General features: G+C 70.7%; 48 protein-coding genes and 1 tRNA gene (1 of these 49 cut by a window edge). 20 read left to right on the top strand and 29 right to left on the bottom strand.

Annotated features, from left to right (window positions below):
- On the bottom strand, positions 1 to 312 hold the 5' portion of the coding sequence (locus tag CW359_RS26600) for a hypothetical protein (RefSeq protein WP_105972668.1). It extends 96 nt beyond the left edge of the window; 312 of the gene's 408 nt are visible here — the first part of the coding sequence; the start codon lies at positions 310 to 312; the stop codon falls past the left edge of the window.
- Positions 309 to 482, bottom strand: coding sequence for a hypothetical protein (locus CW359_RS45940; protein ID WP_198655398.1), 174 nt, complete (start codon positions 480 to 482; stop codon positions 309 to 311). The genes CW359_RS26600 and CW359_RS45940 overlap by 4 nt, the downstream gene beginning before the upstream one ends.
- Positions 483 to 856: 374 nt before the next feature.
- Here CW359_RS45940 and CW359_RS26595 point away from each other — a divergent pair, with 374 nt between their 5' ends.
- Entirely contained in the window at positions 857 to 1,723 is an 867-nt protein-coding gene (locus tag CW359_RS26595; RefSeq protein WP_105972667.1) for an esterase/lipase family protein, read from the top strand.
- Between the two features lie 63 nt (positions 1,724 to 1,786).
- Here CW359_RS26595 and CW359_RS26590 read toward each other — a convergent pair whose 3' ends face one another.
- Both CW359_RS26590 and CW359_RS47165 read right to left on the bottom strand, forming a co-directional pair.
- Complete coding sequence (locus tag CW359_RS26590) at positions 1,787 to 2,761, bottom strand: lytic polysaccharide monooxygenase auxiliary activity family 9 protein (protein WP_105972666.1); 975 nt, start codon at positions 2,759 to 2,761, stop codon at positions 1,787 to 1,789.
- Positions 2,762 to 2,919: 158 nt separating this feature from the next.
- A complete protein-coding gene (locus CW359_RS47165; RefSeq protein WP_105972665.1) occupies positions 2,920 to 3,054 on the bottom strand; it encodes a hypothetical protein in 135 nt (44 codons plus the stop codon).
- Positions 3,055 to 3,191: 137 nt separating this feature from the next.
- Between CW359_RS47165 and CW359_RS26580 the strand changes: the two genes are divergently transcribed.
- Complete coding sequence (locus CW359_RS26580; protein ID WP_105972664.1) at positions 3,192 to 3,779, top strand: class I SAM-dependent methyltransferase; 588 nt, start codon at positions 3,192 to 3,194, stop codon at positions 3,777 to 3,779.
- A 30-nt stretch (positions 3,780 to 3,809) separates the two neighbouring features.
- On the opposite strand, the gene CW359_RS26575 is transcribed toward CW359_RS26580, so the two are convergent.
- Positions 3,810 to 4,322 carry a ribonuclease FAU-1 family protein gene (locus CW359_RS26575; protein WP_105972663.1) on the bottom strand — a complete coding sequence of 171 codons (513 nt, stop codon included), beginning with the start codon at positions 4,320 to 4,322 and terminating at the stop codon, positions 3,810 to 3,812.
- Entirely contained in the window at positions 4,303 to 5,232 is a 930-nt protein-coding gene (locus CW359_RS26570) for a GNAT family N-acetyltransferase (RefSeq protein WP_105972662.1), read from the bottom strand. The genes CW359_RS26575 and CW359_RS26570 overlap by 20 nt, the downstream gene beginning before the upstream one ends.
- 71 nt (positions 5,233 to 5,303) lie before the next feature.
- Between CW359_RS26570 and CW359_RS26565 the strand changes: the two genes are divergently transcribed.
- A complete protein-coding gene (locus CW359_RS26565) occupies positions 5,304 to 5,672 on the top strand; it encodes a GntR family transcriptional regulator (protein ID WP_198655397.1) in 369 nt (122 codons plus the stop codon).
- 166 nt (positions 5,673 to 5,838) lie between these two features.
- Here the strand turns inward: CW359_RS26565 and CW359_RS26560 are convergent, their stop codons facing one another.
- The gene (locus tag CW359_RS26560) at positions 5,839 to 6,933 is read right to left on the bottom strand and encodes a DUF5925 domain-containing protein (RefSeq protein ID WP_105972660.1); all 1,095 of its coding nucleotides are present in this window, start codon (positions 6,931 to 6,933) and stop codon (positions 5,839 to 5,841) included.
- Positions 6,934 to 7,031: 98 nt separating this feature from the next.
- On the opposite strand from CW359_RS26560, the gene CW359_RS26555 reads away from it, so the two are divergent.
- Positions 7,032 to 8,459, top strand: a complete 1,428-nt coding sequence (locus CW359_RS26555; protein ID WP_105972659.1) for a GH39 family glycosyl hydrolase — start codon at positions 7,032 to 7,034, stop codon at positions 8,457 to 8,459.
- A 32-nt stretch (positions 8,460 to 8,491) separates the two neighbouring features.
- Here CW359_RS26555 and CW359_RS26550 read toward each other — a convergent pair whose 3' ends face one another.
- The 7 genes from CW359_RS26550 to CW359_RS26520 form a co-directional block, all read right to left on the bottom strand.
- The gene (locus tag CW359_RS26550) at positions 8,492 to 12,307 is read right to left on the bottom strand and encodes a lipopolysaccharide biosynthesis protein (protein WP_105972658.1); all 3,816 of its coding nucleotides are present in this window, start codon (positions 12,305 to 12,307) and stop codon (positions 8,492 to 8,494) included.
- Positions 12,300 to 13,097, bottom strand: coding sequence for a polysaccharide deacetylase family protein (locus CW359_RS26545; RefSeq protein WP_105972657.1), 798 nt, complete (start codon positions 13,095 to 13,097; stop codon positions 12,300 to 12,302). Before CW359_RS26545 ends, CW359_RS26550 begins: the two co-directional genes overlap by 8 nt.
- Positions 13,094 to 14,092, bottom strand: coding sequence for a glycosyltransferase family 2 protein (locus tag CW359_RS26540; RefSeq protein ID WP_105972656.1), 999 nt, complete (start codon positions 14,090 to 14,092; stop codon positions 13,094 to 13,096). The genes CW359_RS26545 and CW359_RS26540 overlap by 4 nt, the downstream gene beginning before the upstream one ends.
- The gene (locus CW359_RS26535) at positions 14,089 to 14,886 is read right to left on the bottom strand and encodes a glycosyltransferase family 2 protein (protein WP_105972655.1); all 798 of its coding nucleotides are present in this window, start codon (positions 14,884 to 14,886) and stop codon (positions 14,089 to 14,091) included. Before CW359_RS26535 ends, CW359_RS26540 begins: the two co-directional genes overlap by 4 nt.
- Before the next feature lie 416 nt (positions 14,887 to 15,302).
- Positions 15,303 to 16,406, bottom strand: coding sequence for a GNAT family N-acetyltransferase (locus tag CW359_RS26530; protein ID WP_105972654.1), 1,104 nt, complete (start codon positions 16,404 to 16,406; stop codon positions 15,303 to 15,305).
- Positions 16,407 to 16,443: 37 nt separating this feature from the next.
- The gene (locus CW359_RS26525; RefSeq protein WP_232838603.1) at positions 16,444 to 16,818 is read right to left on the bottom strand and encodes a hypothetical protein; all 375 of its coding nucleotides are present in this window, start codon (positions 16,816 to 16,818) and stop codon (positions 16,444 to 16,446) included.
- A 282-nt stretch (positions 16,819 to 17,100) separates the two neighbouring features.
- Positions 17,101 to 18,312 carry a S8 family peptidase gene (locus CW359_RS26520; protein ID WP_105972652.1) on the bottom strand — a complete coding sequence of 404 codons (1,212 nt, stop codon included), beginning with the start codon at positions 18,310 to 18,312 and terminating at the stop codon, positions 17,101 to 17,103.
- A 311-nt stretch (positions 18,313 to 18,623) separates the two neighbouring features.
- Between CW359_RS26520 and CW359_RS26515 the strand changes: the two genes are divergently transcribed.
- Entirely contained in the window at positions 18,624 to 19,430 is an 807-nt protein-coding gene (locus CW359_RS26515; RefSeq protein ID WP_105972651.1) for an SGNH/GDSL hydrolase family protein, read from the top strand.
- 19 nt (positions 19,431 to 19,449) lie between these two features.
- Here CW359_RS26515 and CW359_RS26510 read toward each other — a convergent pair whose 3' ends face one another.
- The 4 genes from CW359_RS26510 to CW359_RS26495 all read right to left on the bottom strand — a co-directional run bounded on the left by CW359_RS26510 (position 19,450) and on the right by CW359_RS26495 (position 26,525).
- Positions 19,450 to 21,096 carry a serine/threonine-protein kinase gene (locus CW359_RS26510; RefSeq protein WP_198655396.1) on the bottom strand — a complete coding sequence of 549 codons (1,647 nt, stop codon included), beginning with the start codon at positions 21,094 to 21,096 and terminating at the stop codon, positions 19,450 to 19,452.
- 106 nt (positions 21,097 to 21,202) lie between these two features.
- On the bottom strand, positions 21,203 to 22,975 hold the full coding sequence (locus CW359_RS26505) for an urease accessory protein UreH domain-containing protein (RefSeq protein WP_105972650.1): 1,773 nt from the start codon (positions 22,973 to 22,975) through the stop codon (positions 21,203 to 21,205).
- On the bottom strand, positions 22,975 to 24,858 hold the full coding sequence (locus CW359_RS26500; protein WP_105972649.1) for a tetratricopeptide repeat protein: 1,884 nt from the start codon (positions 24,856 to 24,858) through the stop codon (positions 22,975 to 22,977). The genes CW359_RS26505 and CW359_RS26500 overlap by 1 nt, the downstream gene beginning before the upstream one ends.
- A gap of 128 nt (positions 24,859 to 24,986) precedes the next feature.
- On the bottom strand, positions 24,987 to 26,525 hold the full coding sequence (locus tag CW359_RS26495; RefSeq protein ID WP_105972648.1) for a DUF4331 domain-containing protein: 1,539 nt from the start codon (positions 26,523 to 26,525) through the stop codon (positions 24,987 to 24,989).
- 295 nt (positions 26,526 to 26,820) lie between these two features.
- Between CW359_RS26495 and CW359_RS26490 the strand changes: the two genes are divergently transcribed.
- The 3 genes from CW359_RS26490 (at position 26,821) to CW359_RS26480 (ending at position 28,596) form a co-directional block, all read left to right on the top strand.
- Positions 26,821 to 27,363, top strand: a complete 543-nt coding sequence (locus CW359_RS26490) for a sigma-70 family RNA polymerase sigma factor (RefSeq protein ID WP_105972647.1) — start codon at positions 26,821 to 26,823, stop codon at positions 27,361 to 27,363.
- On the top strand, positions 27,360 to 28,211 hold the full coding sequence (locus CW359_RS26485; protein ID WP_105972646.1) for an anti-sigma factor: 852 nt from the start codon (positions 27,360 to 27,362) through the stop codon (positions 28,209 to 28,211). Before CW359_RS26490 ends, CW359_RS26485 begins: the two co-directional genes overlap by 4 nt.
- 115 nt (positions 28,212 to 28,326) lie before the next feature.
- Positions 28,327 to 28,596 carry a hypothetical protein gene (locus tag CW359_RS26480; protein WP_105972645.1) on the top strand — a complete coding sequence of 90 codons (270 nt, stop codon included), beginning with the start codon at positions 28,327 to 28,329 and terminating at the stop codon, positions 28,594 to 28,596.
- 174 nt (positions 28,597 to 28,770) lie between these two features.
- On the opposite strand, the gene CW359_RS26475 is transcribed toward CW359_RS26480, so the two are convergent.
- On the bottom strand, positions 28,771 to 29,997 hold the full coding sequence (locus CW359_RS26475; protein WP_198655395.1) for a CaiB/BaiF CoA transferase family protein: 1,227 nt from the start codon (positions 29,995 to 29,997) through the stop codon (positions 28,771 to 28,773).
- A 302-nt stretch (positions 29,998 to 30,299) separates the two neighbouring features.
- Between CW359_RS26475 and CW359_RS26470 the strand changes: the two genes are divergently transcribed.
- The 6 genes from CW359_RS26470 (at position 30,300) to CW359_RS26445 (ending at position 36,976) form a co-directional block, all read left to right on the top strand.
- Positions 30,300 to 30,977, top strand: a complete 678-nt coding sequence (locus CW359_RS26470) for a hypothetical protein (RefSeq protein WP_105972644.1) — start codon at positions 30,300 to 30,302, stop codon at positions 30,975 to 30,977.
- A gap of 226 nt (positions 30,978 to 31,203) precedes the next feature.
- Positions 31,204 to 32,424, top strand: a complete 1,221-nt coding sequence (locus tag CW359_RS26465; RefSeq protein WP_105972643.1) for a branched-chain amino acid ABC transporter substrate-binding protein — start codon at positions 31,204 to 31,206, stop codon at positions 32,422 to 32,424.
- A 160-nt stretch (positions 32,425 to 32,584) separates the two neighbouring features.
- On the top strand, positions 32,585 to 33,514 hold the full coding sequence (locus tag CW359_RS26460; RefSeq protein WP_105972642.1) for a branched-chain amino acid ABC transporter permease: 930 nt from the start codon (positions 32,585 to 32,587) through the stop codon (positions 33,512 to 33,514).
- Positions 33,515 to 33,519: 5 nt separating this feature from the next.
- Complete coding sequence (locus CW359_RS26455) at positions 33,520 to 35,376, top strand: branched-chain amino acid ABC transporter permease (protein ID WP_105972746.1); 1,857 nt, start codon at positions 33,520 to 33,522, stop codon at positions 35,374 to 35,376.
- A 5-nt stretch (positions 35,377 to 35,381) separates the two neighbouring features.
- A complete protein-coding gene (locus CW359_RS26450) occupies positions 35,382 to 36,263 on the top strand; it encodes an ABC transporter ATP-binding protein (RefSeq protein ID WP_105972641.1) in 882 nt (293 codons plus the stop codon).
- Positions 36,260 to 36,976, top strand: coding sequence for an ABC transporter ATP-binding protein (locus tag CW359_RS26445; RefSeq protein ID WP_105972640.1), 717 nt, complete (start codon positions 36,260 to 36,262; stop codon positions 36,974 to 36,976). Before CW359_RS26450 ends, CW359_RS26445 begins: the two co-directional genes overlap by 4 nt.
- 87 nt (positions 36,977 to 37,063) lie before the next feature.
- Here CW359_RS26445 and CW359_RS26440 read toward each other — a convergent pair whose 3' ends face one another.
- Positions 37,064 to 37,720 carry an ANTAR domain-containing response regulator gene (locus CW359_RS26440; RefSeq protein WP_105972639.1) on the bottom strand — a complete coding sequence of 219 codons (657 nt, stop codon included), beginning with the start codon at positions 37,718 to 37,720 and terminating at the stop codon, positions 37,064 to 37,066.
- Positions 37,721 to 37,819: 99 nt separating this feature from the next.
- Here CW359_RS26440 and CW359_RS26435 point away from each other — a divergent pair.
- Together CW359_RS26435 and CW359_RS26430 are read left to right on the top strand one after the other, a co-directional pair.
- Positions 37,820 to 37,902 (top strand) — tRNA-Leu (locus tag CW359_RS26435).
- Between the two features lie 80 nt (positions 37,903 to 37,982).
- Complete coding sequence (locus CW359_RS26430) at positions 37,983 to 38,759, top strand: RNA polymerase sigma factor sigma-70 region 4 domain-containing protein (RefSeq protein WP_105972638.1); 777 nt, start codon at positions 37,983 to 37,985, stop codon at positions 38,757 to 38,759.
- A gap of 30 nt (positions 38,760 to 38,789) precedes the next feature.
- Here CW359_RS26430 and pyk read toward each other — a convergent pair whose 3' ends face one another.
- Positions 38,790 to 40,226 (bottom strand): pyruvate kinase, encoded by a 1,437-nt coding sequence (pyk, locus tag CW359_RS26425; RefSeq protein ID WP_105972637.1) that lies wholly within the window; start codon positions 40,224 to 40,226, stop codon positions 38,790 to 38,792.
- A 133-nt stretch (positions 40,227 to 40,359) separates the two neighbouring features.
- On the bottom strand, positions 40,360 to 41,076 hold the full coding sequence (locus tag CW359_RS26420) for an SIMPL domain-containing protein (RefSeq protein ID WP_105972636.1): 717 nt from the start codon (positions 41,074 to 41,076) through the stop codon (positions 40,360 to 40,362).
- Positions 41,077 to 41,226: 150 nt separating this feature from the next.
- On the opposite strand from CW359_RS26420, the gene CW359_RS26415 reads away from it, so the two are divergent.
- Positions 41,227 to 43,050 carry a bifunctional metallophosphatase/5'-nucleotidase gene (locus CW359_RS26415; RefSeq protein WP_105972635.1) on the top strand — a complete coding sequence of 608 codons (1,824 nt, stop codon included), beginning with the start codon at positions 41,227 to 41,229 and terminating at the stop codon, positions 43,048 to 43,050.
- Between the two features lie 54 nt (positions 43,051 to 43,104).
- Here CW359_RS26415 and CW359_RS26410 read toward each other — a convergent pair whose 3' ends face one another.
- The 6 genes from CW359_RS26410 to CW359_RS26385 form a co-directional block, all read right to left on the bottom strand.
- On the bottom strand, positions 43,105 to 44,607 hold the full coding sequence (locus tag CW359_RS26410) for a lysine N(6)-hydroxylase/L-ornithine N(5)-oxygenase family protein (RefSeq protein ID WP_105972634.1): 1,503 nt from the start codon (positions 44,605 to 44,607) through the stop codon (positions 43,105 to 43,107).
- Positions 44,604 to 45,995 carry a pyridoxal phosphate-dependent decarboxylase family protein gene (locus CW359_RS26405; protein WP_105972633.1) on the bottom strand — a complete coding sequence of 464 codons (1,392 nt, stop codon included), beginning with the start codon at positions 45,993 to 45,995 and terminating at the stop codon, positions 44,604 to 44,606. Before CW359_RS26405 ends, CW359_RS26410 begins: the two co-directional genes overlap by 4 nt.
- A 1,053-nt stretch (positions 45,996 to 47,048) precedes the next feature.
- Entirely contained in the window at positions 47,049 to 49,577 is a 2,529-nt protein-coding gene (gene pepN / locus CW359_RS26400) for an aminopeptidase N (protein ID WP_105972632.1), read from the bottom strand.
- A gap of 116 nt (positions 49,578 to 49,693) precedes the next feature.
- Complete coding sequence (locus CW359_RS26395) at positions 49,694 to 50,173, bottom strand: response regulator (RefSeq protein ID WP_105972631.1); 480 nt, start codon at positions 50,171 to 50,173, stop codon at positions 49,694 to 49,696.
- Between the two features lie 139 nt (positions 50,174 to 50,312).
- Positions 50,313 to 50,657, bottom strand: a complete 345-nt coding sequence (locus tag CW359_RS26390; RefSeq protein ID WP_105972630.1) for a chorismate mutase — start codon at positions 50,655 to 50,657, stop codon at positions 50,313 to 50,315.
- Between the two features lie 105 nt (positions 50,658 to 50,762).
- Complete coding sequence (locus CW359_RS26385) at positions 50,763 to 51,653, bottom strand: helix-turn-helix domain-containing protein (RefSeq protein WP_105972629.1); 891 nt, start codon at positions 51,651 to 51,653, stop codon at positions 50,763 to 50,765.
- Between the two features lie 127 nt (positions 51,654 to 51,780).
- Here CW359_RS26385 and CW359_RS26380 point away from each other — a divergent pair, with 127 nt between their 5' ends.
- On the top strand, positions 51,781 to 53,586 hold the full coding sequence (locus CW359_RS26380; protein ID WP_105972628.1) for a glycoside hydrolase family 35 protein: 1,806 nt from the start codon (positions 51,781 to 51,783) through the stop codon (positions 53,584 to 53,586).
- 169 nt (positions 53,587 to 53,755) lie between these two features.
- On the opposite strand, the gene CW359_RS26375 is transcribed toward CW359_RS26380, so the two are convergent.
- Positions 53,756 to 54,550 (bottom strand): S1 family peptidase, encoded by a 795-nt coding sequence (locus CW359_RS26375; RefSeq protein WP_105972627.1) that lies wholly within the window; start codon positions 54,548 to 54,550, stop codon positions 53,756 to 53,758.
- Positions 54,551 to 54,741: 191 nt separating this feature from the next.
- Between CW359_RS26375 and CW359_RS26370 the strand changes: the two genes are divergently transcribed.
- Together CW359_RS26370 and CW359_RS26365 are read left to right on the top strand one after the other, a co-directional pair.
- Positions 54,742 to 55,674 (top strand): hypothetical protein, encoded by a 933-nt coding sequence (locus CW359_RS26370; protein WP_105972626.1) that lies wholly within the window; start codon positions 54,742 to 54,744, stop codon positions 55,672 to 55,674.
- Positions 55,675 to 55,749: 75 nt separating this feature from the next.
- Positions 55,750 to 56,487, top strand: a complete 738-nt coding sequence (locus CW359_RS26365; protein ID WP_105972625.1) for an ankyrin repeat domain-containing protein — start codon at positions 55,750 to 55,752, stop codon at positions 56,485 to 56,487.
- Positions 56,488 to 56,533 lie beyond the last annotated feature (46 nt).

Here is a 56,533-nt window from a genome sequence, read left to right as displayed (position 1 = left end):
GACGTCGACGACGGTCGCCGCGCCGTACACCGCTCCCCGGAGCTGGAGCATCAGCGCGCGGGCCACGAGGGAGACGGTGTGCGCGGCGGGCTTGTCCGGCCCGTACACCTCAAGGTCGACCAGCGGGTTGTCGAGCCGGGGGTCCTCGGCCCATGCTCCGCCGACCCGGGAGACGAGCACGGCACGCTGCGTACCGTCGAAGCCGGCGGGCGGCTGGACGTCCACGACGACACCGGCCAACTCGCCGCGGTCCTTGAGGAGATCGACGACCAGCCGTTCCACATCGGGGAAGTTGATGTACGGCTCGCTCATCGCCCGGACTCCGGCTCCGCTTCCGGTTCGGGCTCTCGCTCCGCCTCCGGCGTGTCCTCCACCGGCCGGGCCAGGACTCCGACGATCTCGCGCGCGGTCTGGTCGTCCGTCTCCACGATGTCGCCGGGCTCATGCCCGTTCCACCAATAGGTCAGCAGGATTCTCGGCACAGCGGTTCCCCCGGTAGTTCGGCTGCACGGAACTGTATGGAGCCGCACGGTCACGGGCCCCCGCCCGAGCGGCGCCGTCACGGCTGATGGAATATCAACTTCCGCCGTTTCCAGTGGAGTTGGTGTCTCCAGAGCCCCAAATCTAATGCGACCCACAAGTGTGATGTGAGTCAACCTGTGTTTCGAACAGGTAACGATGGGGCTGATGAGGCGTCCATTATCACGGCGTGGCCCGGAGTTGGAAGTTTTTACCGACGCGTAACTTCCACGTTGTACTACTCGCCCGTAACTTGACGAGTGAACAGCATCCTCGTGATCCGGATCACAGGGCGTAGAGCCGTCGTAACTCCCTTGAGCCGCAAGGAGATCACTCGATGCTGCCCTGGAACCGCGTCCTCAGACCCGTCGCCGCCCTGCTGCTGGCCGCCGCCGCGACCCTCGTGCCCGCCGCCACCGCGCGAGCCGAAGCCGCCGTCACGTCGAGCAGCGGCTGGAACGACTACTCCTGCAAGCCCTCCGCCGCCCATCCCCGCCCCGTCGTCCTCGTGCACGGCACCTTCGCCAACGGCATCGACAACTGGCTCACCCTCGCGCCGTATCTGAAGAACCGCGGCTACTGCGTCTTCTCGCTCGACTACGGCCAACTGCCCGGCGTCCCCCTCTTCTACGGCCTCGGCCCCATCGACGAGTCGGCCGAGCAGCTCGACGCCTTCGTGGACAAGGTGCTCGCCGCGACCGGCGCCACCGAGACCGACCTTGTCGGCCACTCCCAGGGCGGCCTCATGCCCCGCTACTACCTCAAGTACCTCGGCGGCGCCGCCGAGGTGCACACCTTCGTCGGGATCGCGCCCAGCAACCACGGCACCACCCTGAACGGCCTCACCAACCTGCTGGCGTACTTCCCCGGCGCCGCCGACCTGCTCTCCACGGCCACCCCGGCCCTCGCCGACCAGGTCGCCGGGTCCGCCTTCCTCACCAGGCTCAACGCGGGCGGCGACACCGTCCCCGGTGTCCACTACACGGTCATCGCCACCAAGTACGACGAGGTCGTCACCCCGTACCGCAGCCAGTTCCTGAGCGGGTCCGACGTGCACAACGTCCTGATCCAGGACCTGTGCCCGCTGGACCTCTCCGAGCACGCCGCCCTCGGACTGCTAGACCGGATCGCGTTCCACGAGGTCACGAACGCCCTCGATCCGGCGCACGCCACCGCCACCACCTGCCTGTCGGCGGTCGGCTGAGCCGGCCGGGCATCCTCCGCCGGGACCTGGTCGGCCTGAGCCGCCGCCCAGGCCCCGGCGAGATCAGTGCCGGCGCCGGCGGACCGACAGCGACAGGGCGGCGGCGCCCATGGCCAGCGCGCCCGCGCCGGCCATCGCGAGGTACGGGGTGCCGGCGGAGCCGCCGGTCTCGGCGAGGTTCACGGCGGCGCCGGCCGGTGTCGGCCGGGTGACCGGCTCGGTCGTTCCCGTACTCGGCTCCGCCGAGTGGCCCGCGTGGTCGACCGTCGACTCGTCGGCACCGGCCTCGATCTGCTCCTCGGAGGGCGTGGAGGGTGCGGAGGGCGTGGAGGGTTCAGCGGACGCGGAGGGCGTGGGGGCGGAGCTGCCGGGTGCCGTTCCCGCGCCCGAGCCCGCGCCGAACGTCACGTCCGAGCACGAGTAGAACGCCTCCGGGCTGTCCGAGCGCTGCCAGATCGCGTACAGGAGGTGTCTGCCGGAACGTTGCGGCAGGGTGCCGGAGAACGTGTAGAAGCCGCCCGTCGCCACCGGGTCAACGGCGGTGGCGACCGGGTGTTCGAAGTCCAGGTCGGACCAGGACAGGGGCCCCGACGGGTCGTAGCCCGGCTTGGTGAGGTACACCACGAAGGTGCCCTTGTGCGGGGCGGTCACGCGGTACCTGAAGGTGTACGAGCCGCCCCGCACACCGGTCGCGGGCCAGTCGGCGCGGGGCAGGTCGAGGCCCTTGAACTCGGCGTTGCCCGCGCTGCACAGCTTCCCGTCCGGGATCAGCGCCTGGTGCCGCCCGCCCGCCTCGCCGATCCGGATGCCGTTCCAGTCGTACAGCGCCTGCGTACCGCCCGCCGCGACCGCCGCCCGGCACGCGGCCGACCGCGGGCTCTCCGGGCCCTCCGCGTAGCACTGGGCGACTCTGCTGACCGGGTCGCCCATCGAGCCGTGCGCGGACGCGGGCGTCGCGGGCAGGGCCAGCGGGGCGAGACCGAGGCCGGCCACGGCGGTGATCACGGCGGCCGTGCGGCGGCAGCGGCTTGCGGACATGCGGGATCTCCTCGGAACGGTCCTCGGTGGGGGCGATCAGCAAACTAGCCCGAGGGAACCGCGAAATCGCCTGCTGGAGGCGGGTGGAGGGGATCCTTATGGTCGGCTTAAGGAAGGGTTCGGACTGCGCTCAGGTAGCGGGCGCGGAGAGGGTGACCTCAGCCGTCCGGCCACCAGGTGCGCGCGATGTCCTTTCGGACCTCGGGACGCTCGGTGACGCGTTCGTCGACCTCTTCCCGCACCCGGCGGGCGTCCGACTTCTTCAGGGGCTTCTGCACGGTTACGCGGCGCATGGCTGCCTCCTTCGGTCCACCGGGTGCCGCGGTTTCACGGAGATGGACCGTTCCCGGGAGGGTGACTCATCGGCGCCGGTCTGTCAGTGGCGGCCGTCACGATTCGATTGTCAGTGGCGGGTGTCACTCTTGGCCGCATGACGAACACCGACTGGGACGCGGAGGCCGCCACCTTCGACGACGAACCCGACCACGGCCTGCGCGATCCGGCCGTCCGCGAGGCCTGGGCGGCCCGGCTGCGCTCCTGGCTGCCCGACCGCCCCGCCGACGTCCTCGACCTCGGCTGCGGCACCGGCAGCCTGTCGCTCCTCGCCTCCGAACAGGGACACCGCGTCACCGGCGTGGACGCCTCCCGGGCGATGGTCGACCTGGCCAGGGGCAAGCTCGCCGGCCGCGCCGCCGTGTTCCTCGTCGGCGACGCGGCGGCACCTCCGGTGGGGGAGGAGCGCTTCGACGTTGTGCTCGTACGACACGTCCTGTGGACCCTGCCCGACCCCGCGCGCGTGCTGCGGCACTGGCAGGGGCTGCTCAGGGCGGGCGGACGGCTGGTGCTGGTCGAGGGCGTGTGGGGCACGGTCACCCCGGCCGGCATACCCGCCGACACCCTTACGGGACTGCTCGCGCCCCTGGCCGCCGACGTACGCGTGGAGCGGCTGTCCGGGGACGCGGCGCTGTGGGGGCGTGCGGTGGAGGACGAGCGGTACGCGGTGCTGGCCCGGCTGTAGGAGGGCAGGAGTTTTTTCTGGGTGGGACCTTCAGCCGAGCAGCTTCTCGAAGCCGCCCTCGCGGGCCAGTGACTCCAGCTCGTCGAGGGCCTTCACGGCGGCGGACGCGGCCTGCGGGTCCGACTCCGCCAGACCACTCTCCGCGAACTCGTCCTCGTCCAGCCGTCGTACGTCCGTGCCGTCCGCGGAGCGCCACAGGTCCAGGTCGAGATCCTCGACGACCAGGTCGCTGCCGGTGAGCCTGGCCGGGCGGGCGATGTCGCAGTACCAGCCCTTCAGCACGCCCGACGCGGTCCGGACCTCCTTCACCGAGTACCAGCGGTCCCGCCAGTAGTACTCCGTGAACACGTCACCGGGCTCGAAGCGGACGAAGCCGAAGTCGCGGACTCCGTCCGTGGCCCAGGCGGCGCGTACGGCGAGTCGGGTGCCGTCGTCATGGAGCAGCTCGGCCGGGTAAGTGATCTTTATGCGGCCCGCCTTGACGAGTACGACGTTCAGTGTGGAAGGCGTCGTGGGTGTGGGCTCAGACGAGGTCGCGGACATAGCGCACCTCCGTCGCGCAGATCTCGTAGCCGAACCACTTGTTGATGGCGATCATCGGTCCGTTTCCGGCGTCGTTGCCCGTCAGGGCCTCCGTGTAGCCGGCGGCGCGGGCGCGGTGCAGGGAGTCGTTCTTGGCCAGCTTCGCCAGGCCCCGGCCGCGGAAGTCGCGGGCTGTGCCGGTCATCGCGGTGCCGTAGCGGGTGGCGCCGTCGGTGCGGGCCGCGCTGAAGGCGGCGGGGCGTCCTTCGACCACCGCGACCGAGGTCAGCTCCGGGCTGAACAGGGGGTGCTGCCAGTACTCGCGGAGCCAGGCCTCGTAGTCCGTGAACTCGTAGGAGACATCGCTCGGTTCGTCGGACATCGTCTCCGCGTCCAGCTCGAACAGGGGGCGCGGGTCGGCCGCGTAGTCGGCGCCCGTGCGGAGTTCGACGCCCGGCGGGGGGTCCTGGCGCGGGGGCAGGGTGCCGTTCACCAGGTCCAGACGGAGGAAGTGCGCGTTGCGGCTGGAGCGGTAGCCGCGGTGCTCGGCGAAGGCGCGGTTGCCGGGGGCGTCCAGCACCCACGCGAAGGACTTCGTCACCCCGGCTGCCGCGAGGTGCCGTTCGGCGGTGCGGACGAGGAGCGAACCGGCGCCGCGTCCTGTGCGCTCCGGGTGGACGTACACGTTGACGAAGCCCTGGCCGGGCTCCGGGCTGTCGTGCACGACCGCGGTCTGGGCGGTGCCGAGCACCTCGCCGTCCTCCTCGGCCACGAGGGCCTGGAAGTGGGCGTCGGGGTGGGCGTGCGTGATGCCGTACGCGATGGCCTCCGGCGTGAACAGGACGAAGGGGAGGGCGATACGGCGGACGTGGGCGAAAGCCTCGACGCCGGCGGTGTCGTCGGGGCGTAGGGCTCGGACGGTCACTGTCATGAGCTGGGACGTTACGCGGGGGAGCTGCGCGGGTGCCTCCCATTTTCCGGTGGGTGCGGGAGAATCGCGGGGTGACTTTGAAGATCCGCATCGATGACAGTGCGCCGCCTTACGAGCAGGTGCGGGCGCAGATCTCCGAGCAGGCTCGGGCGGGGGTGTTGCCGGTGGGGTACCGGTTGCCGACCGTGCGGGGGCTTGCGGAGGAGTTGGGGTTGGCGGCGAACACGGTGGCGAAGGCGTATCGGGCGTTGGAGTCGGACGGGGTGATCGAGACGCGGGGGCGTAACGGAACGGTGGTCGCTGCCGCGGGCTCGGCGGCTGATCGTGAGGCTGCGGGTGCTGCGCGGGCTTATGCGGAGCGGGTGCGGAGGCTTGGGCTGGGGGCGGATGCGGCGTTGGCTGCTGTGGAGGATGCCCTGCGGGCGGCTTATCAGGGGTAGTCCGGTCGTTGTTCGGGTGCGGCGCGGTGGGGGCTTGTCGCGCAGTTCCTCGCGCCCCTAAAGGCCTGCGGTTGCCTGGGGGCCCAAAGGTGCGCTCTTCCTCGCGCCCCTAAAAGGGGGCCCAAAGGTGCACGGTTCCCCGCGCCTCTGCAAGCCGTCTGTCCTCTTACAAGTACAGGCCCGCGTCCGCTCCCTCTCTCTGGTCCGGGACCGTTGTCGGGGTGGTGCCCCTGCGTAGGGCGTACAGCTCGGCCAGGGTTGCGCCCTCTCTGCCCAACCCTTCCTCCGTGCCCAGCCAGGTTGTCGCCTCCCGGCGGGTCAGGGGGCCCACCTCGATGCGGGCCAGGCAGCGGCCGGGGCGGACGACCGCCGGGTGGAGGCGTTCCAGGTCCTCGTTGGTCGTGACGCCCACCAGGACGTTGCGGCCCTGGCCCAGCAGGCCGTCCGTCAGGTTCAGGAGGCGGGAGAGGGCCTGGCCCGCCGTGTGCTTCGCCTCGCCTCTGATCAATTCGTCGCAGTCCTCCAGCAACAGGAGGCGCCAGCGGCCCTTGCCCGTGCCGTCGTCCTCGCCGATCGCGATGTCCATCAGGTAGCCGACGTCGGAGAAGAGGCGCTCGGGGTCCAGGACGCAGTCCACCTGGCACCAGTCCCGCCAGGAACGGGCCAGCGTGCGCAGCGCGGACGTCTTGCCGGTGCCGGGCGGGCCGTGGAGCAGCAGGAGGCGGCCCGCGATGTCCTCCGGGGTCGTCTTCATCAGGCCGTCCATCGCGTCGGCCACCGGTGCCGTGTAGTTGGCGCGGACCTCCTCCCACGTACCCGCCGAGATCTGGCGGGTCGTGCGGTGCGGGCCCCGGCGCGGGGAGACGTACCAGAAGCCCATCGTCACGTTCTCCGGCTGCGGTTCGGGCTCGTCCGCCGCGCCGTCCGTCGCCTGGTCGAGGACCTTCGCGGCCAGCTCGGGCGTGGTCGCCGTCACCGTGATGTCGGCGCCGCGGTTCCAGCGGGACACCAGGAGCGTCCAGCCGTCGCCCTCCGCCAGGGTGGCGCTGCGGTCGTCGTCGCGGGCGGCGCGCAGCACCTTGGCGCCCGGCGGGAGAAGGGTCGCCCCGGACCGTACGCGGTCGATGTTCGCCGCGTGCGAGTACGGCTGCTCGCCCGTCGCGAAGCGGCCGAGGAACAGCGCGTCGACGACGTCGGACGGGGAGTCGCTGTCGTCGACGTTGAGCCGGATCGGCAGCGCGTCGTGTGGGTTCGCAGACATACCGCCATGATCCGGCACCCGGGCGCCGTGCGCACCCGGTTTCCGTACCCTGCGGAGGCCTGCCCTCCGGCCGTACCTCGCGGTTACTGTTGCCCTTGATGGGACGTCATGGGTGGAATTCGGGGGCTCGGCGGTGGCAGCTCACCGCCCTGCTCGGTGTGGGGGCCGCCGCACTGGCCCTGATCCTGACCCTGCTCAACACCGTGCCGTCGAACGGCGGCAGCACCGCGGGCACCTCCCGCGACGGCGACAAGGTGCACGGCACGCCGGGCGCCGCCACCCCGGGGTCGTCCGACCCGGCCGTCGGCTGGGGGTTCACGCACACCCAGTTCAGCGCCGACGAGGGTGCGGACGCGGCCGTCGACCGGGTCGAGGGGCTGCTCTCCAAGGACCCCGGAATGCCGCAGAACCAGCACATCATGGGCTGGGGCGCAGGTAACCCCGAGCCGGTCAAGGGGCGTTACGACTTCACGGAGCTGGACCGCCGCATCGACTTCATGCGGGCGTCCGGCGCCACCCCGGTGGTCACCCTGTGCTGTGCGCCGGACTGGATGAAGGGCGGCAGGTCCGGCTCCGACAACACCGACTGGAGCCAGGCCTCGCTGGAGACGGCCCCGACTCCCGCGCACTACAAGGACTACGCCGCCCTCGCCGCGACCGTCGCCAAGCGCTATCCCGATGTCCGCCACTTCGTCGTGTGGAACGAGTTCAAGGGCTTCTGGAACAACTCCGAGGCGCGCTGGGACTACGAGGGCTACACCGAGCTGTACAACCTCGTCTACAAGGCGCTGAAGAAGGTCGACAAGGACATCATGGTCGGCGGGCCGTACCTCGTCATGGACAGCCTCGACCCCCGGCAGAAGCCCGACGCCTCGACGACCTTCAAGGGGCCCTGGGGTGCCATGGACCAGCGGGTCCTCGACGCCTTCGACTACTGGAACGAGCACAAGGCGGGCGCCGACTTCGTGGTTGTCGACGGCTCCAGCTACACCAAGGACGACGAACTCCTCCCCGACGAGTTCGCGGCCACCGACAAGTTCACGGCCGTGGGCGAGTGGGTGCGTGCGCGGGCGCCCGGACTGCCGCTGTGGTGGGCCGAGTACTACGTCGAGCCCGCCGACGGTGACGACAACCGCGACGGGTGGTCCGAGACGCGCCGCGAGGCCGTCCAGGCCGCCGGGTTGATCGCGATGGCCAAGGGGGGCGCCTCCTCCGGCTTCTACTGGAACCCGGAGGAGGAGAAGGGGGCCGGTTGTGCCGGCTGCCTGTGGACCCCCACCTCAAGTGGCAGTGGGGGAGCGGCACTTCCGATGTTCGACCTCGTCTCGCGGTTCGGGGCCGCATTTCCGCCGGGGACGAAGTACGAGACGGTTCCGGTGGCCGCCGATGACGTGCCCAATGTGCGGGTGCTCGCCGACGACAAGGCTGTTCTCGTCGTCAACGTCCTGGACCGGCCGATCGACGCTCAGGTGGACGGGAAGCGGTTCACGATGGGGGCGTACGAGGTGAAGTGGCTCAGCCGCTGAGCCACTTCACCGGCTGAGCCACTCGGCCACCCTCACTTCATCGTCAGGAATCTCTGCACCAGCGACGCCAGCAGCACCGCCAGCAGCGGCAGCGAGAACCAGAAGCTGCTCTGCAGCCACCGGAGTTGCCGCACGCTCGGTCGTACCGCCACCCGTACGGCCTCCCTCGCCGTCAGCAGCAGGATCAGGGCGACGGCCGCCAGGCCGCCCACCACCGACCACGGCGTCCAGGTCACCTGGGGGCCGATCGGGCCGGGGTCGGGCCGCGGCACCTTGCCCTCCGGCTGCTGCCGCAGCGCGTACATCGTCACGTCGGAGTTGACGAACACCTTCTTCAACTCGTCCCGCCCGTCCAGGTTCTGGAGCAGCCGGCCCTCCCACGCCGCCGAGTAGCCCACGTCCAGCTGGAGATAGATCACCTGGCTGCGGTTGACCATCAGATACGAGTTGGGGCCCGCGTCCTTGAGCGCCTTCACCAGCCCCGACACCAGGACCGGGTCGGCCGGAGCCAGCGTCGGTACGTACTGCACCTTCTCCATGTCCTTGGCGCCCCACGGCAGGGCCGGGGTGACGTTGTCGACCAGGTCGTTGCTCAGCCACAGCAGGCGGACCGTCGGATCGTCGTGCGCGTAGACGTAGTTCATCGCGGCGACCTCGCCCGGGCGGGTCCGTTCGAAGGACTCGTTGCCCCAACGGGCCACCAGGAAGCCGCCCATGAGGACCAGGCCCGCCATCAGCGCGGCCAGCGGAGCGAGGCTGATCTTGTCCCGGTCCCGTTCCTTCGCGGTCACCCCGGTGCGCGGGAACAGGGCGAGCCCGGCCAGCAGCGCCGCGCCCGGCAGGGCGAACATGAAGACGCGCAGGGCCATTTCGCCGCCGTACGACTGCATGCCGAAGCCCAGGAACGGGACGAAGGTCAGGACCAGCAGGGAGCGTTCGCGGTACTTGTGGTCGCGGCGGCGCCACCAGCCGTAGCAGGCGAGGGCCATGACCCCGCCGGCCAGCAGGACGCGGGTGTAGAGGACCAGCTTGTGGCTCGAACTGCCGCCCTCGATACGGCCGGAGACGCTCGACGAGACATTGCCGCCGACTCCGCCCATCCCGCCGAACAGTTCGTCGAAGTGCCCCGACCAGTACGGCTCGGCCATGAAGCCGACCCAGACGGCGACGATGACCCCGAACAGGATGGGCAGGCCCCGGAGTTCGGACTTGCCGATCAGGACCAGCATGGCCAGTACGCCCAGCATCACGAACGGGGTCAGCTGGTGGGCCGGGACCGTCGCCGCGAACAGGGCGATCAACACGGCCAGCAGGACAGCCTGTTGGCGGCGGTCCGTCGGTTCGACCTCCGCCTCGCCCGGCCGCATCCTCGCCCACAGCACCCTCGGCGCCCTGAACCACACCAGCAGGATCGCCACGAAGACGAGGTAGAGGAGGTAGGTGAAGCCCTGCGGGGAGAAGTAGTCCTGGCCGACCCAGCCGCTCAGGACGAAGATCCACACCCCGGTCCACTTGGCCCGCCAGCTCGCCCGCAGCGAGCGGGTCAGCAGGAACAGCGGTGCCAGATAGAGGAGTTGCATGGTCAGCGGCCACCAGCGGATGACCTCCGTGAGGTCGTTCACCCCGCAGGCCTTCGCCACGAACGCGGCGCCCGCGAAGAATCCCGGCCAGCTCCAGCGCGCGTCCAGGTCAGGTACGGCGGTCCCGGTGCGGTCGATGTAGTCGAGGAACCCGAGGTGCTGCCAGGCCGTCGCGAAGCGCGGCTCGGCCTCGATCACGGCGGGCAGCGCGTGCAGCGACACGACCGTCGCCAGCAGCGTCAGCGCCAGCAGTGTGCGGTGCTCGCGGTTGCCCCACAGCAGCGACGCGAACACCAGGACCAGCAGACCGGCCCCGATCAGCGTCGGCAGGGGGAGGACGGAGATCAGGCCGAGCCCGCCCATCCGGTCCAGGTCGGCCTCGCCGAGGCGGGACGCGGGCACCCAGTAGAGAAGCAGCGCGGCGATCAGCAGGCAGCCGAGGACCAGTCCGCCGCGCGTGGGTAGCAGGCGCTCGCGCAGGGAGAGCGGGTGTGGTGGCACGGGCGGGTCCTGTGGGGGCTCCTGGGTGCGCAACTCCCGTACGAGGGACGCCTGGGCGGCTCGTACGAGTTCCGCGTCCGCGCCCGCCGGGGTGGCCCGCTGCGGCAACGCCCCCTCCACCGGCTCCCGTTCCTCCACCGGCAGCCCCACCGCCTCCGGTTCCACCTGCTTCAGCGCCCAGGTCGGCCGGTGGTCCGCGCGCGGGACCGGTGTCCCCGTGGGCGGGGTTCCCGGGCCCGGGCGGACGTCGGGACGGCGTTCCTGGTGGTCGAAGTCGAGGTGGACGCCCAGGGCGAGGGTGTCCGAGTCCAGCGAGCGGGCCCAGCCCTGGCCGCGTCCCCGGGAGCCGGCGGTCAGGTCGGCGAGGTCACCGTCCGGTGCCGAACCTTCAGGGACCGCGTCGGCCGGAGCCGCCCGGACCGTCCGGTACAGCTTCGGCGCGGCGATGGCGACGATCACCGCGAGGGACGAGATCTCCGCGACGCCCGCTCCCGTCAGGCCCATCCGGGGGAGCAGCAGCAGCGTCAGACCGAGCACCAGGGCGCACAACAGGCCCTGCATCCAGGCCAGTCCGGCCGTACGGCTCTGCGCGCGCAGCACGGCGAAGTACGTCTCCATGACGACCCGCAGCACCGCGCCGACCGCGAACCAGCGCAGCAGCGGGGTCGCCGCGTCCGCGTAGCCCGAGCCGAAGACGCCAAGGATCCAGGGCGCCCCGAAGAACAGCACCCCGGCGACCGGCAGCATGATCCGGGCCATGCGCCTGAGCGCGGCCCGGGTGTTGGCGGCCAGCCGCGCCGGGTCGTGCGAGCCCTCGACGGTCAGTGAGGCGCCCATGTTGATGGCGAGCAGGTTGACCGTGCCGCCGATGGTCGTGGTGATGTAGAAGTACGCGTTGTCGGCGGAGCTGACCTGCGAGGCGACGATCACCGGCACCAGATAGACCACCGCGAGGGAGAACAGCGAGCCCGTGTAGTCACCGGCCAGGAACCTGCCGACCTCCCTCGGCGTCGGCGGGTTCGCCCCGGCGTGCTCCTCGGTCGCCTCGATGTGCCGGGGCACCAGCCGCCGGAACACCAGCCAGCCCAGCGGCAGCACCGACACGGCGATGGCCGCCACCCACGACACGAACACCCCGCTCATCGGGATCGCCGCCGCGAAGGCCACGAGCAGCCCCAACTTGACCGCGGAGAAAACCGTGTTGCCGACCGGCACCCACAGCGCGCTGCGCAGCCCGGTCAGCACCCCGTCCTGGAGCGTGAGCAGGTTCCACAGCACGACGGCACCGACGAACCCGAGGGCGGTCACCGGCCCGTGCAGGAACCGGTAGGAAGGCCCCCACACGTTCAGCGTCAGCAGGAAGGCCCCGGCGGCCAGCGCCACGATCACCGAACTGCCCGCGTACGTACGGAAGATGAACCGTCCGGTGGCGCGGCCCGCGACCGGGATGAAGCGGGCCAGGGCGCCCGTCAGCGTCACCGCCGTGAGACCCGCGAGGAGCTTCATGGCGGCGATCGCGGCGGAACTCTGGCCCACCGCCGACTCGGAGTAGTAGCGGGCGGCGGCCAGCCAGAAGCCGAGCCCGAGCACGGCGGAGATGCCCGTGTTGAGCATCAGCGCGTAGGCGTTGCGGAACAGCTGGCTGCCGCCGCCCTTGCCCCTGCCCAGTCCGGGCAGCCGCAGCCGCCGCCCCGGGCGCTGTTCCGCCGCCCGGGTCCCGGGTGTCCCGGTGGTCTCGGTCGCGGGTGTGGTCGTCGTGTCAGACACGGGAACTGATGGCCTTCCGGCGGACCTGGCGTGCTCTGCGGACGATGGCGTACCCCTTGGTGAGGGCACGGTCCCGGGCGAAGTCGCGGGCGATCGACCGGCCTTCGGCCAGCCGCGCGAACTCCTCGATACCGGTGGAGCGGCGCACGGTGACCCGCCGCAGGGCGTACGGCCCCTGCTCCCGGCGGGCCAGACCGTTGCCGACGGCCAGCGCCTGGGTGAACCCGGCCGCCCGTACCGCCGCCCGCACCCGGCGGCTGGAGTAGCCGTACGGATAGGCGAACGACACGGGTACGGCGGCCAGTTCACCCGCGACGACCTCACGGCAGCGGGTCAGCTCGAAGCGCAGCGCGTCGTCGTCGAGCCGGTCCAGCTCCGGGTGCGTATGGCTGTGGCCGCCGATCTCGACGCCCCCGTCCGCGAGTTCGCGCACCTGGTCCCAGTCGAGCATGGTGTCGAGGCCGCCGCCGGTGTCGTACGGGCCCCTGAGCCAGCCCGTCGACACGAACAGGGTGGACGGGAAACCGTACTTGGCGAGCACCGGCAGCGCGTGCCGGTGGACGCCCTCGTAGCCGTCGTCGAAGGTGATCAGCAGCGGGCGGTACGGGAGCGGGCGGCCGGAGCGCCAACTCGCCGCCAGGTCGGCCGTGTTGACGGGCGTGAAGCCCCGGTCGGCCAGCAGCGCCAGCTGTTCGGCGAACGCCTCCGGAGCCACCGACAGGGTCCTGGTCGCGTCGTTCGGTTCGGTGGCGACCGAGTGGTACATGAGGATCGGTACGGGCGTGCTCATGCCGTTCCCCCTTCGGCGCTCCGTCCGATCTCCACCACCGTGAACGTGGGCCCGCCCCTGCGGGCCCGGACACTCCCGAGGACGTAGCCGCCCGCCGCCGTCAGCACCCCGGCGACGATCGCGCCCGCCCGGCCCGCGCCGCCCGGGCGGGCCAGCACGGCGTCGCGCAGACCGCGCGCGACCCCGGCGGGCAGCACCCGGGTGGTGTACCTGCGCTCGGACTCAAGTCCCTTGTCCGCGCCGACACTTCGGGCCACCAGCGCCTTCGACAGGCCCTCGGCGTAGGTGCGGGTGCGGAAGTAGCGGAAGTGCTCGCGGATCTCCGGCACCCGGTGGTGGATCACCGCGCGGTCGTCGATCAGCAGGACCGCGTCCGGTCTGGCCCTGGTGAGCCGGATGCACAGCTCCGTCTCCTCGCAGCCCAGCGGGCGCTTGTCGCCGTCGCGTCCGATGCCGGTGGCGAAACCACCGGCCGCGTCGAAGGCCGTACGCCGGAACGAGGCGTTCCCGCCGAGGACGTTGCGGACCTTGACGCGCCCTTCCGGCAGGCCCTTGTACGTGCAGCCCACCACCCAGTCGAACTCCTCGGGGAACCAGGCCGGCCGGCGGCCCGACGCCCAGATCGGCATCGTACGGCCGCCTACGGCCAGCACCCGGGGGTCCGCGTAGCCGTCGGCGAAGTGGCGCAGCCAGTCGCGTTCGGCCACGGCGTCGTCGTCGAGGAAGGCGATGATCTCGCCGTGCGAGGCGGCGATCCCGGTGTTGCGGCCCGCCGACAGGCCGCGCGGGCCCGCGTTGGGCAGCACCCGTACGTCGGCGGTCTCCTTGTACTCCTTGGTCAGCCGGTCCAGGAGCGCCCGGTTGTGGTCCACCACCAGGAGGGTCTCCAGGGCCGGCCGCGACTGCGCCCGCACCGAGGCGACCGCCGCGAGGATGTCCTCCCAGCGGTCCTCGGTGTAGACACAGACGACCACCGAGACGTCGAGCTGGTTCAAGACACCTCTCCCCGGCTCGCGCTGAGCACGCGGGAGTGCGAACGGCCGCGCAGGTCACGCCGGTTGGAGCGCTCCTTCAGGATCACCCGCAGCACCCGCAGCCCGTCGCGCACGGCCCGCAGATTGCTCGCGCCGTGGATGCGCAGGTACTCGTGGCTCGGGATCTCCTGCACCTTGAGACCGGCCTTGACGACCCGGATGTTGATCAGGGTCTCGATCTCGAAGCCGGTGCAGTCGAGGTCGATCTTGTCGAGGCAGTGCCGCCAGAAGGCGTTGTAGCCGTAGCAGAGGTCGGTGTAGCGGGCGCCGAACTTCTTGTTGACGACCGTGCACAGCGCCCAGTTGCCCAGCTTGCGGATGGGCGTCATGTCGTCGGTGCCACCGCCGTTGGCGAAGCGCGAGCCCTTGGCGAAGTCGGCGCCCGAGACGAGCGCGGAGACGTACGACACGATCTCGTTGCCGTCCGCCGAGCCGTCCGCGTCGACCATCACGATGATGTCGCCGCTGCAGGCCTCGAAGCCGGTGATCAGGGCGTCCCCCTTGCCCTTGCCCTGCTGCTCGACGACCTTGACGCCGGGCCACAGCCCGCGCGCCACCTCGACGGTGTCGTCGGTGGAGTTGCCGTCGACCAGGACCACCTCGTGGATCCAGTCGGGCAGGGTCTTGAAGACGTACGGCAGGTTCTCCGCCTCGTTCATGGCGGGGATCACCACACTCACGGGTGGCGTGATCGCCAGGTGTGAGGAGATCGGCCGATACGCGTCGGCCGTTATCGGTCGCAGAACGGAACTCATGAGTCTGGTCCCTCTCGGTCCGGTGGACCGCCCGCCCCTGGGCGGCCCGGTTATGTGTCCGGTTCGAAAGGGGGGTTCTCACTCACGGCACGACGAACTGTCTCTCCGTATCGGTCTGTTGCTGTCTCCGTGCATGCCCGGTGAGCTGGCAAAGCTGGCCGGCCACCCGATCGGGTCTCCGGTCTCGCGGCACGGCTCGGCGAGATTCTCGTTCACCGAGCACGGCACCCCCCTACCGCGTCCCGCTCCGACGGTCGTCGTGGACCCTGAGCCCTCCCCTGAGTCACAGGACGACGTACCGATGCGGGTGAGATGTCTGACGGTATTGACGATTACACCCTTATGGCAAGACCTGGAACGAGCCCTCACCTTTTTATTGGTTTGCCCGTTACGCAACCACTTTGATCGTTCGACAGCTACTTTGATCGATTTCGCGAACGGAGCTGACCCATCCGCTTCAGCGCCCTGTCGGCCGGCTCGAACAGCTCCGGCCGGGACAGCACCACGTTGCGCAGCGCCCGGACCGGAGCGCGCCGCGCCCGGTGTCCGACCGCCACCGGGTGACGTCGCGTCACCCACCCCTCGGACACCATGAGTTCACGGGTCTTCAGGGAGTCCTTGTACTCCTTCTGCCCCCGGCCCAGATCCAGATAGGCGATCCCGTCGGCGGCAGCCGCCTCGGCCATCCGCAGATGCAGGACGAGACCCGGCGAGTACTTCGAGAACGCCGGGTCGTACGCCGGGAACCAGCAGGCCAGTACGCGTTCCGTACGCAGTCCGAAGTGGGCGGCGACCGGCTTCCCGCCGGCGTACAGCACCGAGAGGATGCCCGCGAACGGGTCGGAGCGGGTGTGGAAGAGCTGCTGGACCAGGCCGGTGATCCAGGGGTGCGCGAACCGGTCGCTGCGGCCCGTCCTGCGGTACTGGGCGGACTTCCACGCCATCAGCACGCGCAGCGCCTCGGGGTCCCGCTCGTCGTGCACGTAGCGCACCTCGCCGGCGTCCCGGCCGAGCCTGCGCTCCTTGGCGAGCGTCGTCCGGGTGAACTTGGGCGAGCGCGCCCGGAGTTGGGCGAGATAGGCCTCGTAGCCCTGGTCGACGTCCATCACCGGGGACGGGAAGGTGCCGGAGGCCTCGGCCTCGAACGGCCCCTGGCCCTCCACCAGGTGGTCGAACTCCCACACCGACAGGCCGCAGGCCCGCAGCAACTCCCGCGCGTCCCAGGTGAATCCGGGGCGGTGCACCAGCCCCTGGCAGTCGGAGACGCCGAGCCCGATCGCCCGGCCGACCCCGGCGGCGGATCTCTGGAACGGGAAGAAGGCGGCCGGCTCCCCGCCCTCCCGGAGCACCGCGATGCGTACGCCGCGTCTGCAGCGGCCGACCGCGAGGGCGAACTCCGGGGACAGGAAGGGGTTCGCCAGTTCGGGCGAGCCGTGCAGATGGGCCTTGGCCTGCAGCGCCGTCCAGGCGGCCCGGTCCGCGGCGGTCAGTTCGCCGGGGCGGTACACGGTCAGGGTCACGTCGGAAGTCAGGTTTCGAGCCACGTCACCAGCCACGTCAGGAGGTCCGTCTTCTCGCCGTACGGCCGCGCCGCCGCCGTACCAGAACCAGCAGGAGGATGAGCGAGCTGATCACGGTCACGGCCACGACCCCGCCGCGGACCGACCACTGATGGGTCGCCAGCATGCCCTGGGCGATCAGGAGATCGAGGGCGACCGCCGCCGCCACGGAGGTCACCACGCGGCCGAACGGCTCCAGTTCGCGCAGCGCCGCGCCCACGGCGACCGCCGGTGCGGCGAGGAGGAAGAACAGCGTGAACGGTCCGCGCAGCGGTGAGGCGGTCCCGGTCAGCGCGAGGCCCGCGCCGACGGCCGCGACGGCCGCAGCCACGCCCGCGAGCAGCGGGAACAGGTCCTTGCCCGGCCCTCGCACAGGCGGTTCACCGTCCCCCGGTCCACTGTCGGATGGAGGTGGCTTGATACGTATGGTCTGCATTGGCGACTTTGCCCCCCGACGCGCCGGATGCCGGGCTTCAATGTCGCGCAGGGCGTCGGGCGAGTCAAGATGCGGAACCCGTACGACGCGTTGCCCGCAGGCGTGCGCGATGTTCCCCGGAGGGGAACGAAGGGGGTGACGGACAAGTTCCCCGGAGGCGCCGGCTGCCTCCGGGGAACTGTCGTTCAGATCGGGCGATTCACCTGTGCGGGACGGGTGTTACGGGACGAGCCGCAGGAGGCGGTTCGGGGAACCGGTGCCCGGGCTGGTGACCACACCGGTGGTGGCACCGCCGGTGAGGGCCGTGGCGACCTGGGCCGGGGTGGCCGAGGTGTGGCTCGCGAGGTAGACGGCAGCCGCACCCGCGACGTGCGGGGTGGCCATCGACGTACCGGAGATCGTGTTCGTCGCGGTGTCGCTGGTGTACCAGCCCGCCGTGATCGAGGAACCCGGGGCGAAGATGTCCAGGACCGAGCCGTAGTTCGAGTAGCTCGCGCGGGCGTCCGTGCTGGTGGTGGCGCCGACCGTGATGGCCGCCGCGACCCGCGCGGGGGAGTACGACGAGGCGTTGGCGTTGTTGTTGCCCGCCGCGATCGCGTAGGTGACTCCGCTGGCTATGGAGTTGGCCACGGCCGTGTCGAGCGCGGTGGACGCGCCGCCGCCGAGCGACATGTTGGCGACGGAGGGGCCGCTGTGGTTCGCGGTCACCCAGTCGATGCCCGCGACGACACCGGCCGTGGTGCCGGAACCGGCGTTGTTGAGCACCCGGACCGCCACGATCTTCGCCGCCTTGGCGACACCGTAGGTCGAGCCCGCGATGGTCGTGGCGACGTGCGTGCCGTGGCCGTTGCCGTCCTGCGCGACGTTGTCACCGTCCACCGCGTCGTAGCCGTTGGTGGCCCGACCGCTGATCTGGGAGTGCGTGATGCGGACGCCGGTGTCGATGACGTACGCCGTGACGCCCGCGCCCGCCGTGTCCGGGTAGGTGTACGTGCCGGACAGCGGCAGGGCGGCCTGGTCGATGCGGTCCAGGCCCCAGGGGGCGCTGGTCTGCGTTGCGTCGACGTGCACCGTCTGGTTCTGCTCGACGGAGGCGACCGCGGGGTCGGCGGCGAGTCTGCGGGCCTCGACCGCGGACAGGGTCGCCGTGTAGCCGTTCAGCGCGGTGCTGAACGTCTTCTTCACCGTGCCGCCGTACTCGCTGATCAGACTCTTGCCGGCGCTCGACGCGGCCTTGAGGCCCGCCGTCTTCTTGAGCGTGACGATGTAGCTGTCCTTGACGGCTGTGGGGGAGCCGGCGGCCAGCACCTTGCCCTCGGCGGGTGCCGGGGCGGCCTGGGCGGGAAGGGCGGTGAATCCGCCGACGAGAGCGGCGGCTGCCACGACGGTGGTCGCGGCGGTACGGATCTTCTTGCTGCGCAGTTGTGCCATTACGAGGGAGTCCTCCTCTTAGGCAGCACACGCCTGGATACGGGCGCGTCTGTGGGGGGTGCCCGCACGTGCGGGCACGGCCCGGAGCGTCGCGTTCCGCCCGGGCTGAGGTAAAGACTCGGTCATGCGCGGGAGTTGCTCAAGAGGCTGGACACCTTGTCACACGCATGTCATGAGCACGCAATTCGACGAAACGTGAACGGAGGTGATCCGACCCGTTGGGGGCCGGAAAGTCTTGGCATGGACACTTCCGTTCAACACGCGTAGTTGGTACGAACGTTGTGGCAGAGATCCTGCTAAAGGGAGGTTCCATGAGACGTTCCCGAATTACGGCATACGTGACCTCGCTCCTCCTCGCCACCGGCACCGCCCTCACCGGGGCCACGTCGGCGCAGGCGTCCCAACTCGCCGCCCCCACCGGCTATGTGGCCCTCGGAGACTCCTATTCCTCGGGCGTCGGCTCCGGCAGCTACATCGGCTCAAGCGGCGACTGCAAGCGCAGCACGAAGGCGTACCCGTACCTCTGGGCCGCCGCCCACTCACCCTCCAGCTTCAACTTCACGGCCTGCTCGGGCGCCCGAACGGGTGATGTTCTGGCGAGTCAGCTGACCCCGCTCGGCTCCGCCACCGGCCTCGTCTCGATCAGCGTCGGCGGCAACGACGCGGGCTTCGCCGACGTCATGACGACCTGTGTGCTCCAGTCCGACAGCGCGTGCGTCTCCCGCATCAACACCGCCAAGGCGTACGTCGACTCGACCCTCCCCGGCCAGCTCGACAAGGTCTACGACGCGATCACCTCGCGGGCGCCCGCCGCCCACGTCGTCGTCCTGGGCTACCCCCGCTTCTACAAGCTCGGCCAGACCTGCCTCGGCCTCTCCGAGACCAAGCGGGCCGCCATCAACGGAGCCTCCGACCACCTCAACAACGCGCTCGCCAAGCGGGCCGCCGACCACGGCTTCACCTTCGGTGACGTCAGGAAGCCCTTCACTGGCCACGAGCTCTGCTCCGGCAGCTCCTGGCTGCACAGCCTCAACCTGCTCAACGTCGGCGAGTCCTACCACCCGACGGCCGCCGGCCAGTCGGGCGGTTATCTGCCGGTGTTCACCGGCGCCGCCTGACCGAACGGCCGCTGTCCACTCAGGGCGAAGCGGTGGGAGTGGAGGCCCCGTCCGTCGGGGTCTCCGTCTCCGTCTCGGTCTCACAAGTCACCGAGAACGGCACGGTGTTGGACTTCACGCTCACCGGGTCGCGGACCTCCACCCCGATCGCGTTCTCGATCGTCCCGCTCTCGTCGTACGTCGTCACGAAGACCTTGTTCTGCTTGGTCTTCCCGCCGCCCGCCCCGAACGACAGCGTCCGCCAGCCCTGTTCGGGCGCCTCGCCGGTCTCCGTGACCCACCGGTAGGACACCTGCGCGGGCACATTGCCCACCGTGAAGGTCGCGGTGAACCCGGGCGCCTCGGAATCGGGCGGCGGACAGGCCCCCGAGTACTCGGTGCCCGACCCGACGACCTTGACCTCGACGGTCTGCGCGGGCTTGGACGTCGTACCGCCGTCGTCGCCGCTCGGGGTCTCGCTCGTCTCCTCGTCCCCCGGGTCACTGGGACTGTTCTTCGGTGAACTCCCGGCGTCCGTAGCGCCGTTGCTCTGCTGCGTGCTGCTCCCGGCCCCCGCGCTGTCGTCGTTCCCGCCGCCGTTGCCGTTCAGCAGGGCGTACGTCAGTCCGGCCAGCGCCAGCGCGACCGCGACGAGGCCCGCCACCAGGACGATCCCCGCGCGCCGGTTGCGGTCCGGTCCGGCCGGGCGGCCGGTGGCGTACGTGTCCGACGGGGACGGCACCGGCCGGGTCGCCGCCGTGGGCACGGGAGTCGGCTGCGGAGGCGTCGCGGGCGACTGCGGGAAGCCCGCGATCGTCGGTGTGTACGGGGGAGGCTGGACGGCGTCCGTACGCAGGGTGCCCCCGGCGCCGACGATCCGCAGATCGTGCTCGGCCTGCTCGGCGGCGATGCGCTGGGCCGGGTCCTTGCGCAGCAGCCCCTCGATCACCGGCGTCAGCGGCCCCGCCCGCAGCGGCGGCGGCAACTCCTCGTCCACGATGGCCCGCAGGGTGCTCAGCGGGGTGTCCTGACGGAAGGGGGAGTTGCCCTCCACCGCCGCGTACAGCAGCACGCCCAGCGACCACAGGTCCGACTCGGGACCCGGCGTGCGCCCCAACGCCCGCTCGGGCGCCAGGAATTCGGGTGAGCCGATGACCTCGCCGGTCATGGTGAGGGCCGAACTGCCCTCGACGGTCGCGATCCCGAAGTCGGTGAGCACGACCCGGCCGTCGTTGGACAGCAGCACGTTGGCCGGTTTCACGTCCCGGTGCAGCACCCCGGCCTCGTGCGCCGCCCGCAGCGCCGCGAGCACCTCGGCGCCGATGTGCGCGGCCCGCTGCGGCGACAGCGGACCCTCGGCGTCCAACTGGTCCGCGAGCGAGATGCCCCGGACCACCTCCATGACGATCCAGGGCCGGCCCTCTTCGCTGGCCACGTCGTACACCGTCACGACGTTCCGGTTCGAGACCCGGGCGGCTGCCCAGGCCTCGCGCTCCAGCCTGGCGTACATCCGTTCGACCTCGGAGGTCGGCAGCCCGTGGGGGGCGCGCACCTCCTTGACGGCGACCTCGCGGTGCAGCACCTCGTCCCGGGCCAGCCACACCGTGCCCATACCGCCCTCGCCGAGCGGCGAGAGCAGCCGGTAGCGGCCCGCGATCACACGTTCACTGCCCGGTTCTTCGGACACGGGAGCACCCCCATCGCAGCCGCGCGTTCACTGGATTCCGTCTCACCGGACGTCTATACCGCACGCCGGTTTTCCGCACACCGCCTGATTTCTTCCCAAAAGTAGCTCAGCCGATCGCCGCTGCCGCCCCCTTGAGCACCAATCCGGCCCCGAGCGCCACCACGAGGAACGCGGACGCCAGCGGCGCGGTACGCCGCAGCAGCGCGACCACCGGGCCACCGGCCAGCCCCGGCCGCCGGTCCAGCAGCCGGTTCGCCCCGCTGCCGAGCTTCACGACGAGGAACCCGGCACCCGTGAGGGTGAGCGCGAGCCCGACGCCGTACGCCAGCACGAGCATGAACCCGAACCAGGCCTTGCCCAGCGCGGCGGCCCCCACGAGGACGACCACGGCGGACGGACTCGGCACCAGCCCACCGGCGAACCCGAGCAGGATCGTGCCCCGCACGGTCGGCGCCACCTCGTGCGTGTGGGTGAAGCCGCCGTGGGTGTGTTCGAGGGTGGTGTGCTTGTGCTTGCGGTCGTGGGAGTGATCGTGATCGTGCGAGTGGTCGTGATCGTGCTCGTGCTCGTGCGCGGCGGTGGGGGCGTGCGTGTGGGCGTGGGCGCGTACGGGAGCGGTGTCCGTGTCCGTGTGGGCCGCGTGGGCGAGGACCAGTTCGCGCTGCGGAGCCTTGTCGGCGACGTGGGTGTGGCTGTGGGGGTGCTCGTGGTCGTGATCGTGCGCATGGTCGTGATCGTGACTGTGGTCGTGGTCATGACCGTGGTCGTGGTCGTGGTCGTGGCCGTGCGGATGGGGGTGCGGGTGCGGCTCGTGGTGCATGCGCTCGTGGGCGCGGTGGCGCCAGGCGCGGCGTACGAGGGTCAGGCCCGCGCCCGTCACCAGCAGGCCGCTCGCCACGCCCAGCCAGGCGATCACCGAGGGCGCCGCCGCCGAACCGGCCGTCACCAGCAGGCCCAGGGCGACCACGCCGAGGGTGTGGGTGACCGTCACCGACGCTGCCAGCGGCATGACGTCGCGCAGGCGGGCCTTGCCGCCCCGGGCGGCTGCCGTGGCCGCCATCAGGGTCTTGCCGTGGCCCGGGGCGAGGGCGTGCATCGCGCCGAGGAAGACCGCGATGACCAGGGCCAGCGCGGCGAAACCGAACGTCAGGTCGTGCCGGGAGACGAGGTTGTCCAGCGCCCGCGTCCAGCGGTCGGCGCCGCGCGGCAGCACGGAGGAGGCCGGGGCGTCGCCCTCGCCGCTCGCGCTCTCGGAGAGGGCCGGGCCGCCCGGGCTCACCTGGAGGGCGGCGGTCGCGGTGTCGGCCGGGGAGGAGAGCAACTCCTGCGGATAGCTGGTCAGTTCACCGGAGATCGACTTCTCCGGTACGTCGGACTCGGCGAGCGTCATCCGGTCGCCGCGCGCGGTGATCTCCCGCCAACCGGGCCCGGACTCGGTGCCCGCGCTGTGGAAGCCGAGGCCGACGGTGTCCCCCTCGGTGACCCCGGGGAGTTCGGCGGTGAGCGCGCACTCGACGCGCAGGGTGTCGAGGCCGGCCTGACCGGGCCGCACGCTCGCCTTGGCGCTGCCGACGGTGAGGGTGACCGCGCGCCCGGCGACGGTGACCTTGCTGCCCTGCGCGGCGGTCGCACACCGCTGCCCGGCCCAGTCGGTCAGGCCCTGCTTCTCGATGTCGGGCTTGGCCTGGGTCGCCGGGATCTCGGCGAGGTCCTCGACATGGGCGACCCGCAGCTGTCCCGGGGCGACGACGAGACCGTCGTACCGGTTGACGGTGAAGTTGCCGAGGGGATGCGCGCTCGCGGCGCCTGCGGGAACGACCACGAGCGCACAGGCGCCCGCGAACACGGCGGCGCCTGCGGCGGCCACACGACGGGGCATCACTTCGCCGCCTCCAGGGACTTGAGAGCCGTACGCGCCTTCCGGGCGCCCAACGGGGAGAAACCGGGGTTGAGTTCGAGGGCGGCGGAGAGCGAGGCGCGGGCTTCCTTCGCGTTGCCCGTGGCCTGCTCGATCATGCCGCGGTGGTAGAGGAAGGAGGCGTTGCGGTAGCCGGTCGCGGTGGCGCGGCGGGCGTACGGCAGGGCCTCCTCGTCCTTGCCGTTGACGTGCAGGGCCCACGCGAGGGCGTCGGCGGTGTGCACGGTCTCCCGGCGGTCCCACTCGGCGCGAGCCGCGCGCAGCGCCGACTTCCTGTCGCCGTGGTCGGCGGCGGCGAGCGCGGTGTCCAGGTCGGCGTTGACGCCGTTGGCGCGGGCGATCGCCGTCCAGGCGTTGACGAGGGCGTACTGGTCGCGGGCCTTCGCCAAGTCGCCGTCGCCGCCCCGGACTTCGTACAGCTCACCGAGTTCGACGAGCGGGCCGGGCAGCGGATAGCGGGAGACGAGTTCCTCCATGCCCTTGACGGCACCGGCCAGGTCGCCGCTCGCGTACTGGGCGCGGGAGCGGCCTTCGAGGGCGGGCAGGTAGTTGTCGTCGGCGGCGAGGGCGCGGGCGTAGTACTCCAGGGCGGACTCGTACTCGCCCTGGTTCCAGGCGAGTTGGCCGAGCGCGGTGGCGACGTAGGCGATGTCCCCGCGCGAGGTGGCGGAGCCGAGCGCCCGCTCCAGCACGTTCCGCGCGGTGGTCACGTCGCCGCGCAGCTCGCGCACGTACGCGTACCGCGTGAAGACCGGCACCCCGGGCCGCCGGTCGTCGGCCACGTCGGCGGCCTTCGACGCCTCGGCGTAGCGCCCGAGTTCGACCAGGGCGTCGATACGGCTGGACAGCGCGCGCTCGCTGTAGGGGTTCTGCGCGAGGGCCTGGTCCGCGTACTTCAGCGCACCGGGAAAGTCATGGCGGGCGGCGGCGAGGGCGGCGCGCCCGGCGAGGGCGGAGTCGTTGTCGGGCCGCAGTTCGAGCGAGCGTGCCAGGGCCTCCTGCGCCTGCGGGTACCGGGAGGGGTCGCCCTTGGTGCGGGCCTGCTCGACATAGGCGAGCCCGAGCGTGGCCCAGCTGCCGAAGTCCTTTGGCTGGCTGCGGAGATGGGCCTGAAGAGAGGTGATGCTCGCTTCGAGGTCCCCGCTGGCGAGCAGCGCGGGCGACATCGCGGCCGGCGCGGACGAGACGGCGGCGGTGGCGCCCCCGTCCCGAACGGCCCCGAGCACGACGGCCCCGGCGGTGAACGCCACCGCCAACGCGGCTGCACAGGCCCCGAGTTGCAGAGCCCGCCAGCGCCGGGACGCCTCGCCGACCCGCCGGACGGCGGCGACACGTTCGTCGGTGGGGGAGGAGACGGTCTCGGGGTCGGTCTCGGGGTCGGGGGCCGCCTGGTCGGCGGAGCCGCTCGGCGCGTGCCCGGCCGTCTCGCTGCCCACGCCCTCGGGTGTGGACTCGGGAGCGACGGGCGTTTCACCGGTGCTGGACGCGACTTCGGCCTCCGGCAACTCGCGGATCTCCGGCGCGACTTCGGCCGCCGGGGTCTGCTGCTCTGCGCCGGCTGCGGAGAGGTCCTCGGAGCCCTGCTCGGACTCGTCCTGCTCGGAGCTGTGCTCCTCGGGGTCCGGCACGGATCGGAGCGCGCGCGGGCGTTCGGCGTCCGGCCCGGCAGGAGCCGTATCGCCCGCCGGGGGCTTCTGCACCGCGCCGGACGCGGAAAGGTCTGTGGAGTTCTGCTCGGCGTCCCCCGTGGGAGCGTCGGCCGACGGGGCACTGCCCGGTGCGGCTGCGTCCGTGCCGCCCGGGCCGCCGGGGGCCGGTGCGCTGTCGTTCGTACGCGGGGGCATGCCCTCTCCTCAGGTCGTTCAGGCGGTTGATCGGCGGATCAACCGCTGTGGTGCGGGGGCGGCGCGGCCCGCGCCGTGGGGGATGGATACGAGCGGGCCGCGCCAGTAAGGGGGTGGGAACCGAGCGGTCAGTACGCCCGGTTGCCCATGTTCCGGCGCCACCAGACGACACCGGCGGTGATGAGGAGGAAGCCGGCCGCACCGGCCGCCGCCGAACCGGCGATCAGCATGGTGTCGGTGCCACCGGAGGTACCGGCGGGCTGCAGCGCGTCACCGAGCTGGCTGCGGACGTCGTTCGTACCGGTCGTGCCCTTGGCGAGCGGACCGCGCGAACCCTCGGTCGGGAGAGCGACGTACGGGAAGTAGTTCTCGAACTTCTTGTCGTTCTTGTCGACCGCGTCGCCCAAGTCGTTCTTCGCGCCGAGCAGTTCACCCTCGACGACCTGGAGCGAGACGTCGATGACGTCGTCCGTCAGGCGGCGGCCGTTCGGGAAGCCCGCGTTGTCACCGTCGAGGACACCGAGCCGCTTGGGGCTCTTGGCCGGGGCGATCGAGGTGTTGAGGCGCAGTTCCTCGGCCGGCGTCACGTGCGGCGGCTGGTTGAGGCCCTCGACACCCTTGAGGAAGACGTCCACGAGGTCGTTGCGCGGCTCCTTGGGAGCCGGGATCTTGTAGATCGCCTCGATGAGCTTCGGCAGCTCGGGGTTGGTCACGTTCTTCAGGAACTGCGCGTCGTCCCACGGCGAGGACGCGTTGAACTTGTCCTTGTCCTTGATGGGGTTGACGACCTCGTTGACCAGCGGCATGCCCAGTCGCGAGACCTGCTTGTACTCACCCTTGGCGTTCTCGCGCTGCGTCGTCGACCAGATGCCGACGATCGGCTGCTTCGACGACTCCACGATCATGTGCGTCGGCACCTGGAGCGCGATCGAGTTGACGTTGTAGCCCTTGAGCGTGTCGTTGCCGACCTCGGAGAGGTTCCCGCCGTACAGCAGGTCGAAGACGCGCAGGTCCAGGAAGAACGGGTCGTCGGCCTGGCCGGCGAACGTCGTCGAACCGTTCGTCAGCTTGTGGATGGCCTGGTCGCGCAGCTTCTTGTAGTCCGGCATCGACGCCTTGCCGACGTTGGACGGAGCGACCGGCACGTCGTCGGCGATCTTCGTCTTCGACTGGACGTACTGGTTCTTGAGCTTGATCAGCTCGATGTCGTACGTCTGCGTGATGTTGAGGTCCTTGTCGTCCAGGCTCTCCACCGCGCCGGTGTTGTACAGGAACGTCTTCTTGTTCTTCACGTGCGTCTTGAAGGTGTAGCGGAAGAGTAGTTCGCCCTGGGCGTCGCCGTTGTTGTCGATGTGGATGTCGTACTGGGCGTCCTCGGCGAACTGGTAGAAGTTCGGCCCGCCGGCGGGCTCCTCGAAGGGGATCCAGTTGGCGACGATCGTCGTCGTGTCGGGCTTGTCCGGGCTGACGAACGCGTACACGTCCGTGTTGTCGTACTGAGGCGTCCCCGAGATGAGCGGAGCCTCCCGGTGACTGGAGGCGGAGGCCGCCCCCGGTATGAGCGCGGTGACGCCGGCGGCTGCGAGCCCACCGGCGGCCAGCGCACCACAAATGAGGGTCGCGATGCTCCTGCGTCGCGCGCCACCCTTGGAGATGGTTGTCGTCATGCCGTCCGTCCTCACCGTGTCAACTTGCCTGACGACGGGGATTCGGAGCCCTCCCGGATGCGGATTGGTCAAACCTGAAAACTTTCTTGAAGGATTTCTCGACGACGTTTAAAGGACGTTTGGCGCAGGTTTGACGGATCTTTGGCGGATCCTCGTCGCCGAACGACCCGCGTTTCGGGGCCTCGTGATCCGTACCCATCCGGAGGCGCGCTCGCTACGAATGCCTAAGGTGACGGTGAGGACAAGCGTGTTGGAGCGGGGAGGGGCCGTGTGCGGCCGTAGAGAGGGGACGCGGGTGGGAGCGGACGAGCTTCTGGTACTCGTGGCCGGGGGCGACCAGAAGGCTTTCGAAGAGCTGTACGGGATCGTGTCCGGACCGGTGTTCGGTTTGGTCAGGCGCGTGGTGCGGGACCCGGCGCAGTCGGAGGAGGTGTCCCAGGAGGTACTGCTCGAACTCTGGCGGTCCGCCCCCCGGTTCGACCCCAGGAAGGGCAGCGCCCTGTCCTGGATACTCACGCTCGCGCACCGCCGCGCCGTCGACCGGGTGCGCAGCGCCCGCGCGGCCGGGGAGCGCGAGCAGCGCGAGGCCCAGCGGTCCCACCGCCCCGCCTTCGACCACGTGGCCGAGGAGGTCGAGGCCGGCCTCGAACGCGAATGGGTACGCCGCTGCCTGGACCGGCTGACCACCCTCCAGCGCCAGTCCGTGACCCTCGCCTACTACGAGGGCTATACGTACCGTGAGGTGGCGGAGCGGCTCTCGCTGCCGCTGGGCACGGTGAAGACGAGGATGCGCGACGGACTGACCCGGCTGCGCGAATGCCTGGGAGGTGTCGCATGAGCGTGCTCGGCAGACTGTTCCGCCGCGAGGATCTCCACTCGCTCGCCGCCCCCTACGCCCTCGACGCCCTGGAGCCGGACGAGCGGCGCCGCTTCGAGAAGCACCTCGCGGGCTGCGACTCCTGTGCCACCGAGGTGCGTCTGCTCTCCGAGGACACGGTCCGGCTGGCCTGGTCCACGGCCGCGCCGCCGCCGTTCGCGATGCGCGACCGGGTCCTGTCCGCCGTACGCGCGACCCCGCAGGAGTCCCTCGGGCAGTCCCCGGCGTACGCCCCCGGCCGCGCCGCCGAGGCGCCCCGCCGCAAGAGCCATCAGCTGCCGGCGCACGTGTGGGGCACCGAGCCGCCACCGCCGGTCCGCCGTGCGCCCCGCATGCGCCCCATGTTCGCCCCGTTCGCCACCGTCACGGCCGCGGCGGCCCTCGTCGTCGCCGCGTTGTTCGCCGTGCAGAACACGCAGACCCAGGACAAGTTGGACACCGCGCAGGCCCAGGCACGTGAGATTGCCGACGTCCTGGCCGCCCCCGACGCCCTGGCGACCGCCGACCGGGACGCGCGCGGCCAGGGAATCACCGCCATCGCCTCCGCGTCCGAGGGGCGCGCGGTGGTGACCCTCAGTGGATACGAGGAGCTGCCGAGCGACCGCGTGCGCCAACTGTGGCTCATGCGCCCTGATGTGCAACCGCGCTCCCTGGGACTCTTCAAGAGCGACACGCCCTTGGTCGTGGCCGGTCTCGACAAGTCGGCCACATCACTCGCTGTGACCGTTGAACCCGATGGGGGCTCAGAACAGCCCACCAGTGCACCAGTTGTCCAACTCGCCCTGGAATCGGTTGGATTCGGAGAGTAATCGTCAACACCCTTGTGGGGAAGGTGAATCCTGTGACTGCGATACACGCATGCCCCGAGGGAGCGATAGGGTTAACCTGCCCGGGCCGGGTGGACTCGTACGGGTGGGGAGTGACATGGAACAGATAACGATGCACAGCAGGGCGCGCGTCCCTGCGATCACGTGCGGGAGTACCGCCACGAAGGCGCGTCTCGACCGCCATCTCTCGGTGTTGTCGGGGCCCGCGGTCCCGCAGCGCGAGACGGCGGAGGCGACCTCGCTGATGCGCGAACTCACCTCACGGGACACCGTGAAGCAGCGCAGCGACCTCGGCACACGCGTGAGCCGTCTCTCGCTCTTCGCCCCGCTGCGCCGGCTGAGCCGCACCTTGTTCGGCGGACGCTGACCGGCACGGACCGCAGGCACCGGACCGGACCGGCGTCCCCAGCCGTTCACCGTCTCCGGCACCAGCCACGTCGGTCACCGTCGCAGTTCGGTCGACCGCTCGCCGTCCACGTCGGGCACGCCGTCCACAGTCCACTGTCCGTCCGTAGTCCGGTAGTTCCTTCCTGACCCGCGCTCAGGCGGCCACACCGTCCCGGCGCAGTGCTGCGATCTCCTCGTCCGTCATCCCCACGGCACGCAGTACCGCATCGGTGTGCTCCCCGAGCGCGGGCACAGCTCCCATCCGCGCCTCGTCCCCGCCCGGCAGCGTGATCGGGGGTAGCAGTGCGCGCAACGGCCCCACCGGCGACCCCACTTCCCGCCACCGGTCCCGAGCCGCGAACTGCGGATGCTCCACCACGTCCTGTACGTCCCTCAGCCGCGCGCAGGCGATCCCGGCCCCCTCCAGCCGCGCGACGGCGTCGTCGACGTCGAGCGCGCCCAGGGCGCGGCCGACATGGGCGTCGGTCGACTCCCGGTTACCGACCCGCGCCGAGTTCGTCGCGAACGCCGGATCGGTTGCCAACTCCGGGCGCCCCAGCACCTGTTCGGCCAGTCGCCGCCACTCACGGTCGTTCTGCACGGACAGCAGCACCCGCCCGCCGTCCCTCGTGCCGTAGGCGTCGTACGGGGCGATGACGGCGTGCGCGAGGCCGGTGCGCGCCGGGGGTGTGCCGTCGTGCATCGCGTGGTGAAGCGGATGCCCCATCCACTCGGCGAGCGCGTCGAGCATCGACACCTCGACGGGCCCGCCCCGCCCGGTGACCCCCCTGCGCACCAGGGCCGCGAGCACCCCCGAGAACGCGTACATCCCGGCCGCGATGTCCGCCGCCGGGATCCCCGCCTTCACCGGCTGCTCGGGCGTCCCGGTCACCGACACGAGCCCCGCCTCGCACTGCACGAGCATGTCGTACGCCCGCTTGCCCGCGTACGGTCCGGTCGGCCCGTACCCCGAGATGTCCACGGCGACGAGGCGGGGGTGGGCGGCGCAGAGGGTGGCGGCGTCGAGACCCAGTCGGGCGGCGGCGCCGTGGGCGAGGTTCTGCACGAACACGTCGACGCCGGCGACGAGTCGCCGCACGACGTCAAGCCCCCGAGGGTCCTTGACGTCGAGGGCGAGGGACTCCTTCCCCCGGTTGCACCACACGAAGTGCGAGGCGAGCCCGTGGGCGGCGGTGTCGTACGCGCGAGCGAAGTCGCCCCCGTCGACCCGCTCGATCTTGACGACACGGGCACCGAGATCGGCGAGCTGCCGGGTGGCGAAGGGGGCGGCGACGGCTTGTTCGAGGGTGAGGACGGTGAGGCCGTGGAGGGGGAGGGGGTGGGGGTGGGGGTGGGCCAGGGATTCCATGCGAGCGATCATGCCGTTTCCTCGCCCCCGCCGCCCCTACCCGTTCCCATCCCTGGGGGCTGCGCCCCCAGACCCCCGCTTATCGCGCTGAACGCGCTCGTCCTCAAACGCCGGACGGGCTAAGTAGTCAGCCCGTCCGGCGTTTGAGGACGAGGCCGTCAAGGCCGATCAACCCCCCACCCACCCCAGCCTTACCCACTCACCCCCAGGGATGGGACGGGTAGGGGCGGCAGGGGCGAGGAAAAGGGCACCTACCCTGCACCGCCCCCGCCCCGCCGCCGGAGGCACTACCGTTCCCCCATGAGGCTGCGACCATGACCGGCATCGGCCCCGTCGAACCCGTCAACTCACCGGACGGGCAAGAGACTTACGAAGTCATCGGTGCCGACACACCGCGCCTCGCCGAACAGTGGCGAGCCCTGCCCCGGCGGGTCCGCCGGGCCGTGCTCGGAGCCGTCGTGCTCGGCCTCTCGGCCGCCGGGATCGTCGCGCTGCTGCCCGCCGAGCCGGACGCTCCGGCGCCCGCGCACAACACCCTCACCCCCATGCCCTGGCCCGCGAGCGTCACCACGTTCCGGTACACCGGGCTCGCCGCCACCTTCGCCTCCACCCCCGCCAGTGGCCTGTTCCGGTTCGCGGTGACCGTACACAGCGGACCGCCCGTCACCCTGCGCGTCAACGGCGCCGCCTTCGACGGACTCACCGCCCGCATCTCACCCACCGAGACAGTCACCGTCAACGCCGGGACCACCCGCCGGATCACCGTCCAGGTGTCCGTGGTCGACTGCGCGGCCCTCCCCCTCGACGCAGACCTACCATTTCTTGACGTAACGCTGCGTAACACGCGCGCAATACAGCATCACAGCTTCATCTTCGGCGGGGCCTACCCGGAGGACCTTTTCCAGCTCATCGGAGCCGCCTGCGACCCGATGCCCGCGCGGCCAAGCCCAAGGGCAACTGGAAGTGCACATTCTCAAAATGTGGACCGTTGACAGTTTTGGCCAAACAGTCCGAAACCGCACTCCCCCAAGCCATACCAACCAGCACGTCATAACAAGAAAGTCACAAGCCAGCCCACGCGGATGCCCCCGCGCGTAGACCGGGCTTAGAGTCACGGCCAGTCACCGCTCCACCGGGAGTTCGGTACCAGCGCCGCATCCGTCGCATCCCCCAGGGACGACACGCCTGCGGAAAGGACTGATTGTGCGACAGCGTTCTTTGGTGATCCTTACCTCCATTCTCACCACCGGAGCTCTGACCCTCACCGCGTGCGGCTCCCGTGACGACAGCGGCGACGGCGGCGGCGACAGTGGGGACACCACCCTGACCATCGGCGTCGACGCGCCCCTGTCCGGTGAGAACTCGACCACCGGCCTCGGCATCCAGTACGGCGTACAGATCGCCGTCGACGACGCCAACAAGAACAACCTGGTCCCCGGGGTGAAGTTCAAGGTCAAGGCCCTCGACGACAAGGCCCAGCCCGCCACCGGCCAGTCCAACGCCACGGCCCTCGTCGGCGACAAGAACGTCGTCGGCGTCGTCGGCCCCCTGAACTCCGGCGTCGCCCAGACGATGCAGCAGGTGTTCGAGTCGGCCAACATGGTCGAGATCTCCCCGTCCAACACCAACCCCACCCTGACCCTGGGCAAGGACTGGCAGACCAACAAGCAGCGCCCGTACAAGACGTACTTCCGTACGGCCACCACGGACGAGCTGCAGGGCACCTTCGCCGCCGAGTACGCGTACAACGACCTCAAGAAGAAGAAGGCCTTCGTCGTAGACGACAAGCAGACCTACGGCGCCGGCCTCGCCTCCATCTTCAACGAGCAGTTCAAGGGTCTGGGCGGCGCCATCGCCGGCACCGACCACGTGAACACCGGCGACAAGGACTTCGCGTCCCTTGTCACCAAGATCAAGACCTCCGGCGCCGACCTGCTCTACTACGGCGGCCAGTACGACGAGTCCGCGCTGATCACCAAGCAGCTCAAGGACGCCGGCGTCAAGATCCCGCTCTTCGGCGGTGACGGCATGTACGCCACCACCTACATCGAGACCGCGGGTGCCGCCGCCGAGGGCGACCTCGTCACCTCCGTCGGTGTCCCCGTCGACACCCTGGCCGGCGCCAAGGCCTTCGTCGCCGAGTACAAGGCCAAGGGCTACAAGGGTGACTACGGCGCCTACGGCGGTTACTCCTACGACGCCGCCACCGCCATCATCAAGGCCGTCGGCGCCGTGAAGGCCGCCAACGACGACAAGCTGCCCGACACCAACGACCTGCGCGCCAAGGTCGTCGACGCCGTCCAGAAGTCCGACTTCGAGGGCATCACCGGCAAGGTCTCCTTCGACGAGTACGGCGACACGGGCAACAAGCAGCTCACCGTCTACCAGGTCGTGAAGGGCGCCTGGAAGTCTGTCCACACCGGTACGGCCGGCAGCTGAACCGGCTGAGCGCCTAACCGGCTGATCCAAGCCCAAGCACACACGCACCACGGGCCGCGCGGCAGGAGGACCCCGACCGCGCGGCCCGTTGCCACATCCCCACCCCCACCCCCGGCACGCATCCAGTGCACACGACCACCAGCGACATGGAGGCCACGCGGTGAACACCCTGCCGCAGCAGCTGGCCAACGGGCTGCTCCTCGGCTCGATGTACGGGCTGATCGCCATCGGCTACACGATGGTGTACGGCATCGTCCAGCTCATCAACTTCGCGCACGGCGAGATCTTCATGACCGGGGCCTTCGGCGCCCTCACGGTCTACTTCTACGTCCTCCCCGACAACACCGCGATGATCGTCGCGGTGCCCCTGATGCTGATCGGCGGCGCCCTCGTCGCGATCCTCATCGCCGTCGGAGCGGAACGATTCGCCTATCGGCCACTACGCGGAGCACCACGACTGGCACCGCTCATCACGGCCATCGGCCTCTCCCTGGCCCTCCAGGAGGTCGTCCGCAACTTCTACCCCGACGCCGACCGGGCCCGCGCCTTCCCCGGCCTCGACGCCACCCACGACATCGGCTCCGTCACCATCAAGGACGCCGACATCTTCCTCGTCGTGGCGGCCATCGTCTGCATGTCCGGCCTCGCGCTCTTCGTCCGCCGCAGCCGCACCGGCCGCGCGATGCAGGCCACCGCGCAGGACCCCGACACCGCGCAGCTGATGGGCATCGACACCAACCGCATCATCGTCATCGCCTTCGCCATCGGCGGCTTCTTCGCCGCCGTCGCAGCGGTCGCGTACGGCCTGAAGTACGGCAACGTCGACTACCGCATGGGCTTCCTGATGGGCCTCAAGGCCTTCACCGCGGCCGTCCTCGGCGGCATCGGCAACATCTACGGCGCCATGCTCGGCGGCATCGTCCTCGGCGTCGCCGAGACCCTCGCCTCCGCCTACATCGACGGCATCCCCGGCATGCAGCAGCTCGGCGGCCAGGGCTGGGCCAACGTCTGGGCCTTCTGTCTCCTCATCATCGTCCTGCTCGTCAGGCCACAAGGTCTGCTCGGCGAACGCGTCGCGGACAGGGCGTGATCACGATGACCGACCTCACCAAGACGACCGCCGCCGAGCCGGGCCTCATCCCCCTGCCGGCCGCCGCGGCCCGCGCCCTCACCCTCGTCGGCGGCATCGCCACCGCGGTCTCCGCCTTCCTCGCCTGGACCTGGACCTCCGAGTTCCCCGGCGACCTCACCATCACCGGCTACCCGGGCGGCCTCCAGTGGCTCACCTTCACCGGTGGCCTCCTGATCACCCTCTTCGCCCTGGCCGCCTACGGCATCCGCGGCCTCGGCTGGCTCGTCCCCGGCGGCAACAACGGCCCCATCGTCCTCACCGCCCTGGGCACCTTCGGCACCACCTGGTTCACCGTCGTCGCGATCGCCGTCAACCTCGACGGCCTCGTCAACCTCGAACCGGGCGCCTACGTCGCCGCCGTCGCCTCCCTCCTCACGGTCATCGGCGCCTTCGCGCTGCCCACCACGGCCGGCGAGACCCGCAACGCCAAGGCCGCCTACGACGCGGGCCTGCGCAAGGGCGGCATCGCCTCCCAGAGCCGTGTCGTCATCGCGACCCTCAAGGGCTTCGCCGCCTACATCGGCAAGCCCGACCGCGTCCCCGCACCGGGACCCCTCGCCCCCTGGGCCGAGCGCGTGGTCATCACCGTCGTCACGATGATCGGCCTGGGCGTCTTCACCTACGGCATCGACACCGAGTACGGCGAGCTGTTCATCGGCTACCTCATCCTCGTCGTCTTCGCCATGTGGGCCGTGCACTCCGCGGGCCTGATCGACCGCTTCTCCCGGCTCGTCGCCCACCACCGCGGCTTCACGCTCGCCATGGGCTTCGCCGCCGCCATCCTCTTCCCCTTCACCCAGACCGACGACCACTACGCCAACATCGGCGTCAACATCCTGATCTTCGGGACCGTCGCCCTGGGCCTCAACATCGTCGTCGGCCTCGCCGGCCTCCTCGACCTCGGATACGTCGCCTTCCTCGGCGTCGGCGCCTACACCGCAGCCCTCGTCTCCGGCTCCGAGTTCTCCAAGTTCTCCGGCGTCCAGTTCCCCTTCTGGGCCGCCGCCCTCTCCGGCGCCGCCGCCTCGCTCATCTTCGGCGTCCTCATCGGCGCCCCGACCCTGCGGCTGCGCGGCGACTACCTCGCCATCGTCACCCTCGGCTTCGGAGAGATCTTCCGTATCGCGGTCAACAACATGGACGGCGTCTCGGGCCCCGACATCACCAACGGCCCCAACGGCATCCCCTCCATCCCGGACCTCGACTTCTTCGGGTTCAACTTCGGCGACTCCCACGACGTCGCCGGGTTCACCCTGGGCCGGTTCGCGAACTACTACCTCCTCATGGTCCTGATCATGGCGATCGTGGTCCTCGTCTACACCCGCGCCGCCGACTCCCGGATCGGCCGCTCCTGGATCGCCATCCGCGAGGACGAGACCGCCGCCACCGCCATGGGCATCAACGGCTTCCGCGTCAAGCTCATCGCCTTCGCCCTCGGCGCCGCCCTCGCCGGCCTCGCCGGCACCGTCAGCGCCCACGTCACCTACAGCGTCGTACCCACCCCGTACCAGTTCGCCGGCTCCACGCCCCCCAACTCGGCGTTCCTGCTGGCCGCGGTGGTCCTCGGCGGCATGGGCACGGTCGCGGGCCCGCTCCTCGGCGCGGCGCTGCTCTACCTCCTGCCGGAGAAGCTGGTCTTCCTCCAGGACAAGTCGCTGCTCGCGTTCGGCATCGCCCTGATCGTCCTCATGCGCTTCCGCCCCGAGGGCATCATCGCCAACCGCCGCAACCAGCTCGAATTCCACGAGACCGGCCAGCTCGACGTACCCGACACAGAAACACTCGCCGACGATCCGGCCGTCACCAAGGCGGGGGCGTAACCACCATGACCACAAGCACACCCACCCCCGTACTCGAAGCGCGCAACGTCACCATGCGCTTCGGCGGCCTCACCGCCGTCCGCTCCGTCGACTTCACGGTCAACGCCGGTGAGATCGTCGGACTGATCGGCCCCAACGGCGCCGGCAAGACGACCTTCTTCAACTGCCTCACCGGCCTGTACGTCCCCACCGAGGGCACGGTCTCCTACAAGGGAACCGTCCTGCCCCCGAAGCCCCACCTGGTCACCCAGGCCGGCATCGCCCGTACGTTCCAGAACATCCGGCTCTTCGCCAACATGACCGTCCTGGAGAACGTCCTCGTCGGCCGCCACACCCGCACCAAGGAAGGCCTCTGGTCCGCCCTGCTGCGCGGCCCCGGCTTCAAGAAGGCGGAGAAGGCCAGCGAGGAACGGGCCATGGAACTCCTGGAGTTCATCGGCCTCGCCCACAAGCGCGACCACCTCTCGCGCAACCTCCCCTACGGCGAGCAGCGCAAGCTGGAGATCGCGCGCGCCCTGGCCTCCGAGCCGGGCCTGATCCTCCTCGACGAACCGACCGCCGGCATGAACCCCCAGGAGACTCGGGCCACCGAGGAACTGGTGTTCGCCATCCGCGACAAGGGCGTCGCCGTCCTCCTCATCGAGCACGACATGCGCTTCGTCTTCAACCTCTCCGACCGCGTCGCCGTCCTCGTCCAGGGCGAGAAGCTCGTCGAGGGCACCTCCGAGGTCGTCCAGGCCGACGAACGCGTCATCGCCGCCTACCTCGGCGAGCCCTTCGAAGGAGCCCCCGGCGAAGCGGAAGCCGCAGAGGTCGAGGCCGCCGAAGCCGCGGCCGACGCGACAGGCACAACCAGCACCACCAGCACGAAGGGAGAAGGCCAGTGACCGCACTCCTCGAAGTCGAGGACCTCAGGGTCTCCTACGGCAAGATCGAAGCCGTCAAGGGCATCTCCTTCAGCGTCGAGGCAGGCCAGGTCGTCACCCTCATCGGCACCAACGGCGCCGGCAAGACCACGACGCTGCGCACCCTGTCGGGCCTGCTCCAGCCCACCGCCGGCAAGATCCTGTTCGACGGCAAGCCCCTCAACGGCGTCCCCGCCCACAAGATCGTCTCCCTCGGCCTCGCCCACTCCCCCGAGGGCCGGCACATCTTCCCGCGCCTGAGCATCTTCGAGAACCTGCAGCTCGGAGCGTTTCTGCGGAAGGACAAGGAGGGGATCGAGAAGGACATCCAGCGCGCCTACGAACTCTTCCCGATCCTGGGCGAACGCCGCAACCAGGCCGCCGGCACCCTCTCGGGCGGCGAGCAGCAGATGCTCGCGATGGGCCGCGCCCTGATGTCCCAGCCGAAGCTCCTCATGCTCGACGAGCCCTCGATGGGCCTCTCCCCGATCATGATGCAGAAGATCATGGCAACGATCTCCGAGCTGAAATCGACAGGTACGACAATCCTCCTGGTCGAACAGAACGCCCAGGCGGCACTGTCGCTGGCCGACCAGGGCCATGTCATGGAGGTCGGCAACATCGTCCTCTCGGGCACGGGCCAGGACCTGATCCACGACGAGTCGGTCCGCAAGGCGTACCTCGGCGAGGACTGAGGACGCCGACACCCTGTGTGTACGACGAGGCCCGCACCCCCAATCGGGGATGCGGGCCTCGTCGTACTCCCGTCCTCTTGGGCTGTGTCAGCCCTTGGCGGCCTTCTTCTCCTCGGCGTCGGCGATGACGGCCTCGGCGACCTGCTGCATGGACATCCGCCGGTCCATCGAGGTCTTCTGGATCCACCGGAAGGCGGCGGGCTCGGTCAGGCCGTACTCCGTCTGGAGAACCGACTTGGCACGGTCGACCAGCTTGCGGGTCTCCAGCCGCTGCGTGAGGTCCGCGATCTCGCTCTCCAGCTGGCGCAGCTCGCTGAACCGCGAGACGGCCATCTCGATCGCGGGTACGACGTCGCTCTTGCTGAACGGCTTCACGAGGTACGCCATGGCGCCGGCGTCGCGGGCGCGTTCGACGAGGTCGCGCTGTGAGAAGGCGGTCAGCATCAGGACCGGGGCGATGGACTCCTCGGCGATCTTCTCGGCCGCCGAGATGCCGTCGAGCTTGGGCATCTTCACATCGAGGATGACGAGATCGGGCCGGTGCTTGCGCGCCAGCTCCACGGCCTCCTCACCGTCACCGGCCTCACCGACGACGGTGTAGCCCTCTTCTTCGAGCATCTCCTTGAGATCGAGCCGGATGAGCGCCTCGTCCTCGGCAATGACGACACGGGTCGTCAGCGGAGGCACGTGCGACTTGTCGTCGTCGGGCGCGTCTGCGGGCTGGGGCGACTCGGGGGCGGTCACGGGGGCTCCTTGATCAGGGCAGGGGTACTGCTGACAGCAGCGTACCTAGCTGCACCTTCCTACGGTGACCCGGTACACTCCTTCGTAGCTCGCCAACCAGCCCGGTTGGAGGAATTGGCGATACTCGCGGTGCTCAAACCACCGTGCCTTAGGGCATGTGGGTTCGAATCCCACACCGGGCACTTGGAAGCGGAGGTTCACGTTCTCGTGAACCTCCGCTTTTTATTGCGCGTCGTCGCGATCAGTGACCCAGAGTATTCGCATGAACTTTCACGGCACTGACGTACGACAGAAGGCCGTCACACTCGTGCGCGGCGGCATGCGCAACGCAGATGTCGCGCGGCAACTCAATGTTCCTGCGGGCACTGTCGGCAAGTGGCTCCACATGGATCGCGCAAAGCACGGGGAGTGCCCCGGGCGAGCAGCGCCGAAATGCCCTCGATGCCATGACCGGCCCCTAGACCAGGTTGCGTACGCCTACTTGCTGGGCCTCTATCTGGGCGATGGGTACATCGCCCAGTGGTCCGGTAGCCGGAGCCCCAGTCTCGTGATCACCTGCGACGACTCCTGGCCTGGCCTCATGGACGAGTGTGAGCAGGCCATGCGTGCGGTCTTCCCCAGCAACTCGGTCTGCCGCGCCCGCAAGATCGGCTGCCACGACGTGAAACTCTGCTCCAACCACCTTCGCTGCCTGTTTCCGCAGCATGGCCCAGGCAAGAAGCACGAGCGCCGGATCGTTCTCGACAACTGGCAGCAAGCCATCGTCGACTCGCACCCATGGGAGTTCCTCCGCGGCCTTGTCCACTCCGACGGCTGCCGAATCACCAACTGGACCGAGAAGCTCATCGCAGGTGAACGTAAGCGCTACGAATACCCGCGCTACTTCTTCACGAACCTCTCCCCCGACATCAAGCGGCTCTATACCGACACCCTCGACAAAGTCGGCGTCGACTGGAAACAGCCGAACGCCAAGAACATCTCCGTCGCCCGCAAAGCCTCCGTCGCCCTCATGGACGCCCACGTGGGCCCCAAGCACTGAACAACCGACAAGGGGCCCTTCCCTCAACCCCTACTTGGGGCTGTCGTCCTCGCCGATGTGGTGGACCCGGACCAGGTTCGTCGAGCCCGAGACGCCGGGCGGGGAGCCGGCCGTGATGACCACCACGTCGCCCTGCTGGCAGCGGCCGTACTTCAGCAACAGCTCGTCCACCTGGTCCACCATCGCGTCCGTCGAGTCGACGTGCGGGCCCAGGAACGTCTCCACGCCCCACGTCAGCGTCAGCTGCGAGCGCGTCGCCGGGTCGGGGGTGAAGGCCAGGAGGGGGATCGGGGACCTGTAGCGCGACAGGCGCTTCACCGTGTCGCCGGACTGGGTGAACGCCACCAGGAACTTCGCGCCCAGGAAGTCGCCCATCTCCGCCGCCGCGCGGGCCACCGCGCCGCCCTGGGTGCGGGGCTTGTTGCGTTCCGTCAGAGGGGGCAGGCCCTTGGCCAGGATGTCCTCCTCGGCCGCCTCGACGATCTTCGCCATCGTGCGGACCGTCTCGATCGCGTACTTGCCCACACTCGTCTCGCCGGACAGCATCACCGCGTCCGTGCCGTCGATCACCGCGTTGGCCACGTCCGACGCCTCCGCGCGCGTCGGGCGGGAGTTCTCGATCATCGAGTCCAGCATCTGCGTCGCCACGATCACCGGCTTGGCGTTGCGCTTCGCCAGCTTGATCGCTCGCTTCTGGACGATCGGGACCTGTTCGAGAGGCATCTCGACGCCCAGGTCGCCGCGCGCGACCATGATGCCGTCGAAGGCGGCGACGATGTCGTCGATCGCCTCCACCGCCTGCGGCTTCTCGACCTTGGCGATCACCGGGAGGCGGCGGTGTTCCTCGTCCATGATGCGGTGTACGTCGTCGATGTCGCGTCCGCTGCGGACGAAGGACAGGGCGATGACGTCGAAGCCCGTGCGCAGCGCCCAGCGGAGGTCCGCCTCATCCTTGTCGGAGAGGGCGGGGACCGAGACCGCGACGCCGGGGAGGTTGAGGCCCTTGTGGTCGGAGATCACTCCGCCCTCGACGACCACGGTGTGGACGCGGGGCCCGTCGACGGCGGTGACTTCGAGGCAGACCTTGCCGTCGTCGACCAGGACGCGTTCGCCGGGGGTGACGTCGGCGGCGAGGCCGGCGTACGTGGTTCCGCAGGTCTGCTGGTTGCCCTCGACGCCCTCCTCGACCGTGATGGTGAAGGTGTCACCGCGTTCAAGGAGTACGGGGCCTTCGGCGAAGCGGCCGAGTCGGATCTTCGGGCCTTGAAGGTCGGCGAGGAGGCCGATGCTGCGGCCGGTCTCGTCGGCGGCCTTGCGGACGTGCTGGTAACGCACCTCGTGGTCGGCGTGGGTGCCGTGACTGAGGTTGAAGCGGGCTACGTCCATTCCGGCGTCGACCAGTGCCTTGATCTGGTCGTACGAGTCGGTGGCGGGGCCCAAAGTACAGACGATTTTTGCTCGGCGCATGTTTCGAGCGTAGGCCTTACCGGTGGGTAGCGAATTGGCCCCGCATGACTACTCAACAACCTTTGCGTGAAGGGTTATTGACAACTGTTGAATTGTGCACCGGGCCGCTCCGATGAGCATTTCAGTACCCTCTTCACAGCTGCGGCGGCACCATGGTGAAACGGGCGTTCACCTGTGCGTACACCTGCTGCCGCTGCGGTTCCAGATCGAGGGGGGCCGCCTGGTCCGCGGCCTCGGCACCGGCGAAGGCCGCGCGGCGCAGGGAGCGCGACTGGACCTCGTACCCCATGGGCTGCGGGGCCTCCGCGCCGACGTCGGCCAGTTCCACCAGGGCCGCGAGCGAGGTACCCAGGGCCTCGGCGTACTCGCGGGCCCGTTGCACCGCCTCCCGCACGGCCTGTCGGCGGGCGTCGCGGTGGGCCGGGGAGTCGGGGCGCAGGGCCCACCAGGGGCCGTCGACGCGGGTGAGGTCGAGGTCGGCGAGGCGGCTGGTGAGTTCGCCGAGGGCGGTGAAGTCGGTGAGTTCGGCGGTGATGTGGACGTTGCCGTGGTAGGCGCGGACGCGTTCGCCGCGGCCGTGTCTGGCGAGTTCGGGGGCGATGGAGAAGGAGCCCGTCTCCAGGCGTTCCACCGCGTCGCCGTAGGTCTTCACCAGGTCGAGGACCGTCGCGTTGCGCCGGGTGAGGTCTTCCAGGGCTGTGCGGCGGTCGGTGCCGCGGGCGCCGACCGTGATGCCGATGCGGGCGATCTCGGGGTCGACCTCCAGGTGGGCTTCGCCGCGGACGGCTATCCGGGGGGCGTCGGGGGTGCCGTAGGGGACGGCCGTCTGGTGCTCCGGGCTGGAGGTCATACGTCCCACTCTGTCACTCGCGGGGCGGTCGCGGGGCCGGTTGCCGTCCCTGCCGGTCATCAGATCGAAACCTTCGGGGGCTGTTGCCGCCGGTCATGCGCGGGTCAGAATCTACGCGCGTCGTTGACCATTCCCCGAGGAGCCCGAAACATGCCGTTGAACCGCCGGAAGTTCTTGACGAAGTCCGCTGTGACCGGGGCGGGGGTCGCCCTGACCAGCGCTGTCGTGGCTCCGGCGGCGCAGGCCGCGGAGGCGCGGAAGCCCGCCGGGCCCGGGAAGCCCGCGAAGCCGGTGAAGCGGTACTCCCTGACCGTGATGGGCACGACCGATCTGCACGGGCACATCTTCAACTGGGACTACTTCAAGGACGCCGAGTACTCCGACGCGAAGGGCAACGCGCAGGGCCTGGCCCGGATCTCGACGCTGGTGGAGCAGGTCCGCAAGGAGAAGGGGCGGCGCAACACGCTGCTGCTCGACGCGGGCGACACGATCCAGGGCACCCCGCTGACGTACTACTACGCGAAGGTCGACCCGATCACCGCCAAGGGCGGTCCTGTGCACCCGATGGCGCAGGCGATGAACGCGATCGGGTACGACGCGGTGGCGCTGGGCAACCACGAGTTCAACTACGGCATCGAGACGCTGCGCAAGTTCGAGTCGCAGTGCCGGTTCCCGCTGCTGGGCGCGAACGCGCTGGACGCGAAGACGCTGCGGCCCGCGTTCCCGCCGTACTTCATGAAGACGTTCCGGGTGAAGGGGGCGCCGCCGGTCAAGGTGGCGGTGCTGGGGCTGACGAATCCCGGGATCGCGATCTGGGACAAGGCGTACGTCCAGGGGAAGCTGACGTTCCCGGGTCTGGAGGAGCAGGCGGCGAAGTGGGTGCCGAAGCTGCGTTCGATGGGCGCGGATGTTGTCGTGGTGTCGGCACACTCGGGGTCCTCGGGGACTTCGTCGTACGGTGATCAGCTGCCGTACGTCGAGAACTCGGCGGCGCTGGTGGCGCAGCAGGTGCCCGGGATCGACGCGATCCTGGTCGGGCACGCGCACACGGAGATCGCCGAGCTGAAGGTCACCAACACGGCGACCGGCAAGACGGTGATCCTGTCGGAGCCGCTGGCTTACGCGGAGCGGTTGTCGCTGTTCGACATCGAGTTGGTGTTCACGAAGGGGAAGTGGGCCGTCGAGTCGGTGGCGGCGACGGTGCGTGACTCGAAGTCGGTCGCGGACGACCCGAAGATCACGAAGCTGCTGAAGGACGAGCACGACGTGGTCGTGGCGTACGTCAACCAGGTGGTCGGGACGGCGACGGACACGTTGACGACGGTGGAGGCGCGGTACAAGGACGCGCCGATCATCGACCTGATCACGAAGGTCCAGGAGGACGTGGTGAAGGCGGCGCTGGCGGGGACGGCGTACGCGTCGCTGCCGGTGATCGCGCAGGCGTCGCCGTTCTCGCGGACGTCGGAGATCCCGGCCGGTGAGGTGACGATCCGGGACCTGTCGAGTCTGTACGTGTACGACAACACGCTGGTCGCGAAGCTGCTGACGGGCGCGCAGGTGCGGGCGTACCTGGAGTACTCGGCGCAGTACTTCGTGCAGACGGCGGCGGGTGCGGTCGTCGATGTGGAGAAGCTGACGAACGCGGCGGGCCGGCCGGACTACAACTACGACTACGTGTCGGGGCTGACGTACGACATCGACATCGCGCAGGCGGTCGGTTCGCGGATCAGGAACCTGGCCTACGGCGGGGTGGCGCTGGACGACGCGCAGCAGTTCGTGTTCGCGGTGAACAACTACCGGGCCAATGGCGGCGGGGCGTTCCCGCATGTGGCGTCGGCGCAGGAGTTGTGGTCGGAGTCGACGGAGATCCGGACGCGGATCTCCGAGTGGGTGACGGCGAAGGGTGTGCTGGATCCGAGGGAGTTCGCCTCGGTGGACTGGAAGTTGACGCGGGACGGTACGCCGGTGTTCTAGCCACCGGTGTTCCAGCCGTCGGTTTCTGTGGCTGGTTTCTGGGGCCGGGCGGCCTCAGATTCCGTCCACGAGGGGGGTCAGCACCTGGTGCTGGCCCCTTCCGCGTTCCTGGCTCTGTCTGGGGGTGGGGACCTGGGCCAGGGGCTGGGCGAGGCCGAAGGTGGTGAAGGCGGTCCTGGTCGGGAGGGGGTAAGGGGTCTTGCCGGTCAGGGAGTTGAGGATGGTGGCGCTTCGCCAGGCGAGGAGGCCGAGGTCGGGGGTGCCGACGCCGTGGGTGTGGAGTTCGGCGTTCTGGATGTAGACGTGGCTGCCCGCGGCGGTGATGGCGGGGTCGAGGACGAGCCGGTACTGGTCGTCGACGCGGGGGCGGTCGGAGCTGTCGCGGCGGAGGTAGGGGTCGAGGCCGGCGAGGATGCGGTCGAGGGGGCGGTCGCGGTAGCCGGTGGCGAGGACGACGGCGTCGGTGGTGAGGCGGGAGCGGGTGCCCTGCTGGGTGTGTTCGAGGTGGAGTTCGACCTTGGTGGTGGCGACGCGGCCGGCGGTGCGGACGTGGACGCCGGGGGTGAGGACGGCTTCGGGCCAGCCGCCGTGGAGGGTGCGGTGGTACAGCTCGTCGTGGATGGCGGCGATGGTGTCGGCGCCGATGCCCTTGTGGAGCTGCCACTGGGCGGCGGCGAGGCGGTCGCGCACGGGTTCGGGGAGGTCGTGGAAGTAGCGGGTGTGGTCGGGGGTGAAGTGTTCGAGGCCGAGCTTGGAGTACTCCATGGGGGCGAAGGCCTCGGTGCGGCCGAGCCAGTGGATCTTCTCGCGGCCCGGGGGGCGGTGGCGCAGCAGGTCGAGGAAGATCTCGGCGCCGCTCTGTCCGGAGCCGATGACGGTGACGTGTTCGGCGGTGAGGAGCCGCTCGCGGTGGGCGAGGTAGTCGGCGGCGTGCAGGACGGGCACGGTCGGGGCTTCGACCAGGGGTTTGAGGGGTTCGGGGATGTAGGGCTCGCTGCCGATGCCGAGGACGACGTTCTTCGTGTAGGTCCGGCCGAGGGCTTCGGCTTCGCCGTCGGCGTCGAGCTGGGTGAAGTCGACCTCGAAGACGTCCCGTTCGGGGTTCCAGCGGACGGCGTCGACCTGGTGGCCGAAGCGGAGGCGGGGGAGGTTCTCGCTGACCCAGCGGCAGTAGGCGTCGTACTCGGCGCGCTGGATGTGGAAGCGCTCGGCGAAGTAGAAGGGGAAGAGGCGGTCGCGGGTCCTGAGATAGCTGAGGAAGGACCAGGGGCTCGCGGGGTCGGCGAGGGTCACCAGGTCGGCGAGGAAGGGGACCTGGACGGTGGAGCCCTCGATGAGGAGGCCCGGGTGCCAGTCGAATCGGGGGTGCTGTTCGTAGAAGACGGCGTCGAGTTCGGGGAGGGGGTGGGCGAGGGCGGCGAGGGAGAGGTTGCAGGGGCCGATGCCGATGCCGACGAGGTCGTGGGGGGTGTCGGGGTCAGCGGGTGCGGGTGCGGGAGTGGGCGCGGGCCCGGAGGTCGGGTCGACAGGGGGCGTGGGGGGCGTCAGGGGGGTCATCGGGGGGTGTTTCCTTCCACCAGCTTCAGGAGGGCGGCCAGGTCGTCCGGCCGGGTGTGGGGGTTGAGGAGGGTGGCCTTGAGCCAGAGGCGGCCGTCGAGCAGGGCGCGGCCGAGGACGGCGCGGCCGTCGTGGAGGAGCTTTCGGCGTACGGCGGCGACGGCGTCGTCGGTCGCCTCGGCGGGCCGGAAGAGGACGGTGCTGATGGTGGGCGGGTCGTACAGCTCGAACCCGGGGTGGGCCTGGATCTGGCGGGCGAACTCGTGGGCGTGTGCGCAGACCTGGTCGACGAGGGCGCCGAGTCCTTCGCGGCCGAGGGTCTTGAGGGTGACGGCGATCTTGAGGACGTCGGGGCGGCGGGTGGTGCGCAGGGAGCGGCCGAGGAGGTCGGGCAGGCCCGCTTCGGTGTCGTCGTCGGCGTTGAGGTAGTCGGCCTGGTGGGCGAGGGCGGTGAGGTCGCCCGGGTTCTTGACGGTGAGGAGGCCTGCGGCGACCGGCTGCCAGCCGAGTTTGTGCAGGTCGAGGGTGACGGTGTCGGCGAGTTCGAGTCCGGCGAGCTTGGCCCGGTGACGCTCGCTGAAGAGAAGCCCGCCGCCGTACGCCGCGTCTATGTGCAGCCGGGCGCCGTGGGCCGCGCAGAGGGCGGCGATCTGGGGCAGCGGGTCGATGAGCCCGGCGTCGGTGGTGCCCGCGGTGGCGGCGACGAGCAGTGAGCCGGGCGGTCCGGACAGCTCGGTGAGGGCTTCGTCGAGGGCGGCGGGGTCGAGGGTGCCTGCGGGGGCGGGGACCACGACCGGCTCCGGGAGACCGAGGAGCCAGGCGGCGCGGGGCAGGGAGTGGTGGGCGTTGGCGCCGTGCACGAGACGGACACCCGGGTGGGCCTCGCGGGCGAGGAGCAGGGCGAGCTGGTTGGCCTCGGTACCGCCGGTGGTGACGAGGGCGTCGCCCGCCCTCGGCTCGTTCCCTCCTGCGCCCCCGTAGACCTCGGCGGCGAGGGTCCGCGTGACCAGCGCTTCGAGTGCGGAGGCGGCCGGGGCCTGGTCCCAGGAGTCGAGGGACGGGTTGAGGACACTGACGGCGAGATCGGCGGCGGTGGCGACGGCGAGGGGCGGGCAGTGCAGGTGAGCGGCGCAGTGGGGGTGGGCGGGGTCGGCGGCGCCTTCGGCGAGGACGCGTACGAGGTCGTGGAGGGCGTCGGGGTCGCCCTTGTCGGGCAGTACGTCCCCGACGGCGTCGCGGACCTGCCGGGCGACGGCTCCGGGCCCACCGACGGGGAGCGGCCCACCACGCGCGCGCGTGCCGTCCGCGAGAGCACCGAGAACCGTGTCGAGCAACGGCCGCAGGGCACCGGGTCCTTCGGCACCTGAAGCGAGGGGCGGTGTGCTCATGACGGTCCTCCCGGGGCGCGTGGCTGGGGAGTTCCAGCTTGGACGGAGCGGGGACGACGCGCCCGGGAAGACCAACGATCGGAACCCGAAAGGGGGTACGGGGGTTGTGCGGGGGAGGGGGTGTGGGGCAGGGGGTGTGTGTTGAGGGGGCGGTTCGTATCGCCTTGGGGGGTGCGGGGTTGGGGGGGTGCGGGGTTGGGGGGGGCGGCGAGCGGGGCGGTCCGTGTCGCCTAGGGGAGACGGGAGGTACGCGGGAAGGGCGGGGCAGGAGGTGCGGGGCGAGCAGGCGACCCGTCTCACGTAGAGGCGCTCGCGATCGAGTCCCGCGACCGACGGTGTCGCTCGCGAAGTCCCCTTCTGTGCAAGGGCGTTCGGTCGGGGCGACGGGTGGGGCTGTGCTTCTGCGCCCTGCCGCCGCGCACGGGTGTTTCGCCGGGGTGACCGGTGGGGCTGTGCCTCTGCGCCCTGCCGCTGCGCACGGGCGTTCGGCCGGGGTGACGGGTGGGGCTGTGCTTCTGCACTCGGCCGACGCGCACGGGTGTTTCGCCGGGGTGACCGGTGGGGCTGTGCTTCTGCGTCCTGTCGCTGCGCACGGGCCTCGGGCCGAGGCGGCGGTACGGACGTTCGGCCAGGGCGGCCGGTCCTCCTGGCGTGGGGGAGGCCGAGGCATCGGCGGGTCCCTCGTCCCCGGCCCGACGGCTGCGGCCCTGTGCCGGGACATGGCGGGGTTGCGGACGTCCAGCCGACGTGGCTGGCCCTCCCCGCGTCGCGACGACCGCCAACTCCGGTGCTCCCCCGCACAGCCGCCCTACGCCTGCGCCCCCGCGCCGGGCCATGACGGAGCTACGGAGGTGCAGCCGAGGTGGCCGCCCTTCCCCGCGTCACGACGACCGCCACCCCGGCACTCCCCCGCACACCCGCCCTACACCTGCGCCCCCGCGCCGGGCCATGACCGAGCCACGGAGGCGCAACCGAGGCGTGGCCGGCCCTCCCCTGTGTCAGGAAGGCCGGGCGCGTCCAGTGAACCCCCGTATCCCAGCCGTGGCGGTGCCGTTACGCCTGTTCGTGTGCTCCCTCCGTGGATCCCTCCCGTACCCGCAGCGCGCGGGCCAAGTCGTCGAGTTGGTCTACGAGTTTGCGGCGGAGGGACGGGATGGGGGTGGCGTCCTGGAGGCATTCCTCGCCCAGGCGGAGGGTTTCCGGGGTGACGCTGTGGGACGGGAAGGCCCAGCGGCCGGCGGCGTCTGCCATGGCCGAGCCCCGGCGGGCGGCTACGGCTACCGCGTCGGTCCAGTAGCGCTTGACGTACTCCTCGGTGAGGTCGGCCTGTTCGGGCTGCCAGAAGCCCTGGGCGGTGGCGACGAAGAGGTAGTTGGAGAGGGCGTCCGAGGTGAACATCTGTTCCCAGGCGCGGAGTTTGGACTCGGGGTCGGGCAGGGCGGCGCGGCAGCGGGCGGCGCCCTCCTGGCCGGAGGCGCTGGGGTCGCGGGCGAGTTCGGCGTCGATCTGCGTGTCGTCGGTGGCGCCGAGGACGGCGAGCCGGGCCAGGACGCGCCAGCGCAGTTCGGGGTCGAGTTCGGGGCCGCCGGGGACGGTGCCGTCGGCGAGCCAGGCGGCGATGGTGTCGGGGTGGGCGGCGACGTCGATGAAGTGGCGTACGGCGATGAGGCGCAGGCCGGGGTGGTCGCCGTCCTCGGTGCGGCGGATGAGGTCGCGGCACAGGGAGGCGAGGGTGGCGAGGGCCGCGGGGCGCTCCTGCGGGGGCAGGTAGCGGTCGGCGACGACGGTGGCGGTGAAGGTGAGGACGCCCTGGACAAGGGCGAGGTCCGTCTCGCGCGGGAGGTGTGCGCGGACGGTCTCCAGGTAGTGGGCGGGCGGGAGTTGGCCGTCCCGTACGGCGTCCCTGAGGGCGTTCCAGACGACCGCGCGGGTGAGCGGGTCGGGGAGGCCGGAGAGGGCGCTGCGGACGGTCTTGAAGGACTCGGGGTCGAAGCGGACCTTGGCGTAGGTGAGGTCGCCGTCGTTGACGAGGAGCAGGGCGGGGCGCTTGCCGATGGGCTGCGGGGCGTCCTGGGGGATGTCGAGGTCGACGCGCTCGCGGAGGGCGAGGGTGCCGTCGCCGGTGCTGTCGTGGTCGTACAGGCCTATGGCGACGCGGTGGGGGCGGGTGCCGTCGTGGCGGACGGTCAGGGCACAGGCGCCGTTGTCGCCGTTGGTGACGCGCGGGGTGAGGGTGTCGACGCCGGTGGTGCGCAGCCAGGTGTCGGCCCAGGCGTGGACGTCTCGTTCGGTGGCGGCGGAGAGGGAGTCGATGAAGTCGGCGAGGGTGGCGTTGCCGAACTTGTGCCGGGCGAAGTGGGTGTTGATGCCGGCCAGGAAGTCCTTCTCGCCGAGCCAGGCGACGAGTTGGCGCAGGGCGGAGGCACCCTTGGCGTAGGAGATGCCGTCGAAGTTGACGAGGGCGGCGGCGGTGTCGTCGACGGCCTCGGGGGCGACGGGGTGGGTGGAGGGGCGCTGGTCGGCGTCGTAGCCCCAGGCCTTGCGGGAGACCCCGAAGTCGGTCCAGGTGTCGGTGAAGCGGGTCGCCTCGGTGAGGGTCTGGTAGCCCATGTACTCGGCGAAGGACTCGTTGAGCCAGATGTCGTCCCACCACTGGAGGGTGACGAGGTCGCCGAACCACATGTGGGCCATCTCGTGGGCGATGACCATGGCGCGGGTCTGGCGCTCGGTGTCGGTGACGGCGGAGCGGTAGACGAACTCGTCGCGGAAGGTGACGAGTCCGGGGTTCTCCATGGCGCCGAAGTTGAACTCGGGGACGAACGCCTGGTCGTAGGAGTCGAAGGGGTACGGCTCCTCGAACTTCTCGTGGTAGCGGTCGTAGCACGCGCGCGTGATGTCGAGGAGTTCGTCGGCGTCGGTGTCGAGGTGGGGCGCGAGGGAGCGGCGGCAGTGGAGGCCGAAGGGGAGGCCGCGGTGTTCGCTGCGGACGGAGTGCCAGGGGCCCGCGGCGACGGCGACGAGGTAGGTGGAGATGCGCGGGGTGGGGGCGGCCTGCCAGAGGCCGTCGGAGGTCTCGGTGGTGATGCCGTTGGCGAGGACGGTCCAGCCCTCGGGGGCGCGCACGGTGAACTCGAAGACGGCCTTGAGGTCGGGCTGGTTGAAGTTGGCGAAGACGGCCGCCGCGTCCTCCAGGGACATCTGGGTGTAGAGGTAGGTCTCGTCGTCGACGGGGTCGGTGAAGCGGTGCATGCCCTCGCCGGTGCGGGAGTAGCGCATCGCGGCGTCCACGCGCAGTTCGTGCTCGCCCTCGGCGAGGCCCGTCAGGGGCAGCCGGCCGTCGCTGAGGGAGGCGGTGTCCAGGGGGGTGCCGTCGAGGGTGGCGGAGCGCAGCTCGGCGGGCCTGACCTCGACGAACGTGTCCGCGCCGGTGTGGCCCGCCGCCACCGCGAAGCGGATCACGGTACGGGAGTCGAAGGTGTCGTCCCCGGTGGTGAGGTCGAGTTCGACCGTGTACCGGTGGACGGCCAGCAGGCTGGCACGGGCTTGCGCTTCGTCGCGCGTCAGTACGGACATGGAGGACATGCTGCCTGATGCCGCTGGCAGGGCACAGGGGCGGATCGGTACACGGCGTTTGTCCGGCCGCGCGCCCCCGCCCCCGACGCGGGCTCCGGGGCGCCTCCGGAATCGCCCTTAGGGTCTCAGGTGCGGTCGTCCTCCAGGGCCCGTCCTGCGAGTACGCCGTGGTCCTTGACGAGGGCGCGCAGTTCCCGCACCTCCTGTTCGAGGGCGAGGTGGCGGCGGTGGGCGTCGTACAGGTAGCGGACCTTGGTGCGCAGGGTCCAGGGGTCGATGGGTTTCATGACGAGGTCGGCGACGCCGAGTCCGAAGGCGGTGGAGGTGAGTTCGGCGTCGGGGCCGAAGCCGGTGAGCAGGACGACGGGGATGTGCTGGGTCTGTTCGAGGCGGCGCATGTAGCGCACGACGTCGAGGCCGCTGACGCCGGGCATGCGGACGTCGAGCAGGAGGAGGCCGACCTGGCCGCGCAGTACCTGCTTGAGTGCCTCGTCGCCGCTGGTGGCGCGGGCGAGCAGGTAGCCGAGCGGGGCCAGGGCGCTCTCCAGCGCGTACAGGGTGTCCTCGTGGTCGTCGACGATGAGGATCTTGGCATCCGACGGCATGGCCCGACGTCCCTCCCGCGTGGACAACCAGCTTGCGCGCGCGGTGCTGACGCGCAGTGCTCGGCAGCTGACAACGAGTGCATATGGAGTGCACAGCGCAGCATGCCCCCACGGGTGCCCGGCTGTCACGCCCCGGGGGTCAATTCACCGGCGGTTTCCCGCCGTTGACGGCGTCGTCGGCGATGCGCTCGTGGTGTCTGATCACCTCGGCGATGATGAAGTTCAGGAGTTTCTCGGCGAACGCGGGGTCGAGGTTGGCACTTTCGGCCAGTCGCCGCAGCCGGGCGATCTGCTGCGCCTCACGGCCGGGATCGGCGGGCGGCAACTGGTGCGCGGCCTTGAGATGGCCGACCTGCTGGGTGCACTTGAAGCGCTCGGCGAGCATGTGGACGACGGCGGCATCGATGTTGTCGATGCTCTCACGCAGCCGACCGAGCTCCGCACGGATCTCGGGGTCGACCTCACGGTTGTTGCTGGTGGTCATGGGCGTCCACATTACGTGGCGCGGGGTGGACGGGCTCGGGGGGCTTCGGGGCTCGGGTCTCGGTGGGGCGGGTGCCGTGAAGGGGGGCGAGGCGGGGACACCCGTCTACGGGCTGTCCACATGCGCGATCATCGGTGGGTCGGCGGGGTCCGGGACGCGGTCGCTCCAGCCGCCCGGGACCGTGCGGCCCTGTTGTGCGCGGAAGTGGACGGGGGCCATGCCTACGCGGCGGGTGAAGAGGCGGGAGAAGTACGCGGGGTCGTCGTAGCCGACGCGGCGGGCGACCGCGGCGACGGGGAGGTCGGTGGCGGCCAGGAGTTCCTTGGCCCGGCCCAGGCGGATGCCCAGGAGGTAGTCCTTGGGGCTGCAGCCGGCGCCTCGGCGTACCGCGGTGCGCAGTTCGGCGGGGGTCATGCCGTGCCGGGCGGCGTGTTCGGCGACCGTCAGGGGGCGGCAGGCGTCCCGGGCGAGGGCGGCGAGGACCTGGTCGCCGTCGGGGGCCAGGTCGGCGCGGGTGCGGCGCAGGGCGACGAGGAGTTCGTGGACGGCGGCGGCCGTCTCGACCTCCAGGACGGGGTTGTCGCGGCGCGCGGCGCGGGCCATGCGTCCGATGACGGCCCGCGCGGGGCCCGCGTCGGTGAGGGGGACGAGGGGCCGCTCGGGCTCGATGTAGCCGAGTTCGGCGTACGTGGCGGTGACGGGCCCGGTGAAGTCGACGAACGCCTCGTCCCAGCCGGTGTCGGGGTCGGGCCCGTAGTGGTGGGCGATCCCGGGGGTGAGCCAGATCAGGGTGGGCGCGGTGACGGTCCTGCGGCGCCCGTCGGCGCCCTGGAACCAGCCCCGGCCGCCGCTGACGACGACGGCCACGTGATGGTCGAGGACGCGCGGCCCGACGGTCGGCAGGGCGCCGTGCTGGAGGCCGACGCCGAGGCAGACGAGGCCGAGGCGGTGGTGGGCGGGGGCGGGGCTGAAGAAGCGCATCCAGGTGCGGTACATCCGCGGTGTCCTCCCGCCCGGGTCCGTGTGCGTCCGCGCGCCCACCGGAGGTCCGGGGAGCGCGGTCCAACTGGCGCCGATCTTTGTCCATGGACGCTGTCGGCCGCCAGAGGTGAGGGTGGGGCGCATGAGCGAGTTCACGGTGGGCGACACGGACTTCCTGCTGGACGGCCGTCCGGTACGGCTGCTGTCCGGGGCGCTGCACTACTTCCGGGTGCACGAGGAGCAGTGGGCGCACCGGCTGGCGACGCTGCGGGCGATGGGCCTCAACTGCGTGGAGACGTACGTCCCGTGGAACCTGCACGAGCCGCGTCCCGGTGACTTCAGAGACGTCGGACAGCTGGGCCGCTTCCTGGACGCAGCCCGGGAGGCGGGGCTGTGGGCGATCGTGCGGCCGGGCCCGTACATCTGCGCGGAATGGGAGAACGGCGGCCTCCCCCATTGGCTGACGGGACACGCACGCACGCGTGACGCCCGTTTCCTGGGTCCCGTGGAGCGCTGGTTCGGGCGGCTCCTCCCGGAGATCGTGTCGCGGCAGATCGACCGGGGCGGCCCGGTGCTGATGGTGCAGGTGGAGAACGAGTACGGCAGCTACGGCTCCGACCACGCGTACCTGGACCGGCTGACGGGCCTGCTGCGCGCCGGGGGCGTGCGCGTCCCGCTGTTCACCTCGGACGGCCCGGAGGACCACATGCTGACGGGCGGCTCGGTGCCGGGCGTACTGGCGACGGTGAATTTCGGCTCCCACGCGCGCGTGGCCTTCGAAACGCTGCGCGGGCACCGCCCGACGGGCCCGCTGATGTGCATGGAGTTCTGGTGCGGCTGGTTCGACCACTGGGGCGCCGAACACGTCGTACGGGACGCGGAGGACGCCGCACAGTCCCTCCGCGAGATCCTGGAGTGCGGCGCGTCGGTCAACATCTATGTGGCGCACGGCGGTACGAGCTTCGCGGGCTGGTCGGGCGCGAACCGCGCGGTGGGCGACGGCACCCTCGGAGGGGCCCACGTGGGCGCCCTGGAGCCGGACGTGACGTCGTACGACTACGACGCCCCGATCGACGAACAGGGGCGCCCCACGGAGAAGTTCTGGCGCTTCCGGGAGGTCCTGTCGGCGTACGCGGACACCCCGCCGCCCGAACCGCCGCCGGCCCCCGCCTCCTTGGGGGCCCGGACCGCCGCCCGCCTGACGGAGTGGGCGCCCCTGACGGCCGTACTGGACACCCTGGCCGGCCCCGAGAGGGAGCACGCCGTGCCGCCCACCTTCGAGGAACTGGACGTGGACCGCGGCCTCGTGCACTACACGGTGACCGTTCCGGGGCCCCGGCGGCCGTACCCCCTGTCCGTGCGCGGGCTGCGGGACCTGGCGGTGGTGCACGTCGACGGGGTACGGGCCGGCCTGCTCGGCGAGGGGGACGTACGGCTCGCGGAGCCGGTGGCGGGGCACGCGCGCGTGGAGCTGTGGGTGGAGTCCCTGGGGAGGGTCAACTACGGTCCGCGCCTCGGCGAGCCGAAGGGCGTCACCGGGGGCGTACTGCACGAACGGCAGTTCCTGCACGGCGTACGCGCGCGGGGGCTGCGGCTGGACGCGTTCGAGGAGGGGGCGGTGCGGAGGGTGCCGTTCAGGGAGCCGCCCTCACCGTCGCCGGACCAGGACTCCCGGGGGCTGTACCGGGGCGCCGTGACGGTGCACGGGGCCGGGGACGCGCTGCTGGAACTGCCGGGGTGGACACGGGGGTTCGTGTGGGTCAACGGGTTCGGCCTGGGCCGGTACTGGTCCGTGGGCCCGCAGCGCTCCCTGTACGTCCCCGGACCGGTGCTGCGGGAGGGCGTGAACGAGGTGTGGGTGCTGGAGCTGGAGAGCGCGGGGGTGGGACCGGCAGATGTGGGACCGGCGGGGGTGGTGCTGGTTCCGGTGGGCCGGGACGGGGACTGACCGGCGGGGTTCGCGCGACGCGTCCACGCCCGCCCCGCCCCGCTCCACTCCCCGCCGCTCATCCCCCATCCCCCGCCGCCCGCAGGAGACGGGCACGCGCGCGCGTGCCCGTCTCCTGCGGGGTCAGCGGCCAGGGATCAGGGGTCCCGCCTGACCCGGAAGGCGCGCCCTACAGCGTGGACGCCGCCCGTGCTATCGCCTTCGCGAACGTGGACACCTGGGAGTACACGCCGGGTACGCCCGGGCGGGCGCAGCCGTCGCCCCAGCTGACGATGCCCACCTGGATCCAGGCGCCCGTGTCGTCCTTGCGGAACATGGGGCCGCCGGAGTCGCCCTGGCAGGTGTCGACGCCGCCTGCGAGGTAACCCGCGCACAGCTCGTCGCCGGGGACGAGCCGCTTGCCGTAGTGCAGCTTGCAGCCCGCGTCGCTGACGTAGGGGACGGTGGCCTTCAGGAGCTTGGTCGTGCCGGTGCCGGCGTTCTCCTGGGTGTCGCCCCAGCCCGCGATGGTGAACGTGCCGCGGTTGTACTGGGTGGTCGTGGCGATCTTCAGCGTGGGCTTGTTGATCGGCCGGGCGAGCTTGACGAGCGCCCAGTCCTTGCCGGTGCCGTTGTAGCCCGGGGCCTGGAGGACCTTGGTCGACCTGACCTTGATCGCCCCCGAGGCGTTCAGGTCGGCGACCCCGGCGGTGACCGTGATGCCGGTGTTGGGCCCGGAGCCGTCCACACAGTGGGCGGCGGTGAGGACGACGTCCTTCTTGTAGAGCGCGCCGCCGCAGCCCATCGAGAGATGCACCAGCCACGGGAACTCGTTCTGCGCGGCGGGCGTTCCTCCTACGACGGGCGCCGGTGCGGCGTGCGCGGCGAGCGGCTGGAGGCTGGCCACGGCGAGGGCGGCGGCACCGACCGTCGCGGCCCGTCTGAACAGGGAGAGACCTCTTCCGACCGACGAGGTGTGGATCAACGTACGTCCTTTCGTGGGGGGTGGTGGTGACGTGGTGACAAAGAACGCAAGTATGAAGATCGAGGCGGGTGCGGAACAAGGGCGGATATCACGTGCCCGCGGCGGAACCGGGCGGTGGGAAAACCGCTCTTAACGACAGCTCCCCCGCGCGTAGGGTGGAGAAGGGTTCAGGGCGTCTTGGGGGTAAGGACGTGGCGAACGACGGACCGGTCGAGCACGGCTACCCACATCTGGACACGGTGCGGGCGGCGATCAACGCGCTCTACAAGAGGCTCTCGTACGACACCGTCCAGACCTTCGCGACCAGCGTGCCCCCGGCCGACGTCGCCTTCTGCGACACCGACGACCTCCACCTCGGCGCGCAGCGCGTGGCCCGCGAGATGGTCAGGCACTACCGGCTGCCGGACGCGCGCATGATCGTCGGCTTCCGCGAGATGACGCACGCGGCGAATGTCGAACTGGCGGCGGGCCCCGAGTACTTCATCGAGCTGAACGACCGTTTCCGCACCCACCGCAGAGACATCGGCGCGGCCCTCGCGCACGAGGTGATGCACGTGTACCTGCACCGCCTGGACCTCACCTTCCCCGGCACCCGGGACAACGAGATCCTGACGGACACGGCGGCGACCTACCTGGGCGCGGGCTGGCTGCTCCTCGACGCCTACCGCGAGGACGCCGACTCCTCGCAGAAGCTCGGCTATCTGACACCGGAGGAGTTCGGGTACGTCCTGGCCAAGCGGGCGCTGGTCTTCGACGAGGACCCGGGGATCTGGTTCACCAGCCCGCAGGCGTACACGGCGTACACGGCGGGCATGGAGCTGGCCCGCCACGACACCCGTCAGCCCCCGCTGACGGCGGCGGGCTGGGCGGGGCGCCGCAGGTACGCGCGCGACCGCAGACACGCCCAGGACCGGCATGCGCCGGGTGCGGCGTCACCACCGGCGCGGTCGGCGCAATCAGCCGGCGTCCCCTACAGCTTCACACCCGACAGCCACGGGGAGCACGGTCCGCTGCGGGTCTCGTTCCCCTGTCCGACCTGCCACCAGCGCATCAGGGTGCCGGTACGGGGGCGGGTGCGGGCGCGGTGCGGGGTGTGCCGGACGGTGCTGGAGTGCGACACGTGACATCACGGAAGCGTGGGGCATTTCACCCGGAAACCCTTTGCCTCACCGCCCCTTGGGGAGCGATGGTCGGAAGATATGAACGGGCAAGAACCGCCGCAAGGCAGTGAGCACGACCTCTTCACCGCGCTGTACGAGGGTGCCGAGGACGCGGTCGTACGGCTGCTGCGGCTCGGGGTGAGCCCGGAGGCACAGGACGAGGACGGCCAGACCGCGCTGTACGTGGCGGCGGTGAGCGACGCGCCCGGCATCGTACGGCTGCTGCTGTCCGCCGGCGCCGCGCCCGACCGGCTGAGCGCGGGCTCCGACCTCCCCCTGTGCGGGGCGGCCTGCGGCGGCCACACGGAGGTCGTACGCGCGCTGTTGGCCTCCGGGGCCAGCCCCGACGCCGTGGAGGCGTTCGGCTTCACGGCCCTGGCCTGGGCCCTGCGCTGCGGCCACGCGCCGGTGGCGGAGGCCCTGCTGGCAGCGGGCGCCGACCCGAACCGCCCCGGCCCGACCGGCGAGCCCCCACTGGTCACGGCCGCCCGCCGGGGGGCTCCCGCGTGCGTGCGGTCGCTGTTGGCGCGGGGGGCTGGAGCAAGGGGGGAGGCGTTGGTGGAGGCTCGGCGCTGGACCCGGCTGGATGTGGCGACGGAGCTTCGGGCGGGGTTGGCGCGGGCGCACGGGTTCGGTGGGGAGTACGTCACTCGGCGGTGGGGCGACGGGGTTGCGGTGGAGTTGGTGCGGGATGGGGTGGTGGTGGCGGGGGTTGATCAGGAGACGGGGCATGCGGAGATCGTGGGGGTGCTGGAGGGGGCGCTGGGGCTCGCCTGATTTCTTTCCTCGCCCCCGCAGTCGGCCTGAACGGCCTCGTCCTCAA

The sequence above is a fragment of the Streptomyces geranii genome, from assembly GCF_002954775.1.
Lineage (GTDB): Bacteria > Actinomycetota > Actinomycetes > Streptomycetales > Streptomycetaceae > Streptomyces > Streptomyces geranii.
Note: the sequence above shows the minus strand (reverse complement) of the source record. Positions and strands in the feature narration are given on the sequence as shown.

What these genes read in the sequence shown, in the direction of transcription:
- CW359_RS26475 (WP_198655395.1), bottom strand. Translation starts at nt 29,997, where the DNA reads ATGATCGCTCGCATGGAATCCCTGGCCCACCCCCACCCCCACCCCCTC.
- CW359_RS26515 (WP_105972651.1), top strand. Translation starts at nt 18,624, where the DNA reads ATGAGACGTTCCCGAATTACGGCATACGTGACCTCGCTCCTCCTCGCC.
- CW359_RS26570 (WP_105972662.1), bottom strand. Translation starts at nt 5,232, where the DNA reads ATGACAGTGACCGTCCGAGCCCTACGCCCCGACGACACCGCCGGCGTC.
- CW359_RS26590 (WP_105972666.1), bottom strand. Translation starts at nt 2,761, where the DNA reads ATGTCCGCAAGCCGCTGCCGCCGCACGGCCGCCGTGATCACCGCCGTG.
- CW359_RS26395 (WP_105972631.1), bottom strand. Translation starts at nt 50,173, where the DNA reads ATGCCGTCGGATGCCAAGATCCTCATCGTCGACGACCACGAGGACACC.
- CW359_RS47165 (WP_105972665.1), bottom strand. Translation starts at nt 3,054, where the DNA reads ATGCGCCGCGTAACCGTGCAGAAGCCCCTGAAGAAGTCGGACGCCCGC.
- pyk (WP_105972637.1), bottom strand. Translation starts at nt 40,226, where the DNA reads ATGCGCCGAGCAAAAATCGTCTGTACTTTGGGCCCCGCCACCGACTCG.
- CW359_RS26390 (WP_105972630.1), bottom strand. Translation starts at nt 50,657, where the DNA reads ATGACCACCAGCAACAACCGTGAGGTCGACCCCGAGATCCGTGCGGAG.
- CW359_RS26545 (WP_105972657.1), bottom strand. Translation starts at nt 13,097, where the DNA reads ATGAGCACGCCCGTACCGATCCTCATGTACCACTCGGTCGCCACCGAA.
- CW359_RS26480 (WP_105972645.1), top strand. Translation starts at nt 28,327, where the DNA reads ATGGAACAGATAACGATGCACAGCAGGGCGCGCGTCCCTGCGATCACG.
- CW359_RS26500 (WP_105972649.1), bottom strand. Translation starts at nt 24,858, where the DNA reads ATGCCCCCGCGTACGAACGACAGCGCACCGGCCCCCGGCGGCCCGGGC.
- CW359_RS26415 (WP_105972635.1), top strand. Translation starts at nt 41,227, where the DNA reads ATGCCGTTGAACCGCCGGAAGTTCTTGACGAAGTCCGCTGTGACCGGG.
- CW359_RS26560 (WP_105972660.1), bottom strand. Translation starts at nt 6,933, where the DNA reads ATGTCTGCGAACCCACACGACGCGCTGCCGATCCGGCTCAACGTCGAC.
- CW359_RS26410 (WP_105972634.1), bottom strand. Translation starts at nt 44,607, where the DNA reads ATGACCCCCCTGACGCCCCCCACGCCCCCTGTCGACCCGACCTCCGGG.
- CW359_RS26505 (WP_105972650.1), bottom strand. Translation starts at nt 22,975, where the DNA reads ATGCCCCGTCGTGTGGCCGCCGCAGGCGCCGCCGTGTTCGCGGGCGCC.
- CW359_RS26520 (WP_105972652.1), bottom strand. Translation starts at nt 18,312, where the DNA reads ATGGCACAACTGCGCAGCAAGAAGATCCGTACCGCCGCGACCACCGTC.
- pepN (WP_105972632.1), bottom strand. Translation starts at nt 49,577, where the DNA reads ATGTCCTCCATGTCCGTACTGACGCGCGACGAAGCGCAAGCCCGTGCC.
- CW359_RS26595 (WP_105972667.1), top strand. Translation starts at nt 857, where the DNA reads ATGCTGCCCTGGAACCGCGTCCTCAGACCCGTCGCCGCCCTGCTGCTG.
- CW359_RS26430 (WP_105972638.1), top strand. Translation starts at nt 37,983, where the DNA reads ATGAACTTTCACGGCACTGACGTACGACAGAAGGCCGTCACACTCGTG.
- CW359_RS26385 (WP_105972629.1), bottom strand. Translation starts at nt 51,653, where the DNA reads ATGTACCGCACCTGGATGCGCTTCTTCAGCCCCGCCCCCGCCCACCAC.
- CW359_RS26455 (WP_105972746.1), top strand. Translation starts at nt 33,520, where the DNA reads ATGACCGACCTCACCAAGACGACCGCCGCCGAGCCGGGCCTCATCCCC.
- CW359_RS26535 (WP_105972655.1), bottom strand. Translation starts at nt 14,886, where the DNA reads ATGAGTTCCGTTCTGCGACCGATAACGGCCGACGCGTATCGGCCGATC.
- CW359_RS26365 (WP_105972625.1), top strand. Translation starts at nt 55,750, where the DNA reads ATGAACGGGCAAGAACCGCCGCAAGGCAGTGAGCACGACCTCTTCACC.
- CW359_RS26485 (WP_105972646.1), top strand. Translation starts at nt 27,360, where the DNA reads ATGAGCGTGCTCGGCAGACTGTTCCGCCGCGAGGATCTCCACTCGCTC.
- CW359_RS26495 (WP_105972648.1), bottom strand. Translation starts at nt 26,525, where the DNA reads ATGACGACAACCATCTCCAAGGGTGGCGCGCGACGCAGGAGCATCGCG.
- CW359_RS26450 (WP_105972641.1), top strand. Translation starts at nt 35,382, where the DNA reads ATGACCACAAGCACACCCACCCCCGTACTCGAAGCGCGCAACGTCACC.
- CW359_RS26470 (WP_105972644.1), top strand. Translation starts at nt 30,300, where the DNA reads ATGACCGGCATCGGCCCCGTCGAACCCGTCAACTCACCGGACGGGCAA.
- CW359_RS26380 (WP_105972628.1), top strand. Translation starts at nt 51,781, where the DNA reads ATGAGCGAGTTCACGGTGGGCGACACGGACTTCCTGCTGGACGGCCGT.
- CW359_RS26420 (WP_105972636.1), bottom strand. Translation starts at nt 41,076, where the DNA reads ATGACCTCCAGCCCGGAGCACCAGACGGCCGTCCCCTACGGCACCCCC.
- CW359_RS26555 (WP_105972659.1), top strand. Translation starts at nt 7,032, where the DNA reads ATGGGACGTCATGGGTGGAATTCGGGGGCTCGGCGGTGGCAGCTCACC.
- CW359_RS26575 (WP_105972663.1), bottom strand. Translation starts at nt 4,322, where the DNA reads ATGTCCGCGACCTCGTCTGAGCCCACACCCACGACGCCTTCCACACTG.
- CW359_RS26580 (WP_105972664.1), top strand. Translation starts at nt 3,192, where the DNA reads ATGACGAACACCGACTGGGACGCGGAGGCCGCCACCTTCGACGACGAA.
- CW359_RS26405 (WP_105972633.1), bottom strand. Translation starts at nt 45,995, where the DNA reads ATGAGCACACCGCCCCTCGCTTCAGGTGCCGAAGGACCCGGTGCCCTG.